The 50,629-nt window shown below is 42.9% G+C and carries 48 protein-coding genes, 1 tRNA gene, 1 pseudogene and 1 riboswitch; of the genes and pseudogenes, 33 read left to right on the top strand and 17 right to left on the bottom strand.

Annotation, left to right across the window (positions count from 1 at the left end; translation table 11 throughout):
- The 4 genes and pseudogenes from MJ761_RS09625 to MJ761_RS09610 form a co-directional block, all read left to right on the top strand.
- A pseudogene (locus MJ761_RS09625) lies at positions 1-419 on the top strand (hypothetical protein); the annotation flags it as partial.
- A 97-nt stretch (positions 420-516) separates the two neighbouring features.
- The gene (locus MJ761_RS09620; RefSeq protein WP_093093417.1) at positions 517-1,662 is read left to right on the top strand and encodes a DUF2827 domain-containing protein; all 1,146 of its coding nucleotides are present in this window, start codon (positions 517-519) and stop codon (positions 1,660-1,662) included.
- A 3-nt stretch (positions 1,663-1,665) separates the two neighbouring features.
- The gene (locus MJ761_RS09615; protein ID WP_093093415.1) at positions 1,666-2,796 is read left to right on the top strand and encodes a DUF2827 domain-containing protein; all 1,131 of its coding nucleotides are present in this window, start codon (positions 1,666-1,668) and stop codon (positions 2,794-2,796) included.
- 76 nt (positions 2,797-2,872) lie between these two features.
- Positions 2,873-4,060, top strand: coding sequence for a DUF2827 domain-containing protein (locus MJ761_RS09610; protein WP_093093413.1), 1,188 nt, complete (start codon positions 2,873-2,875; stop codon positions 4,058-4,060).
- A gap of 6 nt (positions 4,061-4,066) precedes the next feature.
- Here the strand turns inward: MJ761_RS09610 and MJ761_RS09605 are convergent, their stop codons facing one another.
- Positions 4,067-5,002, bottom strand: a complete 936-nt coding sequence (locus MJ761_RS09605) for a D-2-hydroxyacid dehydrogenase (RefSeq protein WP_093093410.1) — start codon at positions 5,000-5,002, stop codon at positions 4,067-4,069.
- Positions 5,003-5,105: 103 nt separating this feature from the next.
- On the opposite strand from MJ761_RS09605, the gene MJ761_RS09600 reads away from it, so the two are divergent.
- Together MJ761_RS09600 and mnmE are read left to right on the top strand one after the other, a co-directional pair.
- Positions 5,106-5,432, top strand: a complete 327-nt coding sequence (locus MJ761_RS09600; protein WP_093093408.1) for an FKBP-type peptidyl-prolyl cis-trans isomerase — start codon at positions 5,106-5,108, stop codon at positions 5,430-5,432.
- A 75-nt stretch (positions 5,433-5,507) separates the two neighbouring features.
- Positions 5,508-6,884, top strand: a complete 1,377-nt coding sequence (gene mnmE / locus MJ761_RS09595) for a tRNA uridine-5-carboxymethylaminomethyl(34) synthesis GTPase MnmE (protein ID WP_093093406.1) — start codon at positions 5,508-5,510, stop codon at positions 6,882-6,884.
- 697 nt (positions 6,885-7,581) lie between these two features.
- Here mnmE and MJ761_RS09590 read toward each other — a convergent pair.
- On the bottom strand, positions 7,582-7,791 hold the full coding sequence (locus MJ761_RS09590; RefSeq protein WP_093093403.1) for a DUF1653 domain-containing protein: 210 nt from the start codon (positions 7,789-7,791) through the stop codon (positions 7,582-7,584).
- Positions 7,792-7,955: 164 nt separating this feature from the next.
- On the opposite strand from MJ761_RS09590, the gene cysI reads away from it, so the two are divergent.
- A complete protein-coding gene (cysI, locus tag MJ761_RS09585; protein WP_093093401.1) occupies positions 7,956-9,725 on the top strand; it encodes an assimilatory sulfite reductase (NADPH) hemoprotein subunit in 1,770 nt (589 codons plus the stop codon).
- Positions 9,726-9,821: 96 nt separating this feature from the next.
- Here the strand turns inward: cysI and MJ761_RS09580 are convergent, their stop codons facing one another.
- Positions 9,822-10,838: a sulfate ABC transporter substrate-binding protein gene (locus MJ761_RS09580; RefSeq protein ID WP_093093423.1), complete on the bottom strand. Its 1,017-nt coding sequence runs from the start codon at positions 10,836-10,838 to the stop codon at positions 9,822-9,824.
- Between the two features lie 204 nt (positions 10,839-11,042).
- On the opposite strand from MJ761_RS09580, the gene MJ761_RS09575 reads away from it, so the two are divergent.
- Positions 11,043-12,338 carry an MFS transporter gene (locus tag MJ761_RS09575; protein ID WP_093093399.1) on the top strand — a complete coding sequence of 432 codons (1,296 nt, stop codon included), beginning with the start codon at positions 11,043-11,045 and terminating at the stop codon, positions 12,336-12,338.
- Between the two features lie 76 nt (positions 12,339-12,414).
- Here MJ761_RS09575 and secB read toward each other — a convergent pair whose 3' ends face one another.
- Positions 12,415-12,879 carry a protein-export chaperone SecB gene (gene secB, locus MJ761_RS09570; protein ID WP_093093397.1) on the bottom strand — a complete coding sequence of 155 codons (465 nt, stop codon included), beginning with the start codon at positions 12,877-12,879 and terminating at the stop codon, positions 12,415-12,417.
- 85 nt (positions 12,880-12,964) lie between these two features.
- A complete protein-coding gene (gene grxC, locus MJ761_RS09565; protein ID WP_093093395.1) occupies positions 12,965-13,228 on the bottom strand; it encodes a glutaredoxin 3 in 264 nt (87 codons plus the stop codon).
- 137 nt (positions 13,229-13,365) lie between these two features.
- On the opposite strand from grxC, the gene ftsE reads away from it, so the two are divergent.
- Both ftsE and ftsX read left to right on the top strand, forming a co-directional pair.
- A complete protein-coding gene (gene ftsE, locus MJ761_RS09560) occupies positions 13,366-14,019 on the top strand; it encodes a cell division ATP-binding protein FtsE (RefSeq protein WP_093093393.1) in 654 nt (217 codons plus the stop codon).
- Positions 14,016-14,927 carry a permease-like cell division protein FtsX gene (ftsX, locus tag MJ761_RS09555; RefSeq protein ID WP_093093391.1) on the top strand — a complete coding sequence of 304 codons (912 nt, stop codon included), beginning with the start codon at positions 14,016-14,018 and terminating at the stop codon, positions 14,925-14,927. Before ftsE ends, ftsX begins: the two co-directional genes overlap by 4 nt.
- A gap of 89 nt (positions 14,928-15,016) precedes the next feature.
- Here the strand turns inward: ftsX and aroG are convergent, their stop codons facing one another.
- Positions 15,017-16,072, bottom strand: coding sequence for a 3-deoxy-7-phosphoheptulonate synthase AroG (aroG, locus tag MJ761_RS09550; protein WP_093093389.1), 1,056 nt, complete (start codon positions 16,070-16,072; stop codon positions 15,017-15,019).
- Between the two features lie 269 nt (positions 16,073-16,341).
- Positions 16,342-16,386, top strand: a riboswitch (PreQ1 riboswitch).
- A 6-nt stretch (positions 16,387-16,392) separates the two neighbouring features.
- Here aroG and queF point away from each other — a divergent pair.
- The 5 genes from queF to purB all read left to right on the top strand — a co-directional run bounded on the left by queF (position 16,393) and on the right by purB (position 21,167).
- On the top strand, positions 16,393-16,863 hold the full coding sequence (queF, locus tag MJ761_RS09545; RefSeq protein ID WP_093093387.1) for a preQ(1) synthase: 471 nt from the start codon (positions 16,393-16,395) through the stop codon (positions 16,861-16,863).
- A gap of 101 nt (positions 16,864-16,964) precedes the next feature.
- Positions 16,965-17,624, top strand: a complete 660-nt coding sequence (locus MJ761_RS09540; protein WP_093093385.1) for a 7-cyano-7-deazaguanine/7-aminomethyl-7-deazaguanine transporter — start codon at positions 16,965-16,967, stop codon at positions 17,622-17,624.
- 128 nt (positions 17,625-17,752) lie between these two features.
- Positions 17,753-18,857 (top strand): peptide chain release factor 2 gene (prfB, locus tag MJ761_RS09535; protein WP_100098616.1). Its coding sequence is split into 2 segments (ribosomal slippage): positions 17,753-17,833 and positions 17,835-18,857, totalling 1,104 coding nucleotides; the frame shifts between segments, so codons are not numbered across the junction.
- 59 nt (positions 18,858-18,916) lie between these two features.
- Positions 18,917-19,729, top strand: a complete 813-nt coding sequence (locus tag MJ761_RS09530) for a glycosyltransferase family 2 protein (RefSeq protein WP_093093383.1) — start codon at positions 18,917-18,919, stop codon at positions 19,727-19,729.
- A gap of 67 nt (positions 19,730-19,796) precedes the next feature.
- Positions 19,797-21,167, top strand: a complete 1,371-nt coding sequence (gene purB / locus MJ761_RS09525; protein WP_093093381.1) for an adenylosuccinate lyase — start codon at positions 19,797-19,799, stop codon at positions 21,165-21,167.
- Between the two features lie 300 nt (positions 21,168-21,467).
- On the opposite strand, the gene MJ761_RS09520 is transcribed toward purB, so the two are convergent.
- The gene (locus tag MJ761_RS09520) at positions 21,468-21,629 is read right to left on the bottom strand and encodes a VOC family protein (protein ID WP_218060232.1); all 162 of its coding nucleotides are present in this window, start codon (positions 21,627-21,629) and stop codon (positions 21,468-21,470) included.
- 182 nt (positions 21,630-21,811) lie between these two features.
- Here MJ761_RS09520 and MJ761_RS09515 point away from each other — a divergent pair, with 182 nt between their 5' ends.
- On the top strand, positions 21,812-21,982 hold the full coding sequence (locus tag MJ761_RS09515; RefSeq protein WP_176715103.1) for a hypothetical protein: 171 nt from the start codon (positions 21,812-21,814) through the stop codon (positions 21,980-21,982).
- A 60-nt stretch (positions 21,983-22,042) separates the two neighbouring features.
- On the opposite strand, the gene hisD is transcribed toward MJ761_RS09515, so the two are convergent.
- The 4 genes from hisD to MJ761_RS09490 form a co-directional block, all read right to left on the bottom strand.
- Positions 22,043-23,332 (bottom strand): histidinol dehydrogenase, encoded by a 1,290-nt coding sequence (gene hisD / locus MJ761_RS09510; protein WP_093093379.1) that lies wholly within the window; start codon positions 23,330-23,332, stop codon positions 22,043-22,045.
- Between the two features lie 48 nt (positions 23,333-23,380).
- The gene (locus tag MJ761_RS11015) at positions 23,381-24,871 is read right to left on the bottom strand and encodes an NYN domain-containing protein (RefSeq protein ID WP_093093377.1); all 1,491 of its coding nucleotides are present in this window, start codon (positions 24,869-24,871) and stop codon (positions 23,381-23,383) included.
- A gap of 29 nt (positions 24,872-24,900) precedes the next feature.
- Entirely contained in the window at positions 24,901-25,554 is a 654-nt protein-coding gene (gene hisG / locus MJ761_RS09495) for an ATP phosphoribosyltransferase (protein ID WP_093093375.1), read from the bottom strand.
- Positions 25,555-25,653: 99 nt separating this feature from the next.
- Positions 25,654-26,301, bottom strand: a complete 648-nt coding sequence (locus MJ761_RS09490) for an SCO family protein (RefSeq protein ID WP_093093374.1) — start codon at positions 26,299-26,301, stop codon at positions 25,654-25,656.
- A 205-nt stretch (positions 26,302-26,506) separates the two neighbouring features.
- On the opposite strand from MJ761_RS09490, the gene MJ761_RS09485 reads away from it, so the two are divergent.
- From MJ761_RS09485 to nfsB, 3 genes are all read left to right on the top strand, one after another.
- Positions 26,507-26,591 (top strand) — tRNA-Leu (locus MJ761_RS09485).
- Between the two features lie 300 nt (positions 26,592-26,891).
- A complete protein-coding gene (locus MJ761_RS09480) occupies positions 26,892-27,824 on the top strand; it encodes a nuclease-related domain-containing protein (protein WP_093093372.1) in 933 nt (310 codons plus the stop codon).
- Between the two features lie 325 nt (positions 27,825-28,149).
- Positions 28,150-28,794, top strand: coding sequence for an oxygen-insensitive NAD(P)H nitroreductase (nfsB, locus tag MJ761_RS09475; protein ID WP_093093370.1), 645 nt, complete (start codon positions 28,150-28,152; stop codon positions 28,792-28,794).
- A 2,231-nt stretch (positions 28,795-31,025) separates the two neighbouring features.
- Here the strand turns inward: nfsB and MJ761_RS11010 are convergent.
- The 3 genes from MJ761_RS11010 to MJ761_RS09465 all read right to left on the bottom strand — a co-directional run bounded on the left by MJ761_RS11010 (position 31,026) and on the right by MJ761_RS09465 (position 33,158).
- Positions 31,026-31,280, bottom strand: coding sequence for a PAAR domain-containing protein (locus tag MJ761_RS11010; protein WP_369796863.1), 255 nt, complete (start codon positions 31,278-31,280; stop codon positions 31,026-31,028).
- A gap of 74 nt (positions 31,281-31,354) precedes the next feature.
- Positions 31,355-31,945: a hypothetical protein gene (locus MJ761_RS09470; protein WP_093093366.1), complete on the bottom strand. Its 591-nt coding sequence runs from the start codon at positions 31,943-31,945 to the stop codon at positions 31,355-31,357.
- 598 nt (positions 31,946-32,543) lie between these two features.
- The gene (locus MJ761_RS09465; RefSeq protein ID WP_093093364.1) at positions 32,544-33,158 is read right to left on the bottom strand and encodes a 5-formyltetrahydrofolate cyclo-ligase; all 615 of its coding nucleotides are present in this window, start codon (positions 33,156-33,158) and stop codon (positions 32,544-32,546) included.
- 217 nt (positions 33,159-33,375) lie between these two features.
- Between MJ761_RS09465 and rpsB the strand changes: the two genes are divergently transcribed.
- The 13 genes from rpsB to lpxA all read left to right on the top strand — a co-directional run bounded on the left by rpsB (position 33,376) and on the right by lpxA (position 46,157).
- The gene (rpsB, locus tag MJ761_RS09460) at positions 33,376-34,122 is read left to right on the top strand and encodes a 30S ribosomal protein S2 (RefSeq protein WP_093093362.1); all 747 of its coding nucleotides are present in this window, start codon (positions 33,376-33,378) and stop codon (positions 34,120-34,122) included.
- A 111-nt stretch (positions 34,123-34,233) separates the two neighbouring features.
- Entirely contained in the window at positions 34,234-35,106 is an 873-nt protein-coding gene (tsf, locus tag MJ761_RS09455; protein WP_093093360.1) for a translation elongation factor Ts, read from the top strand.
- A gap of 171 nt (positions 35,107-35,277) precedes the next feature.
- Positions 35,278-35,997, top strand: a complete 720-nt coding sequence (gene pyrH / locus MJ761_RS09450) for a UMP kinase (RefSeq protein WP_037408108.1) — start codon at positions 35,278-35,280, stop codon at positions 35,995-35,997.
- 131 nt (positions 35,998-36,128) lie between these two features.
- Complete coding sequence (gene frr / locus MJ761_RS09445) at positions 36,129-36,686, top strand: ribosome recycling factor (RefSeq protein ID WP_093093358.1); 558 nt, start codon at positions 36,129-36,131, stop codon at positions 36,684-36,686.
- A 28-nt stretch (positions 36,687-36,714) separates the two neighbouring features.
- Positions 36,715-37,464, top strand: coding sequence for an isoprenyl transferase (locus MJ761_RS09440; protein WP_141683448.1), 750 nt, complete (start codon positions 36,715-36,717; stop codon positions 37,462-37,464).
- A 4-nt stretch (positions 37,465-37,468) separates the two neighbouring features.
- Positions 37,469-38,284, top strand: a complete 816-nt coding sequence (locus MJ761_RS09435) for a phosphatidate cytidylyltransferase (protein ID WP_093093356.1) — start codon at positions 37,469-37,471, stop codon at positions 38,282-38,284.
- Positions 38,284-39,486, top strand: coding sequence for a 1-deoxy-D-xylulose-5-phosphate reductoisomerase (gene ispC, locus MJ761_RS09430; RefSeq protein ID WP_093093354.1), 1,203 nt, complete (start codon positions 38,284-38,286; stop codon positions 39,484-39,486). Before MJ761_RS09435 ends, ispC begins: the two co-directional genes overlap by 1 nt.
- Positions 39,487-39,500: 14 nt before the next feature.
- Positions 39,501-40,841 carry an RIP metalloprotease RseP gene (rseP, locus tag MJ761_RS09425; protein ID WP_093093352.1) on the top strand — a complete coding sequence of 447 codons (1,341 nt, stop codon included), beginning with the start codon at positions 39,501-39,503 and terminating at the stop codon, positions 40,839-40,841.
- Positions 40,842-40,844: 3 nt separating this feature from the next.
- Positions 40,845-43,220 carry an outer membrane protein assembly factor BamA gene (gene bamA / locus MJ761_RS09420; protein ID WP_093093419.1) on the top strand — a complete coding sequence of 792 codons (2,376 nt, stop codon included), beginning with the start codon at positions 40,845-40,847 and terminating at the stop codon, positions 43,218-43,220.
- A 24-nt stretch (positions 43,221-43,244) separates the two neighbouring features.
- Positions 43,245-43,745 carry an OmpH/Skp family outer membrane protein gene (locus MJ761_RS09415; protein WP_093093350.1) on the top strand — a complete coding sequence of 167 codons (501 nt, stop codon included), beginning with the start codon at positions 43,245-43,247 and terminating at the stop codon, positions 43,743-43,745.
- Between the two features lie 9 nt (positions 43,746-43,754).
- A complete protein-coding gene (lpxD, locus tag MJ761_RS09410; RefSeq protein WP_093093348.1) occupies positions 43,755-44,816 on the top strand; it encodes a UDP-3-O-(3-hydroxymyristoyl)glucosamine N-acyltransferase in 1,062 nt (353 codons plus the stop codon).
- Between the two features lie 4 nt (positions 44,817-44,820).
- Positions 44,821-45,279, top strand: coding sequence for a 3-hydroxyacyl-ACP dehydratase FabZ (fabZ, locus tag MJ761_RS09405; RefSeq protein ID WP_093093346.1), 459 nt, complete (start codon positions 44,821-44,823; stop codon positions 45,277-45,279).
- 101 nt (positions 45,280-45,380) lie between these two features.
- Positions 45,381-46,157, top strand: a complete 777-nt coding sequence (gene lpxA, locus MJ761_RS09400) for an acyl-ACP--UDP-N-acetylglucosamine O-acyltransferase (protein WP_093093344.1) — start codon at positions 45,381-45,383, stop codon at positions 46,155-46,157.
- A 966-nt stretch (positions 46,158-47,123) separates the two neighbouring features.
- Here the strand turns inward: lpxA and MJ761_RS09395 are convergent.
- From MJ761_RS09395 to MJ761_RS09385, 3 genes are all read right to left on the bottom strand, one after another.
- A complete protein-coding gene (locus tag MJ761_RS09395) occupies positions 47,124-47,543 on the bottom strand; it encodes an ExbD/TolR family protein (protein ID WP_093093340.1) in 420 nt (139 codons plus the stop codon).
- Positions 47,543-48,211, bottom strand: coding sequence for a MotA/TolQ/ExbB proton channel family protein (locus MJ761_RS09390; RefSeq protein ID WP_093093338.1), 669 nt, complete (start codon positions 48,209-48,211; stop codon positions 47,543-47,545). Before MJ761_RS09390 ends, MJ761_RS09395 begins: the two co-directional genes overlap by 1 nt.
- Before the next feature lie 72 nt (positions 48,212-48,283).
- Positions 48,284-49,054: an energy transducer TonB gene (locus MJ761_RS09385; protein ID WP_176715102.1), complete on the bottom strand. Its 771-nt coding sequence runs from the start codon at positions 49,052-49,054 to the stop codon at positions 48,284-48,286.
- A gap of 320 nt (positions 49,055-49,374) precedes the next feature.
- On the opposite strand from MJ761_RS09385, the gene MJ761_RS09380 reads away from it, so the two are divergent.
- On the top strand, positions 49,375-50,106 hold the full coding sequence (locus tag MJ761_RS09380) for a DUF3472 domain-containing protein (protein WP_093093334.1): 732 nt from the start codon (positions 49,375-49,377) through the stop codon (positions 50,104-50,106).
- The last annotated feature ends 523 nt before the right edge of the window (positions 50,107-50,629 follow it).

Below are 50,629 nucleotides of genomic sequence, written 5' to 3'. Positions count from 1 at the left end.
GTACGAAAGGCGCGGTATCGGTAGGTGATACATCGAAAAAAGAATACCGTCAGATAACCGGAGTTGCGGCAGGTTTTGACGACACAGATGCTGTGAATGTGGCTCAGCTTAAGAGTGTGGATAATCAGGTTAGCAAAATAAATGAATATGTTAACCAGTTAAATGACAATATTCACCATGTTGAGCGTCGTGCCTATTCAGGTACGGCAATGGCCATGGCATTGTCTGGTGCTTATCTGCCATCTGTAGGTGCTGGCGAACAGACTGTAGGTATCGGTGTGGGTGCATACCGTAGCTATGGTGCCGTTGGTATAAACTATAAGGCCGCAAGTAAAGACGGCAAAATTACATGGGGTGCAGGTGTTTCCACCACTGGTAAGGAAGCAGCTATTAACTCGGTAATCGGCTTTAAGTGGTAAAAAAATAGCTGAGTAGACTTCTGGTCTTCCTTCTGTGAAGTCCAGAAGTCTTATTTGTTTATCAGTAATAGCATTATTACTAAGAATACGGATTAATATGCGCATCGGTATTTCTGTTATCACTCATGCTAACCAGAATATCTGGGAAAATGGCATGAGTCAGAATATTATATTTTTGGCTCAAAGTCTGAAGGCTATCCCATTTGTTAAATCAGTTGATTTGATTAATGTGGGCGGGCAGCCGGGTATGGCTGAACAAGTTGATTTAAATTTATTTGATTTGCGTTTGATGTCGGAGCAGGAGGCGGGCGATGCTTTCGATGTCATTATTGAACTGGCAGGCGCATTAAATCCACAATGGCTGGCTTTACAGCGGACTCGCGGGAAAAAGGTGGTGTTTTATTGTGTTGGCCAGCCTTATGTAGGGTTGGTGGAATATAATATATTTGAAAAATCGACCAATTTTCCGCCAGTAGACCGTTCTGATGAGGTATGGCTGTTACCAAAAGATAAGGCTTATATTCCTATGCTGCGTACGATGTATCGCTGTCCGGTACATGTTACGCCATATCTGTGGGATTCGATGTTTGTATCCAAACGCAAACAGGAAATTGGTGAGCTTGGTTTCCATTTTGGCTGGCGCAGCAATTTGCATGATGGCGTTAAAACACCTTTGAATGTAGCCATTTTTGAGCCCAATATTTCCGTTGTAAAAACTTCATCCATTCCGATGCTGGCCTGTGATGAGGCTTATCGCCAACAGCCACAGTCAATAGGTATGATGCATGTGCTCAATACGCTGCATATGAAAGAACATCTGACTATGCTGTATCTGGCTAATTCGCTGAATCTGGTTAAGGAGCACAAAGCCTGTTTTTATGGCCGCCATGATATAGCTGGATTTATGGCGCAGCATGCGAATGCTGTGGTATCACATCAGTGGTGTAATGACCAGAATTATCTGTATCTGGATGCGCTGTATGGTGATTATCCGCTGATTCACAATTCGCCGTGGTTAAAAGAGTTTGATGCTGGCTATTATTATCCGGATTTTGATGCACCTGAAGCGGGCAGACAACTGACTCTGGCCTGGCAGCACCATGAGGAAAATCTGGATAGTCAGCGTCAGGCCTCGCAGGCATTATTTAAAGCTACTGCGCCTTTAGCTGAAGCTAATATCGCTGCCCATGCACAACTGTTGTCTAATCTGTGTGCTGATCGTCCAGAATTATTAAGAGGTTAATTCATGTCGTCTGTGTCTTCACTTCGTGTAGGTGTTTCGATTTATGTGCGTAAAGGAGCACAGTCGCTGTGGGAAAACGGCATTTTCCAAAATTGTCTGTTTCTGGCGATGTTATTACAAAAATCACCGATTGTTGATAATGTGGTACTGGTAGCAGGCTCCGGCGATGGTGATATGCAGGATGCAATGAATTTTCTGCAGGATTCACCGGTGCCGGTAATTGATATGGCCAGTGCCATAAATGAGCTGGATGTCATGATTGAAATGAGTGCCCAGCTGGCCAAGGAATGGATGATAGATTTCAAGGCCAAAGGTGGTAAAGTTGTTAGTATGCGGGTAGGTAATGATTATGTGATTGATATTGAACGTATGCTGTTCGATAAACCATCTGCTTTGCTGATTACGGGTGCGCCATATGATGAGGTTTGGACACTACCGGAATACAAAAAAACCTGTATGCCATATTTCTCCAGTACATTTCGTGCGCCGGTAAGGATTATGCCTCATTTATGGAGCCCGGTTATTCTGAATCGCGCCTGTGAAAAATTACCAGAGGGCGAACAGTTTGGATATCAGCCTGGTCGCAAACGCTGGCGTATTGGTATATTCGAACCTAATATGTGTATGGTGAAAACCAGTTATATGCCTATGCTGGTCTGTGAAAGTGCGCATCGGCTGAATCCGGATTTTATTGAGCATATTTATGTTTGTAATACGTTGAATCTGAAAAAACAGAATACTTTCAATCTGTTTGCTCAAAGTTTGGATATTATTCGGCATGGCTTAACTTCGTTTGAAGGTCGTTATCCAATCTGGCAGGTTGTATCCAGTTATTGTGAAGCGATTGTTTGCCATCAATGGGAAAATGCGCAGAATTATATTTATTATGAAGCTTTGTATGGTGGCTATCCGCTGATTCATAATTCACACTTGATTGGTGATTGCGGATATCGCTATCATGATTTTGACTGTGAAGAAGGTGGGCAGTCATTAGCAGATGCATATAAAATGCATGATGAAAATCTTGCCAGTTACCGTGAACAGGCAAATATTTTTCTGGCTACGCTAGATCCTGAAGCAGAATGTAACGTCCGCAGTTATACTGAAGCACTTGAATCGTTGTTTAAAGCCTAGATACGCTAATTGTGCTTACTCTTTAGTATAATGTATACATAAAACCAGCCAGCAATAAAACATTTCTATTGAAATTATGAATTTATCTAATGCTCCGAATTTAGTTTCCAGCCATAGTCAGGACGTTACGCCAGCACGTTTGCGTATTGGGATTACCATTGGTTTGGGCCACCCTAAAGAAACGTTGTGGAATAATGGTATAAAACAGAATGCTGTTTTTCTCGCTGATGCACTGAAAAATTGCTCTAATGTAAGCTCTGTGGTGCTGGTAAATACAACTGATGTGCCGATTACATCAGGTTTGCCATGGGATTTGGAGATATGGCCGACTAAAAGTTTTGTTGAAGCTAAAGATCAGATTGATGTGTTAATTGAGCTTGGTGGACAGATTAATGCTGAGCAGACGGCCTACATTAAGGACAGGGGCGTACGCCTGATTTCTTATTGCTGTGGTTTTGAATATATCCATATGATGGAAGCAGTTTTGTTTTCCCGTGATATGGGTGGTGGTAATCTGTTCATTAACCAGCGTTATGATGATATCTGGATGATTCCACAGGTTGCCAATTGCAGTCGGGCGTATTTTGAGGTATTCCGTCGCCATGAGGCACGTGTGGTACCGTTTGTATGGAGTCCGGTATTTCTGCTTCAGAAAACCGCAGCCATGCCATTTGAGGGCTTATGGCAGCAGCCGGATTCGTGCAAGGGCTGGCGCTTGTCGATAATGGAACCGAATATTGATGTGGTGAAGTTCTGTCTGTACCCGATTCTGATTGCTGAAATGGCGTATCGTAGTGAACCGGAAGCCATTAATATTCTGCAGGTTTGCAATACTTTGCCGATGGCGCAAAAATCGATGGAATTCATTGCGCTGATGAATCAGCTGGATATTGTGAAGAATCACAAGTCGGTATTTCTGGGTCGTTATGATACGCCAACATTTCTGGCTACCAATACTGATGCGGTGATTTCTCATCAGTGGGAAAATCCGCTTAACTATTTTTATCTGGAAGTGTGCTGGCAGGGTTATCCTCTGATTCACAATGCCGAGCTGATTTCAGATCTGGGTTATTATTATGCTGGCAATGATGTGCAGGCAGGTGCCAAACAGTTGCTTGCAGCGATGAGCAATCATGCCTATAACGCAGCTCAATATATGTATGATCAGCGGCAGCAGATCGCCCGCTTCCTGCCGAATAATTCTGATCTGGTGGCCAGCTATTCTGCTTTGCTGGCAGAAGTAGTGGCCAGACCATTACGCTAATTGCTATTATTTTTTACGCATAAAAGTATTGATGTTATCCTCCAGCATGGTGCAGATACGCTGTATGGCTTCTTCGCTGCCCCATGCCATATGCGGAGTAACAATCAGATTAGGTAGCTGAGCATGCAGTAATGGATTACCATGTACGGGTGGTTCTTCGCTCAATACATCTACGCCTGCTCCGCCTAACTGGCCATACTTCAATGCGGCTACTAAAGCCTGTTCTGCTACCAGACCACCACGTCCGACATTAATCAGTATGACCTGTGGTTTCATCATTTTTAATTCTGCTTCATCAATCAGATTACGGGTTTGTTCATTCAGTGGGCAATGCAGGGATATGACGTCGGCTTCCTGTATGAGCTGGGTAAATGGTGTGTAACCATGACGGCAGTTGGCGGCATTTTTGTGTTCCCCCCAGAGAATATGCATACCGAAAGCCTGAGCACGCTCTGCTAATGCCTGCCCGATGCCTCCTTTGCCGAAAATACCCAGTGTTTTACCATTCAGATCACGCATAGGCGCTCCAAAATGACAGAAAAACGGGCTGTTTTGCCATAATCCAGCCGCTACATCGCGCTGGTAGGCGGGTAGCTGACGCATTAAAGCCAGAATCAGCATCATTGCATGTTCGGCAACGGTATCGTTACCGTAGCCACGGACATTGCGGATGTCTATATTACGTTGTTGTGCTGCCTGCTGATCAATGTGATCCAGACCGGTAGCGGGTACAGCAATTAATTGCAGTTGTGGACTATTGTTGATGGCATCTGCATTAATACGTACTTTGTTGGATACGACAATATTGGCCTGAGCGATTCGGGCAGCTACCTGATCCGGACTACTGTGGCTGTAGTTGGTGATGTGATGGGGAAAATCAAAGTTAAATGGAAATTCGGGTAGGGTGGCTCGATCCAGAAAAACAATTTCGCAAGTATTCATGTTGTCTCCTGATAAATGAAATGATTGTTATAGACAATAACATGCATGGGTTATGTGTCTGTGTTACAGTGTACGCTAATTTGTTAGCCAAGGATGTATGAGTATGAATTTGGTGATTGAAGACTTGCAGCAAGGTAGTGGCCGGGAAGCTGTAAAGGGTAAGGAAATTACGGTACATTATACTGGTATGCTGGAAGATGGTACGGTGTTTGATTCCAGTGTTAGCCGGCAGCAGCCGTTCACATTTACTTTGGGTGCTGGTTTGGTGATTGCTGGCTGGGATGAAGGTTTTGAGGGGATGAAGGTTGGCGGTAAACGTAAGCTGACTATTCCGCCACATATGGCCTATGGCCGCCGTGGTGCTGGCGGAGTGATTCCGCCTGATGCTACGCTGATTTTTGATGTGGAATTATTGCAGGTTGATGATTGATTTGCAGTTGTGTGCAGGTTTTGTTCAGGCAGCTGTTTCAGGCTGCCTGAACTGTTTTGATGAGCTGGGGTTTTGATGATGGAGAATAATCCGACTATTGTTGCAATTGCAACCGCGCCTGGGCGCGGTGGTGTGGGGGTAGTGCGTTTATCCGGTAAAAATCTACTGCCTCTGGCACAAAAATTAAGTGGTGGCAAAACGCCTGTACCACGTAGGGCGATGTATACGGATTTTGTTGATGAGCAGAATGCGGCTATTGATAATGGTTTGCTGCTGTATTTTGCTGCACCGGCCAGTTTTACTGGTGAGGATGTGATTGAGTTACAGGGACATGGCGGGCCGGTGGTATTACAGATGTTATTGCAACGCTGTCTGCAACTTGGTGCACGGCTGGCTGAGCCGGGGGAATTCACTAAACGTGCTTTTTTAAATAATAAGCTGGATCTGGCACAAGCTGAAAGTGTGGCAGATTTGATTGATGCTTCTAGTCAGTCAGCAGCACGTATGGCGGTACGCAGTCTGAAAGGGGCTTTTTCGCAGGAAATTCACCGGCTGGTAGATGAGCTGATTACTTTGCGGATGCTGGTAGAGGCAACTTTGGATTTTCCGGAGGAAGATATTGATTTTTTGCAGGCCGCAGATGCCAGCGGCAAGCTGGATCAGTTACGCAGCCAGTTGGATAAGGTGTTGCTGCATGCACAACAGGGCGCGCTGTTGCGTGAAGGTATGAATGTGGTGCTGGTAGGAGCACCCAATGTGGGTAAGTCGAGTCTGCTCAATGCGCTGGCTGGTGATGATGTGGCAATTGTTACTGATATTGCTGGCACGACACGGGATATGGTAAGGGAACAGATTACGCTGGATGGTGTACCGGTACATATTATTGATACAGCCGGTTTGCGAGAAACTGAGGATGTGGTTGAACGTATTGGTATTGAACGCAGTCAGCAGGCGATACAGCAGGCAGATGTGGCGCTGGTACTGGTTGACCGGCGTGAAGGTATTAATGCCACTACAGCGGCGATTTTGGCGCAGTTGCCAGCTGGTTTACGCAAGATTGAGGTGCATAATAAGATTGATTTAACTGGGGAAGCTGCGGCAAGTGTTTCACGTGAAACCGGTCTGCTACAGGCGTTTACAGATGCCGGGCAGGTGATTGCTCTGTCTGCCAGAACGGGTACTGGTCTTGAGTTGCTGCGTCAGGCGTTGTTGCAGCAGGTAGGCTGGCAGGGGGAAAGTGAAGGGCTGTTTCTGGCACGAACACGGCATATTCAGGCACTTGAACAGGCTCAGCAGGAGCTGGTGAATGCCAGTATGTGTCAGGATAATCAGATTGAGTTATTTGCAGAACATTTGCGTCTGGCACAAAATGCATTAAATGAAATTACTGGTGAGTTTAGTGCTGATGATCTGCTGGGGGTGATTTTCAGCCGCTTCTGTATTGGTAAGTAAGTTTTTATCCTTTTGCCGGAAGGTGGTTGTTTGCTGGCAGTACTAATTATTGTTTTTATATGAATACAATAATTGCTCTACTGATAAAATGAAAAGATTAATTGTTGCGGATAGTCTGTTCCAAAAAATTATAAGTATAAAAAGGATAAAGTCTATCCAACACTTTTAATCAGCTACAGTGGATCGCTTATATATTCAGAATCCATACTGATTAAGGTTGTTGATATTTATCAGTCTGATTAAATTTTCTGGCGTTTAGGGATAACTATATTTGTTATCCACACAATGACTATTACTAAGTTTCTGGCTAATTTACGGGGGTGCTCAAGTTTCAATGATCAATATGGCAATTTTCAATAGGTGGTGGAGCAACAGCTAAGTGGCAAAATCAGTAGAATATAAAATATTCTGGTTGTAGCAGGTCTGCTGGTGAAGCATTGGTGATGCCACCTGCTGATAGTATGAATCCATATTGATAAGGCATATTGAGTAAGGGTTATTTTGGGCAGAAGTAGTATCAGTAAGATTATTTCTTCAGGGCGCTATTTTATTTTTATGCGGGTTATTATTCTGAATAAAATGCCAATATTAATGCATACGATTTTTCAGGGATAAGATCGATTTAACTCTAAAAAAAGTAGATGAATCAGGTAAGGCATGGTTGTGATAATAAACCCGGCAGGGAGTACGTATCAGGCTACAGCGGCTGTAGAAGGGCAAATCTTGGCAGGGTCTGGCCATTGAGTGTTATGGTTTCGATAAACATGCTTTTGGGGCGTACCCATGTTGAGTAATCACCATACAGACACTGGTAGATAACCAGTTCTTCTTCGGTTTCGCTATGGCGTGCCGTTCCGATAACCTGATACAGCTTGCCTTTGTAATGCTGGTAAATGCCACGTTGCATATATGTTTCCTGCGCTGGGTGAATGCAGCCGATGTGTTATGGCTGCGGGTGATATAACTAAAATCTCTTTGATTACAACTCGGTATTCTTTTGGCTATTTGCTGATTAATTATACAATGTTTTGAATGAATTATAACAAGATGCCATATTAAGGAATACTGTAGATGAATAATGACCCACGTGCCAGAATGCCTGATGCGCCATTGTCTGACAATGAGCGCCTGAAAGGTGAAAGTAATTATTTGTATGGTGAGATTGCTGCTGATTTAGATGATGGAATTACCGGTGGGTTTAATGGTGATGATTTCCAGCTGATTCGCTTTCATGGCATGTATGAGCAGGATGACCGTGATGTACGTGCGCAGCGACAGGCTGCTAAGCTGGAGCCGTTGAAAAATGTGATGATGCGTTGTCGCCTGCCCGGCGGAATTATTACGCCGAAACAGTGGCTGGGGATTGATGAATTTGCTACTGCACATACGCTGTATGGCAGTATTCGCCTGACTACGCGTCAGACTTTTCAATTTCACGGGGTGCTGAAACACGATATCAAGCCGATGCATCAGTGGCTGCATCAGCTGGGGCTGGATTCGATTGCTACGGCTGGTGATATTAACCGTAATGTTTTGTGTACCAGTAATCCGGTTGAAAGCAGTCTGCATCGGGAGGCTTATGAATGGGCATGCAGGATTTCTGAGCATTTATTGCCACGGACACATGCTTATGCTGATATCTGGCTGGACGGGGAAAAGGTGCTCAGCTCGGAACAGGCTGCACCTTTGTCGGAGGGGGCCAGTGATGATGCGGTAGAACCGATTAATGGCAAGACTTACTTACCACGCAAATTTAAAACTGCGCTGGTTATTCCGCCGCTGAATGATGTGGACTTACACGCCAATGATTTGAATTTTGTAGCCATTGGCGAAGCCGGCCGACTGGTTGGCTTTAATGTGCTGGTGGGTGGTGGTTTGTCTATCGATCATGGTAATCAGCGTACGTTTCCTAATACAGCCAAGGATTTTGGTTTTATTCCGGCAGAGCAGGTACTGCGCTGTGCTGAGGCGGTGGTGACAACGCAGCGTGACTGGGGTAACCGTAGTGATCGCAAGAATGCGCGCACACGTTATACTTTGCAGCGTGTGGGGGTAGATGTATTTAAGGAGGAGGTTGAGCGGCGGCAGGGCTTTAAATTCGCAGCCAGCCGTGCTTATGAATTATCTGAACGCGGTGATCGCATTGGCTGGGTACACGGTGAAGATGGCTGCTGGCATCTGACTTTGTTTATTGAGAATGGGCGTTTGCTTGATTATCCGGATCGGCCGCTGAAAACAGGTATGCGTGAGCTGGCCAGAATTCATAAGGGTGATTTCCGGCTGACTGCCAATCAGAATGTGATTGTGGCTGGTGTTCTGCCTGAAGATAGGGATGAAATTGAACGGGTTGCGCGGAAATTCAGGCTGATTGATGATGGGATTACGGAGCAGCGCAAAAACAGTATGGCCTGTGTTGCTTTTCCAACCTGTCCGCTGGCGATGGCTGAATCTGAACGTTTTTTGTCTGGCTTTATTGATCAGGTTGATATGTTAATGGCGCAATATGGTCTGGCGCAGGAGCATATTATCCTGCGTGTTACAGGCTGTCCGAATAATTGTGGCCGTGCATTACTGGCTGAAATTGGGCTGATTGGTAAGGCAATCGGCCGCTACAATCTGTATGTCGGTGGTAATCGTGCCGGTACGCGTATTCCTCGTCTGTTCCGTGAGAATATTACGGTTGATGAGGTGCTGGTTATCTTGCAGCAGTGGATTGCACGCTGGGCACAGGAACGTAATTCTGCTGAAGCTTTTGGTGATTTTGCCATTCGTGTCGGTATTGTCAAACCGGTGCTGGATGCTGCTGTTGATTTCTGGGATGCAGACAAGGTGTCTGTATGAGGAATTAGGCTGGGGAATTGTGTTACTGGGTTCGAAGTAAATGGTCTGGATAGCTAAATGGCTGATTCAGACCATTTTAATATTGATATTTTTAATTTATGGCTTCGGGCTGGCATAGAGCTGGTCAAATATGCCGCCATCACTGAAAAAACGTTGTTGAGCTGCTGTCCACCCACCAAATTCTTTATCAATGCTAACCAGTTGCAGACTGGGAAACTGATGGCGGTATTCGGCCAAGATTTTGGGATTAACCGGCCGGAAATAGCTTTGCGCAATCAGTCGTTGTGCGCTGTCACTGTATAAGTGTTGCAGATAGGCATTGGCCAGTCTGCGCTTGTTGGGGGTGGTCATATTGCTATCAACTACTGCTACCGGAGGTTCGCACAGAATAGACAAGGATGGAGTAATGATTTCAAATTCGTCTGGCGCCTGTTTGAGTGCCAGTCTGGCTTCATTTTCCCATGTCAGTAATACATCACCCAGCTGGCGATGAGTAAAGGTAATGGTTGCGGCACGCGCGCCGGTATCCATCATGGGTACGTGCTGGAGCAGGGTGCGCAAAAATGCCTGAGCACTGGTATCGTTACCGTCGGGCTGGTGTCTGGCCCAAGCCCATGCAGCCAGAAAATTCCAGCGCGCTCCGCCTGATGTTTTTGGATTGGCGGTAATGATCTGGATATTGTTCTGAATCAGGTCTCCCCAATCATGGATGTTTTTGGGGTTACCTTTGCGCACCAGAAAGACGATGGTAGAGGTATAGGGGGTGCTATTATGGGGTAAACGCTGTTGCCAGTTCGGTTGCAGTAATGCTTTTTTGCCATGATTCAGGGCATGGATGTCGCCGGCCAGTGCCAGTGTTACAACATCAGCTTTCAGGCCGTTTTGCACGGCAATAGCTTGTTTGCCGGAACCACCATTGGACTGGCGAATATGAATTTTCTGTCCGGTTTGCTGATACCAGTAGTGCTGAAAATCTGTATTGTAGTGTTGGTATAGCTCGCGTGTGGCATCGTAAGAAGCATTGAGCAGGGTTGTTTTATTATGATTGCTATCACATGCTGCTAAGCCTGCCAATATTGTCAGTAACAGGCGATGGTACCGAAATATGTTCATACCAGTTTTTTTGTTTGTAGACGAATGTTTTAATGTAGCAATGCTGGTGTGAGGATGGAAATACTGTTTTTTTGTTTCTTTATAACTAAAAACTAGGTGCTGTTTTGGCTGGATATCCAAGTGCAGGTGCGGTGGATTTGAAAAAGTTCGCCGGGGCTGTTATAAACCGCTTTTGATTTTAATCTGTTTGATTGAGAAAGTTACATGAAGAGCCAGAATGCAGAGCTTGCAGCCGATAGAAAGCTGCTGACACGGGAAGATGTGCGTACTTTTATGCTGTCATCCTTTGGTGGCGCGCTGGAGTTTTATGATTTTGTGATTTATGTTTTTTATGCCAAGGTACTGTCTGAACTGTTTTTTCCGGCTGGGTTAAATCCGTTCTGGGCAATGCTCAATACCTATGGTATTTTTGCTGCTGGCTATCTATTCCGCCCGCTGGGTGGCATTGTGATGGCACATTTTGGTGATCTGCTTGGTCGTAAACGGTTGTTTGCATTGTCTATTATGATGATGGCGCTGCCGACGCTGTTTCTGGGGCTGATGCCTACTTTTGCTACTATCGGCTATGCTGCACCAATATTGTTGTTGCTATTACGCATGATACAGGGCGTGGCGATTGGTGGCGAAATTCCGGCAGCATGGACTTTTGTATCCGAACATGTGCCTGAAAAACATGTGGGTATGGCCAATGGCTTTCTCACCGCAGGTCTGTCGCTGGGCATTTTACTCGGCTCACTGATTGCGCAGGTGATGGCAAAACATTTCAGTAATGCTGAGATTCTGGAGGGTGCATGGCGTATTCCCTTTATTCTGGGCGGTTTGTTTGGCTTGCTGACTTTGTATTTACGCAGTTATCTGCGTGAAACACCGGTTTTCAAGGCCATGCAGCAACGTAAGGAGTTAGCAACGGAGATGCCGGTTAAAATGCTGATTAAACAGCATAAAAGTGCTGTTGTGATTGGTATGCTGCTCACTTGGTTTCTAACAGGCTGTGTGATGGTGATTCTGCTGGCCATGCCGCAATTATTAACCGGCAGCTTTGGTTTTTCCAGTACTCAGGCATTTGAAATGCAGAGTATGGCTATTGTGATGCAAATGCTTGGCTGTGTGACGTATGGTTTACTTGCCGACCGTATAGGTACGGGGCGGATACTGATTGGCGGGATTGCGTTTACTGCTTTGATGGCTGCGGTATTTTATCCGGCTCTGGGGCAGTACGGTGAGGGTATGATTTTTGCTCTGTATATGCTGCTGGGGCTGGCTACTGGTGTGGCCGGTATTGTTTCTGCGGCTATGATCAGGATGTTTCCGCCAGCTATTCGCTTTACGGGTATTTCTTTTTCCTATAATGTGGCTTATGCGGTCGTTGGCGCTTTAACACTGCCTCTGGTGCAATGGCTAAGCAGCTTTAGTCCGATTGGCGGCATGTATTATATTTTGCCTTTATGTGTACTGGGGTTGCTGACTGCTTGTGTATTTCAGTGCCGTTATCAGCGCTGATGCAGTAGCCGCCACAAAAAACTGCTTTATCCACAGTGTTTGCTGCACTGGGATAAAGCAGTTTTTTTATCTACAATCAGGCGTTACCTGCGTTAGCCTGTTCAGCCTGATACATTGCTTCGAAGTTGATCGGAGCCAGCATGACAGGTGGGAAGCCAGAGCGGGTAATGGTATTGGATACGGTTTCACGTGCGTATGGGAACAGAATGTTTGGTGCAGCCACAGCCAGCAACATTTCCACGTCATCTTCAGGAATATTGGCGATACGGAAAATACCGCTTTGTGCTACTTCGTTCAGGAATAGAACACGTTCTTCGGTCATTTTGGCCGTAACGGTTACAGTTACGGTTACATTATAAAATTCGTCTTCCAGTTTTTCAGCGGCAGAAGTTACGCGCATTTCGATTTGTGGCTCGCCATTTTCCAGAAAGATTTGTGGTGCATGTGGTACTTCTAGTGACAAATCTTTCAGGTAAACTTTTTCAATGCTGAATACCGGTTGTTGTGTAGTTTGTTCTGTTGCTTCTTCTTTTTTGCTCATGCTTTTTCTTTCAACAATGGAATAAAGGTTAATGCTGCAGATTAATCCAGCAATGCTGGACGAATGAGAAAAAAATAGTTCGTGTTTAGCCTGCCAGCAGTGCGTCTAGTTTACCTGCTTGGTTCAATGCATTCAAATCGTCAAAGCCGCCAACGTGTACTTCACCAATATAAATCTGCGGTACAGTGCGACGGCCAGTACGCTGCATCATCTGTTCACGGGTTTGTGGGTCGGTATCAATGCGGATTTCATTGATATCGGTATCGGTTACACCTTTCTGCTTGAGTAATGCTTTGGCCATCTGGCAATAAGGGCATACACCTGTGGTATATATGGTAATCGGTTGCATTGCAGTTTCCTTGTGTATGTACAGATAGAATAGAGTAGCATACCGCGAACTGGCAATACTGAACAGGCGTATGCTTTTTTTGGTCGTATGCTGCGGTATAATTGACCAATATTCATATAACAAACGGACATATACAGATGATTCGTTTTGAGCAGGTTTCAAAAACGTATCCGGGCGGTTTTACTGCACTGAAAAACCTCAGTTTTTCTATCAACAAAGGTGAGATGATTTTTATTGCCGGCCATTCTGGAGCAGGTAAGTCAACCATTCTTAAGCTGATTAGCGGTATTGTTAAACCAACCAAGGGAAAAGTGTGGCTGAATAATCAGGACTTAGGACGTCTGAATGACAACCAGCTTGGTTATTTGCGCCAGCATATCGGTATTGTGTTTCAGGATCATAAATTGTTGTTTGACCGCAATGTATTGCAGAATGTAATGTTACCGTTGCGTATTACCGGCTATGAGCGTAAACAGGCAGAGCGCAGGGCTCGGGTGGCAATCGAAAAAGTTGGGCTGAGCGGGCGCGAGCTGGCGGATCCAGTTACGCTGTCCGGTGGTGAGCAGCAGCGGCTGTGTATTGCACGTGCTGTTGTACACCAGCCCAGTTTGCTGATCGCTGATGAACCATCGGCCAATCTGGACAGAGCCTATGCACTGGATATTATGGAGCTGTTCAAAACATTTCATGAGGCCGGCACTACGGTGATGGTAGCAGCACATGATGAAACATTAATGGCTGATTATGGACACCGTATTATCCGCTTGCAGGAAGGCAGGTTATACGCATGAATCAGTTTATCTCACTGCATAAAGAGGCTGGTTGTAAAGCATTACGCCAGTTGCTGCGTCAGCCGGTTGCAACCATGCTGATTTTACTCATGCTGGCGATTGCCATGACTTTACCGCTGGCTTTGTACCTTGGGGTACAAAGTGGGCAGCAACTACTGGGACAGATGAATGAAGTCCCAACCATGACGCTGTATATGCAGATTGATGCTAAGGACAGTGATAATCAGACTGTAAAAAAAGCCTTACAGGACAATAAACAGCTGGAAAAAGTAGTGTTTGTGAGTAAGCAGCAGGGGCTGGAAGAGTTACAGCACAGTATGGGTAATCAGGACTTGATTTCAATGCTTGACAGCAACCCTTTACCAGATGCATTTACTGTTACTCCGCAAGTGGATACGCCAGAGGAAGTCGCTGCATTACAGGCACAGCTGGCACAGCTACCTATGGTAGAGAGTGTAAAAATGGACGCTGAATGGATGCAAACCCTGTATCAGATGAATCGGTTTGTCCATCAGCTGTTGTGGTTTCTGGCCATTACACTGGGGCTGGCGTTTGCACTGGTAGCCTATAACACTATTCGTTTGCAGATTCTCAGTCACCGCGAAGAAATCGAAATTACTAAATTATTAGGAGCTCCAGCGTCTTTTATCCGGCGGCCATTTCTGTATCTGGCCATCTGGCAAAGCCTGTTGGCCGCAGCCATCAGTATCGGATTGTGTTACTGGCTTAATAGCCAGACTCAGCCCTTACTCAGTGACATCTTGCAGCCATATGGTGTACATGTTGTCTGGCGTTTTTTCAATCTCTGGGAAGTGCTGGCCATCTTACTAGTGGTCTGTGGATTGGGTATGCTGGGTGCATGGCTGGCCACCCGCCAGCATTTGCTCAGTTTTAAATCTGTACAGTAAAAGATATCCCCGCAAGTAGCGGGGATATTTTTGAGTAGGTCTTATCAGCAAAAATTGGTGTCTGTGAACAGTCCGGTAATCTATATAAATTATTTTTGCAGACGCGCCTGTGCTGCCTGTGCCAGTAGAGTAAGCATGGTTTCTGTTTCCTCCCAGCCGATGCAGGCATCGGTGATACTCTGGCCATAATTTACCGGATGGTCTTGTCTTCCGGCCATCAGGTTACTTTCTACCATCACGCCCATAATATGTTGTTCACCAGCCTGAATCTGGGCAGCAATATCCTGTGCCACTTCCATTTGCCGGCGATAATCCTTGCAGCTGTTGGCATGGCTGCAATCAACCATCAGGTTAGGTGTTACCTGATGTTTGTTCAGTTCATTCACTGCTGCCTGCACATATTCATGACTGTAATTGGGCTCTTTACCGCCGCGTAAAATGATGTGACAGTCTGGATTGCCACTGGTGCGCACAATTGCCGAATGACCTGCTTTAGTGACGGAAAGGAAATGATGCGGATGGCTGGATGCACCAATGGCATCAATGGCAATTTTCAGATTACCATCAGTACCGTTTTTAAAGCCTACCGGACAGCTTAAACCGGAAGCCAGCTCGCGGTGTACCTGACTTTCTGTGGTGCGGGCACCGATTGCTCCCCATGAAATCAGATCGGCAAAATATTGCGGGGTAATCATATCCAGAAATTCTGTGGCTGCCGGCATACCCATGTTGTTCAGCTCCAGCAATAATTTGCGAGCCAGACGCAGCCCGTAGTTAATATCATAGGAACCATCAATATGCGGATCGTTGATAAACCCTTTCCAGCCTACGGTGGTGCGTGGTTTTTCAAAATAAACCCGCATCACAATCAGCAACTCTTTCGCATATTTTTCGCGTAATACATTCAACCGTTGTGCATATTCCAATGCAGCTTTTGGATCATGGATAGAACACGGGCCGATAATGACCAGTAAACGCTTGTCATGGCCGTGTACCAGATTAGCAATGGCATCGCGTGTATTGTGTACTATTTCAGAAGCTTTTTCAGTAATGGGTAGTTCATATAAATGCGCAATGGGTGGCAACAGTTCCTTGATTTCTTTAATTCTAACGTCATCTGTTGAGCGTGATGCTACCTGATTCATAATAATTCCTGTCTAATTCTATTATTGTAAATTTTAATCATTTGCCTATCAGGCTATAATGAAAATGCTTAAAAAGCAAGGCTCAAACTTTTGAATAGCTATATTATTGCTTCAAAATTAATTTACATGGCAGATAATCAGTATTTGTACCTGAATTAAACATATTATTAGAATAACATATTAAAAATAACCATTTTATTGCCTTTGTACAATAATTAAAATATTGCAACTATGATTTTAATTCCAAGTAAATTTCGGATATAATCGCCCACCCTGTGGTTCGTAAACCTCCCACATTAAAAAACTAGGAAATCAACTATATGCGTGTACAAAATGATCTGGGCACAGTAAGCTTGCTGGGTAATCAGCATACAGAATACCGTAGTGATTATGCGCCGGAGCTACTGGAAGCCTTTGATAACCAACATCCCAATAACGATTATTTCGTTAAATTTATCTGTCCCGAATTCACCAGCTTGTGCCCGAAAACCGGCCAGCCCGACTTTGCCACCATTTATATTAATTATCTACCGCACTTGCGCATGGTGGAAAGTAAATCTTTAAAGTTGTATTTATTCAGCTTTCGCAACCATGGGGATTTTCATGAAGATTGTGTCAACATTATCATGAAAGACCTGATTGCCCTGATGCAGCCAAAATATATCGAAGTATATGGTGAATTTACACCGCGCGGCGGTATTGCCATTCATCCATATGCTAATTACGGTAAAGCTGATACGCGCTATAGCGATATGGCAGTACAGCGTTTACTTCAATTTCAAGTGAAATAATAGTCGCACATCGCATTACGATAGCTTTTGTCAGACTCTGCGCATTGGCGTGGTATTCGCTATCTGACGCGATGATGGCTGGTTGATTGACAGGAACAAATATGTATGAATTTTCTGCTGCGCAGCGCCATAAGGCACTGCGCTGGCTCACTTTCTGGCACATGCTGGTGATTGTGGCCAGTAATTATCTGGTACAGTTTCCCTTTACCCTGTTTGGCTTACATAACACCTGGGGTGCTTTTACCTTTCCGTTCATTTTTCTTACTACGGATTTAACCGTACGGATTTTCGGCTCGGGCTTGGCCAGACGAATTATTTTCTGGGTAATGCTGCCTTCATTGCTGTTTTCCTATGCCATTTCCGTGTTATTTCAGGATGGGCACTGGATGGGCTGGGGCGCATTAAGCCATTTTGATTTATTTGTGGCACGGATTGCCTTGGCCAGTTTTAGCGCATATGTTGTCGGCCAGCTGATGGATATTCTGGTATTCAACCGGCTGCGCCAATGTCAGCGTTGGTGGCCGGCACCCAGTGCCTCTGCTGTTCTGGGCAGCGCAGTTGATACCTTACTGTTTTTTGCCGTGGCTTTTTACCACTCGCCGGATGCATTTATGGCCGCCAACTGGTTACAGATATCTTTGACGGATTATGCCTTTAAAATTACCGTTGCTGCACTTTTCTTTTTACCGACTTATGGAATTGTGCTGCGTTATCTATTGCACCGGCTGACCGCTTTAGCACCGCATACGGTAAACAGATAAAATTTCTGTGAATCAGTTCAATTCATCATTTTTTATTCTCATCAGGCCACTTTGAAAGTGGCCTGATGGCCATGGCTGCTTCTGTTATAATACGCGCCTATTTTCAAATATCTGGCTAAGAGAACATCATGGAAGCGGAGCAGATTAATCAGTTAAACAATATCCTAGATGATATGGCATCCCGTAGTCACGATTTACGGAGGTATCTTTGACTACGCTGGCAAAAAAGACCGACTGGAAGAAGTAATTGGTCTGTCAGAAGACCCTGAGTTGTGGAACGATCCTAAAAAAGCGCAGGAAGTAGGCAAAGAGCGCAAAGTACTTGAAGGCATTGTGTTGACACTGGATCACCTGCATAGCGGCATCGAAGATAATCGTATGCTGCTGCAAATGGCCGTAGAAGAAAATGATGCCGACGGCTTTGCTGCAGTACAGGCAGATATTACCGCCTTGCAGGAAGAAGTAGCACAACTGGAATTCAAACGTATGTTTAACCAGCCGGCCGACGTCAACAACTGCTTTATTGATATTGTTGCCGGTGCCGGTGGCACAGAAGCGGAAGACTGGGCCGGCATGTTATTGCGCATGTATGTGCGCTATGGCGAACGAAAAGGCTTTAAAGTAGAAATTCTCGAAGAAGACGAGGGCGAAATTGCCGGTGTGAACCGGGCTACCATCAAGCTGGATGGTGAGTACGCCTATGGATTGCTGCGTACCGAAACCGGTATCCATCGTCTGGTACGCTATTCACCGTTTGATTCCAATAACAAACGGCACACTTCGTTTGCCTCAGTATTTGTTTATCCCGAGGTAGACGACAGTTTTGAAGTTGAAATCAATCCGGCAGATTTACGCATAGATACATACCGTGCATCTGGCGCCGGCGGACAGCACATCAACAAAACCGACTCAGCCGTACGCATTACTCATGAGCCTACCGGCATTGTGGTGCAGTGTCAGAATGACCGTTCACAGCATCGCAACCGCGAAGAAGCAATGAATATGCTTAAAGCAAAGTTATTTGAACTGGAAATGCGTCGTCGTAATGAAGAAAAACAGAATCTTGAGGCCAGCAAGGATGATGTGGGATGGGGACACCAGATTCGTTCTTATGTATTCGATTCATCGCGTATCAAGGATTTGCGTACTGGCTACGAAGTTGGCAATATCAAGGCAGTTATGGATGGCGACCTTGATGGTTTTATTGAAGCCAGCTTGAAACAAGGTGTTTAAATAAGGGACTACAAGGCTGCCTGCTGTATCTGGGCAGCCTTAAATTTTAAGGTACCAGCATGAGCTGCATTGATGTCATCATTCCTTGCTACAACGCAGAAAATACACTGGCGCGGGCAATTGATAGTGTGCTGGTACAGCCGGAACTGGGCTGTCTGTGGCTGGTTGATGATGCTTCTACCGATAATACTGCCAGCCTGATTAAGCAATGGCAGCAGCGGTATCCGCAACAGATTCGGGCAGAATTTCTGGCCACTAACCGTGGGGCTGCACTGGCACGTAACTGGGCAGCATTACTTTCTGCCAGCAGCCATATTGCTTTTCTCGATGCTGATGATGCCTATCAGACCCATGCGCTACAGGCAGCCAGTGCTGTATTCCGCTTTCGCCCACAGACTGGTTTGCTGCGTTTGCCGGTAAACGGGCACAATATTCCGGAACATTATCGCCAGCATGTGCAATTTGCTCTGGTCTGGCGTACTTTCGAAATGATTACGGCTACCAATACAGTTTTTAACCGTGCTTATTTTCTGGCGTGTGGCGGCTTTCCGGCTGATGCGCTTTTTCGACGTCTGGGTGGCGAAGACGGCGCCCTTGGTCTGGCTACCGTAGAAAGCTGCATGGTGGCTACCCTCTTTGATGAGGCCGGGATGGCTGATATTGGTGTTGATTTTTATGGTCATGACAGCATGCATGTACGTAAACTGCTTGATGCCATGCTGTTCGGGCAGAATCGTCCAGACTGTGATGATGCAGCATTGCAGCAGGCAAATGCCGTTACACAAACCATAGTGCAACGTTTGCAGAATTTACGCCAGATACTGGATTATGCCAATCCTGGTAAACAAGCGTTACAGCTTTTTACAGATTAACCGGTACTCACCGTGTGCCATGATTAACTGAATTTTGTCTTTTTATAACTCTGGAAGTAGAAGAAACATGATTAATCCGTTATCCGCCCTATCTCCTCTGGATGGGCGCTATGCGCCGGCAGTTGCCGACCTGCGGCCGATTTTCTCTGAATATGGCCTGATGCATGCGCGCGTACAGGTAGAACTAGGCTGGCTCAAAGCACTGGCAGCCGAAGCCGGAATCAGCGAAGTACCACCATTCAGTGCAGCTACCATTACCGAAATTGACCGCGTCATTACCGACTTTTCTCTCGAAGATGCTCAGGCGGTTAAAGCCATTGAGGCTACCACCAATCATGATGTAAAAGCCATTGAATACTGGCTGAAACAACGTTTTGCCAATGTGCCCGAAGTACTGGCCGTCAGTGAATTCATTCATTTTTCCTGTACCAGTGAAGATATCAACAACCTGTCACATGCCCTGATGCTGAAACAGGCGCGAGATGAAGTATTACTGCCTAAGCTTAACCAACTCATAACCGTATTACGTAATCTGGCACATACCCATGCGGCCTTACCAATGATGAGCCGTACTCATGGACAGCCAGCCACACCCAGTACCCTTGGCAAAGAGATTGCTAACGTAGTGGCACGGTTACAGCGCCAGATTCAGTCCGTACAACAACAGCAGTTTCTGGGTAAAATCAATGGAGCCGTAGGTAATTACAATGCCCATCTAGTGGCTTATCCCGATATAGACTGGGAAGGACATTGCCGCCGTTTTGTTGAATACAATCTAGGGCTGACTTTCAATCCCTATACCATTCAGATTGAACCACATGATTATATGGCCGAGTTTTTCCAGACCATCAGCCGCATAAACACCATCCTGATTGACTTTAACCGCGATATCTGGGGCTATATCTCTATTGGTTACTTTAAGCAGAAAGTGAAAGCCGGCGAAGTAGGTTCATCTACCATGCCGCATAAAGTCAATCCGATTGATTTTGAAAATTCAGAAGGTAATCTGGGCATGGCTAACGCCATTCTGGGCTTTCTGGCCGAAAAACTGCCGATTTCACGCTGGCAGCGTGACTTAACCGACAGTACCGTATTACGAAACATGGGCGTGGGTTTTGGCTATACCATACTGGGGCTAACAGCCCATTTGCGTGGTCTGAACAAATTGGAAGTCAATCCGGCTGCATTTGCCGCAGATCTGGATGCCACATGGGAATTACTGGCCGAACCGATTCAGACAGTTATGCGCCGCTACGGAGTCGCCAATCCCTATGAGCAGCTCAAAGAGCTCACTCGTGGTAAGCACGGCATCACACCTGAAAGCCTACAGGTGTTTATTAATCAACTGGCTATTCCGGAGACTGCAAAAGCGCAGTTACTGGCACTGACACCTGCATTATATGTCGGTAAGGCGCAAGAACTGGCTGAACGGATTTAAATCTTTTTTCAGACATAACGGTGGGCACTCTGCCCACCGTTATTATTTATCTGAATACAAGAGAAACTTTCTCACCACAACTAAAACAGCAGCACAATTAAATACCGAATCACTATTACTGGCATCGACTTTATCCAGATGTGGATAACTTAGCAGAAATTAATTGGCACTTATCATTTATGTGGATAATTTACTAGCTTAATCAGTTTATTATCCGGATTATAAATATAAATCGAAGTGATTTTTCCACAGGCACCGGTTCTGGTTTCAGTGGAATATTATGCTGATGCATAATGGACATTACTTCATCCAGTGTTTCTTCAATAATAAAATACAAATCGCTAAGCCTAGGGTAGGGTGCTGTGCTTTTCGCTTAAATTCATGTCCCAGCTGGTGTAAATTAATTTTCATCTGGCCAAAATGCAGCGCAGTGCGATTATCAGCGAAGGTACTTATCTGCATACCAAGCACATTGATATAAAATTGATATGATAATTTAATATTTATTAAGTTTAATTTCTAGATAGATCGAAATTACAATTTATTTTATAAAAAAGAAAAATTCTATATCTTGTCTTGAAATTGTAAATTTTGCTTATATCTTGTTAGTGCATCAATTCGATGTTTATATTAGGAGAAATTATATGTCTAAAGTACCTTTAGGAACTGAATGTAAAACAGGCGAAAAATGTCCTGAAAGTGGTATTTGGGAAGTCAAAGGACAGCCGTCCACAACGGCTCCTATTGCTATAAATAACACATTTCCTCCCTATCAAAATAAAGCTGTCATTTGGAAATTAATCCAGTACGCTTAATATAAAAAGAAGCCTAAATCTTAAGATTTAGGCTTCTTTTTAATAATCTTTAGTAATAATTTATTCCATACGTAATTCCGCTGCGCGGGCATGTGCTGTCAGCCCTTCACCATGTGCCAGAATACTGGCAATCTGGCCTAACTCTCTGGCTCCCTGCGCCGACACCTGAATCAGACTGCTGCGCTTTTGAAAATCATATACACCCAGCGGAGAAGCAAAACGGGCAGTACGGCTGGTTGGCAAGACATGATTAGGGCCGGCACAGTAATCCCCCAGACTTTCACTGGTATACTGCCCCATAAAAATAGCACCTGCGTGGCGAATTTTCGGAGCCCAGTTTTGCGGGTTGGCTACTGATAGTTCCAGATGCTCAGATGCCAGATAATTAGCAATCTCACAGGCTTCATCCAGATTCCGTACCTGAATAATGGCTCCGCGATTAGTCAGTGACGCCTCAATGATATCTTTGCGTGGCATCTGTGCCAATAATGCCTGCATCTGTGCCTCTACTTCGCGCGCATAGTCTGCATTAGTAGTAATCAGAATCGCCTGAGCAATTTCATCGTGTTCTGCCTGACTGAATAAATCCATCGCCACCCATTTAGCCGGAGTAGTGCCGTCGGCAATAACCAGAATTTCACTTGGGCCGGCTACCATATCGATACCCACCACACCAAATACACGCCGTTTGGCGGCGGCAACATAAGCATTGCCCGGTCCGGTAATCTTATCAACCTGAGCAATACTCTGTGTACCGTAAGCCAGTGCTGCTACAGCCTGTGCACCGCCAATGGTAAATACCTGTGTTACCCCAGCAACATAGGCCGCAGCCAGAACGATATCATTGCGTTCTCCATAAGGCATGGGTACAACCATCACAATTTCAGCCACACCAGCCACATGTGCGGGCATGGCATTCATCATTACCGAGCTCGGATAGGCGGCCTTGCCACCGGGAACATAAATACCCACCCGATCCAGAGCAGTAATTTGCTGTCCCAGTAGCGTACCGTTTTCATCCTCATACTGCCAGGACTGCTGTTTCTGGTGCTGATGATAGCTTTCAATCCGTCTGGCTGCCGTTTGCAGTGCTGTCTGTACGTTTTTCGGCAAGCGGGCGAATGCTGCAACCAGATCAGCCTGACTTAAAGTCAGCTCAGCCATAGATTGAGCCTGCGTATGGTCAAAGCGATTGGTGTATTCGATTACAGCATCATCACCACGTTGCTGTACATCTGCACAGATAGCAGCTACCGCAGCATCTACCTGTGGATCCTGCGCGGTTTCAAACGCCTGTAATGCAGCTAACTGAGTCTTAAAATCAGCATCCTGCGTAGAAATATATTTCATACCTTTGTATTTCGGGCAGCCTAAGCCGCCCGATCCAAATATTATCAATTAAAGATTGTTACCAAAATTATCATCATCGTCATCAATAACCGGTGCTATTGATTTGGCCGCTAATTCATGTGCCGGAATAGTATTACCATCTACTTCAACATCGTAAGGTTTAACTACCCGCACCCGCAAACCACGGCCAGCCTTGCGGCTGTCTACCCATTCACTGCTGATGGCTGCAATCGCATTATTTGCACTATCAAAGCCATAATCTCTGGCATTGAAGCCACCATCGCCGGTTACCAGCTCACGGGCAACTGAGCTGACTGTTGCCCAGCCTTCGATATCACAAGTGCGTTCAATAGCTTTCTGCACCAGTGGCACCAGACGATTCCAGTAATGCCGGCTGGAAGTTTCATTACCAGAACGGCCAGACTTGGTTGAACGGGTATTGAAAGTAGATTTAGGCGGACGACCACGACCACGGCTTTTTTCCGCCGGAGTTACAGCAGACTCAAATACAATTTTGCGTGGGCGACCACGGCCGCGCTTGGTTTGTTCTTGCCGGGTTTTATCATAGCTGGTAAATTCCGAGCTCTGAGTTTCAATTTGTACCAGTACCGGTTCTTTATCTTTCTTTTTCTCTTCCGGCTCAATAGTTACGCTAACCTTTTCTGTCGGCATTGCCGTATTAACAGCCGGAATGGTAATTACCAGCGGTGCATCATTGTTCTGCTGCTGGAAAGCCGCCTGTTCATTAACCGGTGCATAAAGCTTATTTTCTGTTTTGGGTGCAAGATTGTTATTGCGTTTTTTCAGACGCAGCCATAAATGATTACCATGCATCTGAGTTTCAAAAATATCGATGGCATTAATCAAATAGGAAAGTTTGGTATAGCCATAATTGCGCGCATCAAAATCAGAATTCACCTTATTGATATATTGGCCAACAACTCCCAGTGATGTCCAGCCCTCATCATCAGCATGTTCCTTCACCGCATTCCGGAACAGATTTATCAGCGCAGTATCCTGTTTCAGTTCTGCCGGTGTTTTGCGTTTATTACGGAAAATGGGTGTCTGAATTTTGTCTTCACCAATTTCTACCGCAGTATGGCTGAGCAGATTTTCAGTATAAATAAATTTGTCACAAGCTTTGCGGAATGATTCTGGTGTTTTTTTCTGTCCAAATCCATAAACAGTCAGACCATTTTCGCGGATACGAGAAGCCAGACGGGTAAAGTCACTGTCGCTGGAGACAATACAGAAACCATCAAAAGTATTACTATACAATAAATCCATCGCATCAATGACCATAGCCATGTCAGTAGCATTTTTTCCTTTTGTATAGGCGAACTGCTGAACAGGCGTAATTGCATGTGGTAGCAGCGCATCTTTCCATTTGGATAAACCACTGCTCCAATCACCATAAATACGTTTAACACTGGCAATGCCATATTTCGCAATTTCTTCCAGTAAAGACTCAACAGTGGTAGCAGAAGTATTATCTGCATCAATAAGTACCGCGAGTTTGGCTGAATTTTCTGTAGTCATCTTAAGAATTCCTATTACATATAAAAAGTTTAAATTTCTTGATTTCTTGCATGAGCAAAAACATCAATAATGGGTTGTATGGCTGCATATTTCAGCTTTAAAGCTGCCTTGTTTACCACCAGCTGGCTGGAAATATCCACCACATGTTCTACCGCGTGCAGATTATTTGCCTGTAATGTATTACCGGTAGAAACCAGATCGACGATTGCATCGGCCAATCCTACCAGTGGAGCCAGCTCCATCGAACCATACAGTTTAATCAAATCAACATGCACACCTTTACCGGCAAAATGCTCTGCTGCAATATTCGGGTATTTACTGGCTACCCGTAAACGGCACCCAGGCTGAGAAGCTGCCACATAATCAAAACCCTTGCGTACCGCCACCATCATCCGGCATCGGGCAATATTTAAATCTAAAGGCTGATATAATCCGTTTCCATCATGTTCAATTAAAACATCTTTTCCTGCAATTCCAAAATCGGCCGCACCATATTGCACATATGTAGGCACATCTGTAGCTCGGACAATAATTAAACGGATATTTTCATGATTAGTATTAATAATCAGTTTACGGGACTGAACCGGGTCTTCGATCGCAGTAATTCCCGCTGCTGCCAGTAATGGCAAAGTTTCTTCATAAATTCGACCTTTGGATAATGCTATAGTTAGTTGGGCTGTCATTTTTATCAGTATAGTGGAAAAGCAAAATTTTTTAGCTATAAATTTATTATTGCGTAAAAATAAATTTGCACAAAATATAAAAATATTAATTAGATAATTTTAATCTAACAATTGTTTTATGTCATGGGTCAATTGAGTAGCCGTCTGACTGTGTGGTTCATAAACCACGGTATGTCCCTGTTTATCCAGCAAATAAGTGCCTGTGCTGTGGTCAACTAAATATTCATCTGCGCTCCTGCCGGCTACTTTATGTACAGCGATTTTATATTGATCAATAACATTATTAAGCTCCCCGAAGTGCTGTTTGTCTACTGTTAAACCAATAAAATCCGGATTAAATGCGGAAGCATAAGCACTCATAACTTCCGGCGTATCGCGCTGGGGATCTACAGTAATAAATAATACTTGTACCTGCTTCGCTTTTTCCCCTAGTTGATTTATTGCATCTGCATAGGTAAGCAGATTAGTAGGGCATACATCAGGGCAATGAGTATAGCCAAATACCAGCACCACCACCTTACCCTGAAAATCACGCAAATGCACAGTTTTCTGATTTGCACCCAGCAAAGAAAAATCTTTGCCACCAAGACCCGCATCTCGTACATCGCTGCCTTCAAAACGGAAATGTTTTGGCTCAACAGCATCTGTACTTGCCGCCTGTGCTGTAGATGCCTCTGGCTGATGCTGGCATGAACTCAGCATCAGCACAGATATCATCACAGCCAGAAAAAATTGGATTTTAAGCATAGTTTATTAATAATACAAAAGTTGTACCTTATAATCTTCAGATAAAAATACGATACAGATTTTTAATTCTAAGTTAATAAGTGAAATATAAAAAAATCCAAATATAAAATCAATATTTTAATCAAAAATAATTAAAAAATTTTCTTATCGCAAAAAAGTTCTTTACAACCTTGAAAAATCCGTTATAATGCCGACTTCTTCGCTAGCCCAGGTGGCGAAATTGGTAGACGCAGGGGACTCAAAATCCCCCGCCGCAAGGTGTGACGGTTCGAGTCCGTCCCTGGGCACCAGATTTTGGAAAACCGCTGATAACAGCGGTTTTTTTTCGCCTGTTATCTACATTCGTTGTCCTCCGTATAATGAATGACAAGTCTGATTACTGATCAGATATACCTGAAACAGGCAGAAATCGGTGGTCAGGCGCAGCCTCTACAACACAGATTTAATGGCAGATTTTGCAAATTACAGATATTGACTATAATAAATGTACCATATTTATTATACACATATTAATTTTTACCCAAAAATACAGTAACAGACTGGTCTAACAGAACAATTTTTAAGACGAATTAATAAAATTGACTGAAAAAATGATTATTAAACAAGTTGATAGCAAAACAAAAGATTTAGAGGTACTGGAGCAGTTACTACAGGTGCCTGATTTAACGCAGCAAGTACGGCAGAATATTGAGCAGAAAATACGCTTAATTCGTGCCGGTATTAAAGGTGAAGCAGAATCAGCCTATCAGCTGCAATTTCATTTTGGTAATCACCCAGACTGGGTAATCATCCACGATTTAAGGTTGCAATATCAAAGCAAAGTGGCACAAATAGACCATATATTGATTAACCGCCAACTACAAATATTTGTGTGTGAAAGCAAAAGAATTGCAGGCGGTCTGATTATCAATGAACAGGGCGAATTTTCGCGTATGTATAAAGGCAAAGGACAGGGTATACCTTCGCCACTGGAGCAGAACCAGCGCCATATCAGTATACTGAACAAACTGTTGCAGACAAATCAGATTCAACTGCCCAGCCGTTTCGGCTGGCAGTTACAGCCAACAATACACAGTCTGATACTGGTTTCCAATGAGGCCTATATCCGGCGGCCTAAAATTTCTGTGCCTGAGCTGGACAGAGTTATTAAAAATGAGCAGCTGAAAACAAAAGTGCACCAGTTAAGCAAACACCTAGGTATATTCAGTTTTATCCGTACCGTATCGCGAGCCAGCCTGCAAAAATTTGCCCGTCAGCTCGTACAGCAGCATCGACCGGCACAATATGACTGGCTGGGCTATTTCGGCCTGAATCATTTAGCCAGAAAAATTGAGCAGCCAGCTACCGAATCACAAATACAGACTGAAAATCCAAGTAAAACAGCCAGCCATTACTTCTGTATTTCCTGTCATAAACATATTACGGCCAGCGCTGCCTACTATTGCTGGAATCATAAAAACATATTTGGTGGTAAAGCTTATTGTTATCAATGTCAGCAAAAAATCAAACAGCAACAGCAATAGATTCATTACTCACGGATTTCTGTATCCTTGTTTGGAACGCCTTATCAATCATGCAAATAATTGATATCAAGCGCTGATAACAAAAAAAAATTAAAGCCAATATTTTTTTACACAATAGATACTGGTAAAAAAAGTTATTAAAATGCAATACTATAATCATCAGATATAACTTGACGGTTATTGAATTTATACCGGAAATACACCGTGGCATAACTTTATTTTCGCGAGTAACCATACTCACGAACTGCCATAAATATTCTTCCTATATAAACTCAACCAACTAAATTGTTGTATAAAGATTACAGATAATAACAGGAATCCAATTATGAACATTGCTGATATTTCCAGACAGCGTTATACCACCAAGCATTATGATAAAACTCGGAAAATTCCGGCTGAGCAATTAGTGCAATTATTCGAAGTAATCAGAAATAGTCCTTCTTCAGTTAATTCGCAGCCATGGCATTTCTTTGTAGTAGACAATGATGCGGCGCGAACCAGAATCATGCCGGCAATAATGGAATTGAATCATCCCCGTGTAGCCGATTCTTCTCATACCCTGATATTTTGTGCCAAAACACCGCTGGATGAACAGCATTTACAAACAGTGCTAGCTCAGGAGGAAAAAGACGGCCGTTTTGGAGAAGGCGAAATCAAGGAAATGATGGATAAAGGTCGCCATTTCTTCGTAAATAAAAACAGCACTACGCCACAAGCTCAGCTCGAATGGGAAAGTAAACAGTTATATATCGTACTGGGACAGCTATTATTCGCTGCTGCTGCCATTGGTATCGATTCAACAGCAATCGAAGGGTTTGATGATGAAAAAATGGATGATATTTTAGAATTAAAACAACAAGGATTAAAAAGTATTCTGGTTGTCAGTCTGGGTTATCGTGCGGCTAATGACAGCAATGCCAGTCGTCCGAAATCGCGCCTGCCGAACGAACAGATATTTACCCGGATATAGATTATTTTCTGACCTTATAAAATAGATTCTTTTAAATATTAAAAGAATCTATTTTAATGTAAGCCATGCGTGATTAGCAGTAGCAAAACTAATAATATTGATGTGCTTATATGTTTAAATGATTAATTTGGTGCTGATGGAGCATATAACCGAATAGATTCCATATAATCTTAAATTGTATCAGTCTGGCGATTTTGATATAACAAATCATAATATAAAAAGGTAACTAAACTTTGTTACAGAGTTTTAATTAAAACAAGTAATACACGATTGCCTGAATGAAGGATATAGCAGTATTAAATTGAATAAATTTAATAATCCATAAACTGAATAGCCCAGTCTCAATACTAGATGTAAAAGTGAAATTCCCTTAAAAATAGGTTTCAAAAATCAGACTCCCGATTTCTATATATCAAATATTCAGGCATCAGATTCACAATAACATATAGTATTATTATTCATTAGCTCAATAAAATAATTTGTTTTCAGTAAAGTTCCAAATTAATCTTGATTGTTTGCATAAATAAGCAACCACCAAAGTATTTCAGGAAGAAAAATACATGAAACACTTTTTTTAATTACCATTCTTTTTTGTGCTGTTTTATTGATTATTTGATACCTTTTTTGGTTGAGCGTGAACTGTTTATCGATAATACAAATTTTAATTATGGAGAATCAAAGTTTAATATTCCGCTTGGCTCTTTTGTATCATTAACTACTCGTATAGTTTTGCCCAATACTTTTAAACAGTTAGCAAACCTGATTTTAACTTTTATTATTTCAGCAATAGTGTTGAACAAATATTTGATTTATATAGATAATAACAAGAATCTGCTTTGTATAACCCTAATCATGTTTTTGATAACAATAGGTATCAATAGTTATCGAATGATATTCGAACATCAGCTTGTGGAATTTTGGTATTCTTTTTTCGAATTGATTCTAGCGGAGCGATATTTTTATTATGATTCTGGCTACTTATATATAAAAACATTTGGACTGATTTGTGATATCTGGATAATCATATTGATCTGTTTAGGGGTAAAATTATTGCGTTCTTTTTTTTATAACAGAACCATCTATAACTATATTATCCCCAGAATATAGCCAAAAAGTCCATTTATCGTTATTTATCTTATTATTTAATTTCTATTATCTAACCATTGTAGCCATTGCCTTGTTCTTTTCTGGTTTTACAGGAATAACAGTGCCATTGGAACACGATATTAAGATTATAGCTTGTAATTTGATTTTTTACTTATTGCTAAAGTGATTGGCTATTTTGCCTTACGTAAACAATTTACTGATGTTAGTGATAAATTGCGGGTAAAAACTTTGATTTTCAGCTCTGCCATTGCTTTTATTCTGACGTTTACATTAGTTGCAATTATTGCCGTTATCAATTTATATTTAGTGCAGTTAGTAGAAAGACTCGATGAACCTTTTACACAATTGAGAACGATAGCTTTTGGAATAACTGATGTTATATTATGTTTTCTTGTCTTATGTGTAATGGGTTGGATAGTAGTTCGCAAAACAGCCAAAGTGTTTTTCAGTAAATAAGATCATTTCTATCCTGTCTAACTATCTGCAGGATAGGATTTGCCTAAATTCAATCAACCGATTTTAACTTGATTAAGTTATCCTTAATCAAGTTCAATCTTTGTTGTTGTTAATGATGATATTTTTACATCAAGCGCATCGCCAGTTGCGCCAAAATAATAAAACTTATCATCATATCCTTTATTATCAAAAACTTCATTAAATCTTTCAGGGTTAGTGCCTTTGAAATAAGCGGCACTTTTATCTTTTATATAGTCGTCACCATAAATAAACAGTATCTAATTTTTCACCATAATACTAAACAATATTGTTTAGTATTATATATATTGCTATTCCTTTTTTTTCGCGTCCAAATTCTATGCATGTAATTAGGCATTTCCAGACTATTTGCTGTACACGGTTAGAGGGATCGGTACAAATATAGCTATATCTCAGTATTTAATCTTTTGTCTTGGCGTAGATTAAAACAGAATGCAACAAACCAACTGATGCCTGATACAGCAACATCAATCCGTACATATTTTGCATGTCATATAGGTAGTGAGCTGTATAAAAAAGGCAGAAATTAACCCAGTAATTGCAAATACCAACAAAGCCACGCCCCAAAATAGCAGGGAAAGTCCTTTTAAATGTGATAGGCTAAGGTAATAAACATAAACCAATAGCTATTAACTGTTTATACCAAAATTAGATAAGGAGGATATTAATCCGCAATCACATGCTGTTTTGTGCCCATGAAAGGCAGCCGGTTTCCCGTAACCGGAAAACTGGGAATCACCATCAATGATAGGATTAACCTCATGATTCTTAACGAGGCATTGCACCTTATCTCCAATACCAGCTACACCTTTATTAAACACGCTAATCTTTGTTGAGGCAGATATCACTTTACCGCCGTAGTTGGTTGAATCGCCTAAACTTATTATGCCTTTTATTGGTTTATTCCTGTTTAGGTTTATAACTTATAATTAAAAATCAAATGAAGACTAACAATGACTTATGTTTCTGGATCTAAATTATCTACTATATTGTACTTTTTACTGCTATCAATCTTGAGAGTTTGATAACGTTCATCTTCCTCAAAATCAGGAGAACCAATGAATTGGTCATTTTCGTAAGTCACTTCAAGGATATTACCATTTTGATCAAGATGTTCATTTTTATTTTTACCATTAATTGCATTATAAATAATATTTGTTTTTTCACCTTGTGCATTAAATAAAGTGGTTTCAGAATAGTATTTGCTTCCTTCGGGACTAATTGTTTCTTTACTAATTACATTATCTTTTGCATCTCTAGTTATATAATATAAAACTTTTCCATTTTCATTATATTCAGAAAATAGAGAACTGAATATTGACTTTTTATCAATACTATAATGTATTTTCTTAAAAAATTGCCTTTCGCCACTCAGTGCCCGGTATTGATATTCTTGTTTAAATATTGATACTAATGGTTTTTTCTCTATGGAGATAATTTTCCCCATTTCTTTGACTACTTTAATATAATTGGGCAACATAATTGCTTCTTCTATAGTGACAGGTTGTAGGCGTAAATTGTCATCTAATACAAAAAAAGTGGTTACCATTTTCAATCGATTTTAAACTAACGAGCTGCTCTTCATTAAGTAGAATATATTGCGGTTTACGCCGATAATTCCAACGCTCTTTTATCTGATAATTATCACCTACAGTGGTGATTTTGATTTCAGTTGTGGGTGAATTTCGACGATATGGAGCATTCTCAGCTTGTTCAAGCGTAATAGGAGCATACTCAGGGTAGTTATGGAGCGGCTGAAAAATATGCCCAACTTCGTATCAGGTTGTTTTATAAAAAGGAACATTGGGGCTAATCCCCATTGCCCTAACTTTAAGGCTTTGGGCAATATCTAATGGCTTGATTGATTCAGTTATAATTACGCCTGATAGATATATTGCTAATAAACTTATTGTGACTGTAAATATCAATTTTTTGACCATCTTAGTCACCTTTAATGTGCTTCATTTTAGTATTTTAGCTAGTTTTAGTGCATTATTTTTACCAGATACATTTTGCATAAAATTTCCTAGCCTTATTGCCATATAGTGATTTTAAAAATTAGTATTCTTCAATAGTATTCAGAAAATTTATATTACATATAAACATAAGTCTATTTCGCTGTAATACTTGTTGATGGGTGAATATTATTAATGCTTTCCGCCCAAGTATTGGTAGCCATATTCACTGACAAATATGGGTATATTAATATCATGATTTTCTGATTGGATTATATTCACTTGCTGACAGCTAAAGCCAACACCTACTAATAAAGGCTGACGCTGACAAGATTTTGCCAGTGTTGCATCATAATAACCCCCTCCTTGCCCAAGTCGATTACCCAGATGATCGATACCAAGTAACGGTACCAGCAGAGTATGCAAATAGCGTGCCCGAATTTTTCGGCCATTAAACTGCGGTATTTTATGCTTGCCGGTATGCTGCTGAAGCAGATTCAGGTAACGAACAGTAGCATGATGGCGAGGCAAACGAGGGCAGGGTGTAAACCATAACTGGCGTTTTTTAGGTTCAATATAAGGTAAATATACCTGTGCACCGCGTTTCTGAGCCGTTACTATTAATGACCATAAAGATAATTCACTACCAACAGCCCAGTATACAGCTATGCGTTTCTGGCGACGGATAAATGGATATAAGAGGCGGTTGATTTTCTTTGTAGCTAATCGACGCGTCTTTTTACTTAATGCTTTCCTGCGTTGGCGCAGCAGGTGCCGTAATTGTTGTTTATCGGTGTGAGTAGACATGAATTTAAACTAACAAATTTATATACAATGGTTTTAGTCGGAACTCGTCAAGGGAGTGTGAATTGCTGTACTTGTGAAAATGTACTTTTTCCTGTATTATTCCATGGTTTTACCTTAGTAAAAAATTTAGTAACGCTCGCATCGTACGCGAAAGGGTGCTCTATTGCAGAGTTCTATGCGTGGCGGTGTCAGGCTTTAACCCTTTAAGGATCGAATTATGTCACAAATTACCATGCGCCAGATGCTGGAAGCCGGCGTACACTTTGGTCATCAGACCCGTTACTGGAACCCGAAAATGGCTGAGTATATTTTCGGTTCGCGTAACAAAATTCATATCATTAATCTGGAAAAAACCCTGCCACTATTTGTAGAAGCGCAGGATGTTGTGCGCCGTCTGGCTGCCAACAAAGGTACTGTTCTGTTTGTAGGTACCAAACGTCAGGCTCGTGATATCGTTAAGGAAGAAGCTACCCGTGCTGGTGCGCCTTACGTAGATCACCGCTGGCTGGGCGGTATGCTTACCAACTACAAAACCGTAAAACAGTCTATCAAACGTCTGGAAGAAAAAACTGCTGCGCTGGAAAATGCCACAGAAGCCGGTTACGGTAAAAAAGAAGTGCTGGAAATGCAGCGCGAAGTGGCCAAGCTGGAACGTTCTTTAGGTGGTATCAAAGACATGAAAGGCTTGCCGGATGCGATTTTTGTTATTGATACCGGCTATCAGAAAGGCACACTGGTAGAGGCAGCTAAACTGGGTATTCCGGTTATTGCTGTCGTTGATACCAACAACAGCCCTGATGATGTTAAATATGTGATTCCGGGTAATGATGACTCTGCCAAGGCAATCCGTCTGTATTGTCGTGGTATTGCTGATGCCATTTTGGAAGGTAAAGCCCAGTCTTTACAAGAAGTGGTTCAGGCTGCACAGGCTGCTGAAGAAAAACAGACTGCTGCTGCTGAATAATCAGTTATCTCGCATCTTTGTAAAAGAAGGGGACGTTAGTGCCCCTTTTTTTGAACAATTTTCAGCCAGATATCCATTCGGCTGAGCATAATCAAGTTTAAGGAGTAAAACATGGCTGCAATTACTGCAAAAATGGTAGGTGATTTGCGTGCTGCTACCGGTTTGGGCATGATGGAGTGCAAAAAAGCACTGGTAGAAGCCGAAGGTAACATGGAAAAAGCAGAAGAAATTCTGCGCATCAAATCCGGTGCCAAAGCTGGTAAACTGGCCGGCCGTACTGCGGCAGAAGGTGTAGTTGCCGAATACGTAGATGGCAAAGTAGGAGCTGTTGCCGAAATTAACTGTGAAACAGACTTCGTAGCCAAAGATGCCAGCTTTATGGCATTTGCTCAGGCTGTGGCCAAAGCCGTAGCCGTACACAACCCTGCTACTCTGGAAGCTCTGTCTGAAGCCAAAACTGATGATGGCGTAACTATTGAAGAAGCACGTAAAGCCGTTATTGCCAAACTGGGTGAAAATATCACTGTCCGTCGTTTCGAACGCATTGAAACCGACAATAGTCTGGTTACTTATATGCACGGTACCAAAATCGGCGTGTTGGTTGAACATAAAGGTGGCGATACTCAGGCTATCCGTCAGGTAGCGATGCATATTGCTGCTTCCAAGCCACAATGCGTTTCTGCTGCTGAAGTAGATCCAGAAGTTGTAGCTAAAGAACGCCACATCTATGAAGAGCAGGCTGCTGCCTCCGGTAAACCGGCAAATATCATTGAAAAAATGGTAGAAGGTCGCGTGCAGAAGTTCTTGGCGGAAGTAACCCTGCTGGGACAGCAGTTTGTTATCAACCCTGATCAGACTGTAGAAAAATTCCTGAAAGAGCAGAATGCTGAAATAAACCGTTTTGTTGCTTTCCACGTTGGCGAAGGTATTGAGAAAAAAGAAGTAGATTACGCTGCCGAAGTGGCTGCTGCTTCTAAAGTATAAGGCCATTAATGCCATGGGCACTCTGGATTCAGAATCCTGAATCAGGGTGCTTTTTTTTGAGTTATCTGTTTATCTCTGATTGAGATAGCTGAAATAAAAGTTCCCTTATCCTTTGAAAATTATAGTGCTAGCTGTTAACTATTTAATGGCAAACTGACAGAAAGAATGATCATGACTAAACCAGCTAAATACAAGCGTGTATTATTGAAACTATCCGGTGAATCCCTGATGGGTCCTGATGCTTTCGGTATCAATCGTGATACCATTATGCAAATCACCGCACAGGTCAAGGAAGTGGTCGATATGGGCGTAGAAGTGGCTATTGTTATTGGTGGTGGTAACATCTTTCGTGGTATGGCACAGTCAGCCAAAGGCATGGAGCGTGCCACAGCCGATTACATGGGTATGATGGCAACCGTGATGAATGCACTGGCATTGAAAGAGGCGTTTGAAAGCCAGCACGTTAAAGCACGCGTTCAGTCTGCACTGAGTATGCAGCAGGTGGCAGAAACCTATGCCCGTCCCAAAGCCATTCAGTATTTGGAAGAAGGTAAGGTGGTGATTTTTGCCGCGGGAACCGGTAACCCATTTTTCACCACGGATACAGCAGCCAGCCTGCGCGGTGTAGAAATGAATTGTGATATTATGTTAAAAGCAACCAACGTAGATGGTGTGTATACTGCCGACCCCAAGGTCGACCCTGAAGCCAGACGCTATCAGGAGATCACCTTTGATGATGCGATTAGTCAGAACCTGAAAGTGATGGATGCTACTGCATTTGCCTTATGCCGGGAGCAGAAATTAAATATCGTAGTATTTGGTATATTTAAATCAGGTGCACTGAAAAATGTCATTATGGGCGAGGATGAAGGTACATTAGTCCACGTATAAAACTTACCAGAATGCTTAACTAAACTTGTGGTAACGCGTATAACTGCGTTAGTATGCGCGTTTGCCATTTTCTGGTAGCAGAAATTTTGAAAAAATTGAAATAGATGCAACCAGTTCAGACAGGAATGCTCATGATTAACGAAATTCAACACACCGCTGAAACCAAAATGCAGAAATCCCTTGAGGTATTGCGCGATAATCTGTCCAAAGTCCGCACGGGTCGCGCTCATACCGGGATACTTGATCAGGTTGAAGTAGAATATTACGGAAGCATGGTTTCAGTTAGTCAGGTTGCCAGCGTAACTTTACTGGACGCGCGTACCATAGGGGTGAAACCTTATGAAAGCAAAATGGCTGCCGTTATTGAAAAAGCAATTCGCAACTCCAATCTTGGTCTGAATCCGGCAGCCATGGGAGACCTAATTCGGGTGCCAATGCCCATGCTCACGGAAGAGCGTCGTAAAGATCTGATTAAAGTAGTTCGCGGTGAAGTTGAAGATGGCCGGGTAGTTGTCCGCAATGTCCGTCGTGATGCCAATAATGATCTCAAGCGCCTGCTTAAGGACAAAGAAATCAGTGAAGATGAAGCACATCGTGGCGAAGAGGCAATTCAGAAGCTTACCGATAAATACATTGCTGAAATTGATAAAATGCTGGCCACCAAAGAGGCCGACCTGATGGCAATCTAAACCTTTTAATTGACGTAAAGGATGTGTTTTGACTAACAGTAGTACCCAAAGCGTACCTGATCACACCGAAATTCCGCGTCACATAGCCGTTATCATGGATGGTAACGGGCGCTGGGCTAAAAAGCGTTTTATGCCTCGTATAATGGGGCATAAAAAAGGTCTGGAAATTTTGGAAGAAATGACCGCCAATTGTTCACGTATGGGCGTAGAGTATCTGACCGTCTTTGCTTTTTCTACCGAAAACTGGCGTCGACCGATTGAAGAAGTTAATTTTCTTATGAATCTGTTTTTGCAATCACTGCAAAAACGGGTACAAAAACTGCATAAGAATAACCTGCGTCTGCGTGTTATTGGCGATCGTAGCCGTTTTGCAGCAGAAATCGTACGTGGTATCGAAGATGCCGAAGCATTAACAGCCGCTAATACCGGTCTTACACTGACAATTGCTGCTGATTATGGTGGTCGCTGGGATTTTTTGCAGGCCGCTAATCAAGCTATTGCGACGGGTATCACCGAGCTGACTGAGACCAGTATTCTTCCATATTTGTCACTTGGCGATGCGCCAGAACCAGACCTGTTTATCCGAACTGGTGGCGAAACACGCATCAGTAATTTTCTTCTATGGCAACTGGCTTATACCGAGTTGTATTTCACGCCAGTTCTGTGGCCTGATTTTGATGAATCCCAACTGGATACAGCTATCCGCTCCTATCAGGTGCGGGAGCGACGGTTTGGCAGAACTTCGGAGCAGTTGCCTCCTACCCAACAGCGTCCTTGATTTTATGCTCAAACAACGTATTCTCACTGCATTGATTTTATTGCCCCTAATGATAGGTATGTTGTTTGGGGCTAACAACAACCTATGGGCTGCTTTCAGTGGTCTGATCGCATTACTGGCATTATGGGAATATGCCCGTATTGTTCATTTTTCTAGCATCCAGAATGCTCTCTATCTGCTATTGAGCGCAGCAGGAGGATGTTATCTTTATTTCTCTTATCACCAGACTGCATTGCCACTGTGGATACAGATAACGGTATTGCTATTTTGGCTGATTATCGTACCAGTCTGGTTAAAATTTAAATGGACAATCAGGCCAAACCTCATTGGTATACTGATTGGCTGGCTATTAATGATACCTTTCTGGCAAGCCTTAATATCACTGCGAGCAGATATCACCGCAGCCACCACCCTGCTATCGATCATGGCACTAGTGTGGATTGCCGATATAGCAGCCTATTTCGTCGGAAGGGCTGTGGGTAAACGCAAACTGGCACCAACAATTAGCCCGAATAAAAGCTGGGAAGGTGCGATTGGTGCAGTTATCTGCGTTGCTATCTATACAATTGTCCTACAACAGCAAGGCTGGTTGCCCATTACCTTACCTTGGTGGCAAACCCTGTGCCTTGCAGTGGTTCTGACTGCTGTGAGTATTTGTGGCGATTTGTTGGAAAGCTGGCTCAAGCGCGCCGGAGGGGTAAAAGACAGCAGCCAGCTTTTACCCGGCCATGGCGGAGTATTTGACCGGGTCGATTCTCTGATTGCCGTACTAAGCGTTTATGCAGCCTTATTGGCCTGTTTTAGTAAAGTGATTTCCTGATGAATGGTTGTAATCCAACGTCCATAACCATCCTTGGAGCTACTGGAAGTATTGGTCTGAGTACCCTGGATGTTATTGCCCGCCATCCCGAACGGTTTACTGTTTTTGCGCTGACTGCATACCAGCAGATTGATCGTCTGGCAGAATTATGTATCCGTTTTCAGCCAGTTTATGCTGTAGTTGCCTCTGCAACACAGGCAAGCGTTCTGCAAGTACAATTACAGGCTGCTGCCGTAGCTACCGAAGTATTATTCGGTGAGCAGGCTTTATGTGATGTCGCTCAGGCCAGTGAAACTGATGCAGTGATGGCTGCTATTGTCGGTGCTGCTGGGCTAAAGCCTACTCTGGCCGCAGCCAAAGCAGGTAAAACCATTTATCTGGCAAACAAAGAAACACTGGTAGTTGCCGGTGCATTATTTATGCAAACTGTACAGCAAAATGGTGCACGTCTGTTACCGGTTGACAGTGAACACAACGCCATTTTTCAGGCTTTGCCGGCAGACTATCAGGGTGATCTGAAACAGGCAGGAGTGGCATCGCTGATTTTAACTGCATCGGGCGGCCCTTTCCTGCATACCGCACTGGCAGATTTTGCTGCCATAACCCCAGAAGCCGCGATACGACATCCTAACTGGCAAATGGGGCGCAAAATTTCCGTTGATTCAGCCAGCATGATGAACAAAGGGCTGGAATTAATAGAAGCCCGTTGGCTGTTTAATGCCACTGCCAAACAGCTGGAAGTCGTTATCCATCCGCAAAGTGTGATACACAGTATGGTGCGTTACATAGATGGTTCAGTGTTAGCACAAATGGGTGAACCGGATATGCGTATTCCAATTGCGCATTGTCTGGGTTTGCCAGCAAGAATTGAGTCAGGCGTTAAACAGCTGGATTTTACCCGTCTAAGTGGCTTAAACTTCTTGGCACCAGATTTGGTACGCTTTCCATGCCTGAAACTGGCCTATGATGTATTACATAGTGGCCATGCTGCCAGCTCCTGTATACTGAACGCGGCAAATGAAATTGCAGTGGACGCCTTTCTGAATGGGCTTATTCGTTTCACAGATCTGGCATCTGTTTCAGATAGTTGCTTGCAACACTTCAGCGGACAATCTGCGTCATCCATAGAGGAGTTATTACTGCTGGATGCACAGGTGCGTAGTATAGCCAGAACATGGGTAGCCAGCCGAGCTGCCAGATAAGAACAGGATAAACCATGTTATTAACCATTGTTGCTTTTATCGTAGCGATTTTACTGTTGGTAAGTTTGCATGAATTAGGCCATCTGGTGGTAGCACGCTGGTGCGGAGTTAAAGTACTGCGTTTTAGCATTGGTTTTGGTAAACCATTTTTCTGCATAAAGCGCGCCAACATCGAATGGTGTCTGGCACCAATCCCCCTTGGTGGCTATGTTAAAATGGTTGATACCCGTGAAGGCGATGTTAGTGAAGCTGATTTGCCCTACGCTTTTGACCAGCAACATCCGCTAAAACGCATTGCAATTGTTGTTGCCGGCCCACTAACGAACCTGATATTAGCAGTAATGCTTTATGCGGCCAGTTTTAGTATAGGTGGCATTACCCAGATTCGTCCTTGGATTGGCATAGTCGAACCGGCAAGTGTAGCCGCAGACGCAGGTTTCCAGTCTGGTGACCGCATCATTAGCGTGAATGGGCAAACAGTAACTGAGTGGACAGATGCTCAGGCAAAAATCATGCTCAATCTGGATAGTGGTAAAGTCCGGGTTGATGTCATTACGGCCGCAGGACAGCCAGCGCAGCGGCAGCTGAATATTGCTGGTACGGATGCCGCAGATAATGTTGCCAAAACCAGTTATTTGGGTATCATGCCTTTTAAAGTTATCAACCAAATAGGCATGGTTGTACCCGATAGTGTGGCCGCAAAAGCGGGTCTGCGTACCGGTGATACCTTGTTAACCATTAATGGTCGCAAACTGATAAACTGGCAGGATTGGGTGGACAGTATCCGTGCCAGTGCTGGCGCTAAACTGGACATTACCTATCAGCGTAGCGGACAGACACTGCAAACCAGTTTACGGCCGGATTCAGTACTAGAAAATGGTACCATCATCGGGCAGGTTGGTGTAGGAGCCATGCGTGATAAAGCATGGGATGCCCAGATTCGCCGGCATTACCAGCCTAGCTTTTTTCAGTCAGTACAACTGGCTATGCAGCGTACATGGGATTACATTACACTAACCCTTTCCATGTTTGCCAAGTTACTCACCGGTCAGGCATCACTGCATTATCTTTCCGGTCCTTTGACTATCGCCGACGTAGCTGGCAAAACCGCAGCGATAGGCTGGCAGAGCTATACAGAATTTCTAGCCCTCGTCAGCGTAAGCCTTGGGGTGCTAAATTTATTACCCGTTCCCGTGTTAGATGGAGGGCATTTACTGTATTATGCGATCGAATGGATTCGTGGCAAGCCTCTGAGTTTACGTATACAGGAAATAGGGCTGCGTTTTGGTATTGCTGCCATGTTAATGTTGATGCTGGTGGCTTTCTTTAATGATATTACCCGTTTGTTTGGATGAATGATGAAATTAAAGCAGATTACTGTCAGTTTAATGGCTCTGAGCCTGTCCTCACTGGCTTTAGCAGTACAACCGTTTACCATAAAAGACATTCGGGTAGAAGGTTTGCAGCGTACAGCTCCTACAACCGTTTTCAGTTACCTGCCGGTTAAAATTGGCGATACCTTTACCGATACAGAAGGCGAAAACATCATCAAAAGATTATATGCCACAGGTTTCTTTGATGATGTGCGGGTTGAAACCATGGGTAATCAGGTGCTGTTAACAGTAGTTGAGCGGCCGATTATCAGTAATTTCGATGTTACCGGTGGCAAATCAATCAACAATAACGACATCAAGAAAAACCTAAGTAGCTTTGGCTTAGGTCAATCACGCGTATTTAATCCGGTTACACTAGAACAGGCCATGCTCGGTTTGCAGGATGCATATCGTCAGCGCGGCAAAAATGCCGTGAAAATCACACCTAAAGTCACCAGACTGGAACGTAATCGTGTCGCACTTGAATTGAAAATTGACGAAGGTTCAACCACAACCATCAAATCTATCAATTTTACTGGTAACAAACAGTTTTCAGCACATACCTTGCGCAACCAGATGTCATTAAGCCAGAGAAGCTGGACAAGCTGGTTAACCAGAGATGACCGCTATTCCGATACCCAGTTACAGCAGGATCTGGATAAAATTAATAACTATTATCAGGATCATGGCTATCTGAATTTTCGTATTGCCGATGTCAAAGTCAATAGCAGCGGAGACAAATCGGCTCAGATGATTAATATCACAGTAGATGAAGGAAACCGTTATCGCTGGGGTAAAGTAACCGTTAATGGCGATACCCGCGAAGTACCGGTAGAGTCATTACAGAAACTGATTAAAATTAAACAGGGTAAATGGTATAACCGCTCACAGCTAATTGAAGCCATTAGGGCAATTCAAGAAAAAATGGGTAGTTCAGGCTATGCTTTTTGTCAGGTTAATATTCGCCCAATACCTGATGAAAACACCCATATCGTAGATTTCGTGTTGAGCGTCGTACCAGACCGTAAAGTATACGTTAATCAGATCAACATCACTGGTAACAACAAAACCCGAGATGAAGTATTACGACGTGAATTGCGACAAATGGAACGTGCTCCGTACGATGTATCCAAAATTAACCGTTCCAAAGAGCGTATCCAGCAGCTTGGCTACTTTGATAATGCTCAGGTAGATGTCAAACCCGTTGCCGACACACCAGATCAAGTTGACTTGGATGTGAGCGTCAAAGAACGCTCAACCGGTTCCATCAACGTCGGTGCAGGCTGGGCACAAAATGATGGCCTGTTGCTGTCAGCAGGTATTTCACAAGATAACCTGTTCGGTACCGGCAAATCTGCCAGCCTGCAACTATCCCGTTCCAAGGTTAATCAGGTTGCGGCCCTGTCATTCACCGATCCGTATTTCACTCCCGATGGCGTCAGTCTGGGTTATAACATGTACTATCGTGGTTATAATCCCAGCAAATCCGATAGTAACTCCATGGATTACAAAACCACCACCATCGGCGCGGCTATGACCATGGGGGTGCCAATTACTGAATACGACCGAGTGAATTTTAGCCTTGGTGCCGAGCATCTGGCTGTAAACCTGTATGGCGATTATGCACCGCAACGCTATGCTGAGTTTGTGCAGAAATATGGTAAAGATAACTGGATATTCAAAGGTACCGTAGGCTGGGGACGCAATACTACTGACAGTGCTGTATGGCCGACTCGTGGCTACATAATAAATGCTAATATTGACAGTGGTTTACCAGGTGGTGATTTACAATATTATAATATCAGCCATGACCAACGCTGGTATTTTCCATTAAGTAAAAACTTTACCTTTATGCTGTATGGTCAGCTTGGTTATGCAGACGGCTATGGTAAAACCAAAGAATTGCCATTTATGTATGCCTTTAATGGTGGTGGTCTAGGTTCAGTGCGCGGTTATGAATCTGGTACACTTGGTCCCAAATACTTTAACCGTTACAGTGACGGTTCTTATAGCAATGATTCAAGTAGTTATGGTGGTAATTACATTGCTACTGCAACCGCAGAGTTGTTGTTCCCATTGCCGGGAATTAAAGACCAGCATACTGTCCGTCTGAGTATGTTCGCAGATGCAGGTAGCGTATGGGATAACAAAACTTACAACTATTTTGATGAAAAAAACCCATATGGTGGTTCCAAAACACACAAATCTAGTTTTGGTAATGAAATGCGCTACTCCGCTGGCTTAGCTATTACTTGGTTATCGCCGATGGGACCACTGAAATTCAGTTATGCCTATCCGATTAACAAAAAGCCGGAAGACCAGCTACAACGCTTCCAGTTCCAGTTAGGAACCACGTTCTAATCGTAGTTAGATAAGGACAAATTCATGCTTAAAAAAATAGTCATAACATTTGCTGCTACCCTGCTTTCCTGTACTCTGGCATGGGCTGAGAGCATACAAAAACTTGGCTTTATTGATACCAGCAGAGTTTATCAGCAATCTGTTCAGGCACAGTCCATCCAGAAAGAACTAGATAAAGAATTTGCGCCAAGGCAGAAAAAACTACAAGCCATGCAAGCTGAAGGCATGAAACTCAAAGAAGCAATTGAGTCAGGTAAAATCCCTGCGGCAGAACGGGAAGCAAAAATCAAATTGATGCTGCAAATGGATCAGCAATATAAAGATGCCGCAGTTGAACTGGCAGAAGACTATAATCTGCGCCGCAACGAAGAATTTGCCTCACTCCAGCAAAATGCAAATAAAGTCATCATTGATATGGCACGAAAAGAGGGCTATGACCTCATCATTCAGGATGCCATATTTGTTAACAGCAAATTTGACATCACTGATGCAGTTATCAAAGCATTAAATGCACAAAAACAGTAAGGCAGAATTATGACTGTGAACCAGATAACCGCCTCAGCGCTGGTTGAACAACTGGGCGGACAACTGCGTGGTGATGATGTCACTATCACCAGCATAACTTCATTGCAACAGGCGCAAGCCCATGATATCAGCTTCCTGAGTAATCCCCGTTTGCGTTCTGAGGCGATTGCCAGCCGTGCTGGCATCTTAATTGTTACTGAAAAATCTGCTGAAGCTTTAGCTGGTCGTTCCCTGATTGTTACCGACGATCCTTATCTTTATTTTGCGCGCGTTGCGCGTTTGTTTCATCCACGTCCTCAGTCCAAAGCAGCTATCCATCCCAGTGCAATCATTGCTCCAACAGCACAAATTGCAGCCAGTTGTGAAATTGGGGCTCACGCTGTTATTGGAGAACACTGTGTCATTGGTGAAAATACACGTATTCTGGCCGGCACAGTGATTGAAGAAAACTGTACAGTAGGCAATGATTGCATTATTCATGCCAACGTAACCATTTATCATGGCTGTCAGCTAGGTAATCGCGTAGAACTGCATTCTGGTTGTGTCATTGGAGCCGATGGATTTGGGTTTGCTTGGGATAAACAGAAAAACGAGTGGTTCAAAATTGTTCAGACCGGCTGTGTAGTTTTGGGCGATGATGTTGAAGTCGGTGCTAATACCACCATTGATCGTGGTGCCATTGAAAATACGATTGTTGAAAAAGGCGCCAAAATTGATAATCAAGTAATGATTGGCCATAACGGCAAAATCGGAGCCCATGTGGCGATTGTGGCCTGTACCGGCATTGCTGGCAGTACAGAAGTGGGAGACTATACCGTTATTGGTGGTGCAGCCATGATTGGTGGCCATTTAAATATACCGCCAAAAACAACCATTGGCGCCGCTACTGCTGTTAGTCACAGTATCAAGGAAAGTGGCTATTATGCATCTATGTTCCCATTACAAAAACACAATGACTGGGTAAAAAATGCTGCGCATATTCGTCATTTACACGAAATGAGTCAGAAAATAAAAGCATTAGAACACCAATTAGCCGAATTGAACGGCAATTCATCAAACCAACAGGATTAAAGCAATGGATTGGTCTTTACCTATAGACGTTCGTACCTTACAAAAATTGTTGCCTCACCGTTATCCATTTTTACTGATTGATCGTGTTACCGCTTACGACAGCGAAAACATGACCCTGAGCGCAATCAAAAACGTAACTGCTAATGAACCCTTTTTTCTAGGTCATTTTCCCGATTTTCCAGTTATGCCCGGCGTTCTGATTATCGAAGCCATGGCGCAGGCCTGCGGCACACTGGCCATACTTAGCCATGGTGGTCGTGATGATGATGAAATTTATTTCTTCGTTGGTATCGATAACGCCCGTTTTAAACGTCAAGTTATACCCGGTGACCAACTCAGATTTGAAGTTCAACTACTGGCAAACAAACGCGACATCGGTAAATTCAAAGCTACTGCCTGGGTAGACAATCAGATTGCAGCCGAGGCGGAAATCATGTGTGCCAAACGCAAGGTCGATAAATAAAGGTTGCTCATAGCCACACATAAAGTGCATATCGTGCACACCTGAAACATTAATCACATATGATTAAACTAGTCGTTAAACCACGACTGTAGGAAATATACATGACGCAGATTCATCCCACAGCCATTATTGATCCCAAAGCCGAACTCGATAGTAGCGTATCTGTGGGTGCTTATACCGTAATTGGTGCCAATGTGCAGATTGGTGCCAATACCAATATCGGACCACATGTCGTTATAGATGGACATACCACTATTGGGACAGGCAACCGGATTTTTCAGTTTGCTTCTCTGGGAGCGATTCCACAAGATAAAAAATACCGTGGTGAACCTACCAGACTGATTATTGGTAACAACAACACCATCCGAGAATTTACCACCTTCAATACCGGTACCGTTACCGGTATTGGTGAAACCCGCATTGGCGATGATAACTGGATTATGGCTTACGTTCATCTGGCTCATGATTGTGTTGTTGGCAGCCATACAGTCTTTGCCAACAATGCATCACTTGCCGGACATGTTGTCATTGGTGATTATGTAATACTGGGTGGTTTCTCACTTGTACACCAATTTTGTAATATTGGCGCCTATGCCATGACTGCATTCGCAGCTGGCGTACATAAAGATGTTCCACCGTATGTAATGGCCGCCGGTTATCGCGCAGAGCCTGCCGGGCTTAATACCGAAGGCTTACGCCGCCATAACTTTACAGCAGAGCAAATCACCAACATCAAACGTCTGTATAAAATTCTTTATCGGCAGGGATTAAGTTATGCTGACGCCAAAGCCAGAATTATTGCAGAAGCAGACTCAGCACCCGAACTACACGTGTTCAAAGAATTTTTTACCCACTCTACACGTGGCGTAATCCGTTAGAACCAGCAAAATAAAACAGGTAGATTGGCCAGAAGTTAATCTACCTGTTTTATCTATATAACCAGACTTCAATCAGACAAATATATTCTTGAGCATCAAATCAAGTTCAAAACTGAGCGCAAAAACATCCTATTATTTATATAGGTATATCTGAAACAATAATTTATATTCAAAACCATATATCCAGATCATTTTCTCGGCAGAATATTTCTATTATTTTATTATAGTAAAATCTATTGAAACTAAACGTGCCTCTGAAAATTTAAAAGTAATTACAGCGTGGTTTGTCCCAACAAGTATCACCATATAAATAACATCTACAGTATCCAGTTGCACCATATCAATCCTGCACAGTATAATTAAATGGTAAAATTTTAATAACAAAGGGAAAATAAATGCTTCAATTCATAGCAAATATACTTGAGGAAATACTGGATATAATCCTTTCAATATTTTTACTGAGAAAATACAGGGAAGAAAAACAACTTCCACAACAGCCCATAGAGAAAGATGTTTATAACCACATCATATACTATTGGATTATTCCGACACTAATAGCAGGCATAGGAGTCATTATTTATATAATATTAACTTACTTCTTCCATGCTCAACTAAAAACAGTACTCTGCATATTATTAATATATTTTAGCGTAAGTATATATTTATATTTTAAAAGTGAAAAATGGTTTGACTGTTAAATATAGATTTAAGCAGACAAGAGCAACTCTCAAAATTACATTTGTATATTTAACTTAATCTGAAGTCATCCTATCCAAGTAACTCAAATCAGCATATTAATGTAATTTAGCGCCCATCTGAATAATAAATGGGGTACACAAAATTCATCTTTTATCAAACTGATTTGAAAAACGAACTTTCTCCTTAAGAAAGCCCGTTAATATAGTCACGCTAGAAAGTATAGAGGCAAAGTAAACTTTAACAGTCTAAATCATCAATTAGCTCTTCTCACTTATCTTGCGTAACAAAGCCCACTTTCACCAGACCAGCATCCCGTGCCGCGGCCAAGACCTGCGCAACATAATCATAAGCAACGTGTTTATCAGCAGCAATAGCCAGTACCACATCGGGATCAGCCTGTGCTTTCAGATGTAACTCATTTTGCAGTTGTGCTAACGAAAATGTCCGATCACCTAATTTATATTGTCCATCAGCCCCAATAGATAAACGTAACGGCGATTTCGGTTCTGATTGTTGTGCCGCATTGGTATTAGCGGCAGTAGGCAAAGATAATGGAATCGAATGGGTTAATACCGGCATCGTAATCATAAACACAATCAACAGTACCAGCATTACATCAACCAGCGGCGTTACATTAATATCTGCTGATTCATGAACCTCATCATCACTGAAATGACCAAATGCCATTACTTATCCTCATTATTCAATAATTGTGCATGTAAATCATGAGCAAAGCCATCAAGATCACGACTTAAATTTTTCTTGCTGCGTACCAGAAAGTTATAAAACAACAATGCCGGAATAGCAGCAAACAAGCCAATAGCAGTGGAAACCAATGCTTCACCAATTGGGCCAGCAACTACAGCAATACTCATCTGCCCACTTTGACCAATATTAATTAAAGCATGATAGATACCCCACACAGTACCAAACAGCCCAATAAATGGTGCGCTTGAGCTGATTGAGGCTAATACAGTCAAACCACTTTCATAGCGGCGCATAATCTGTTCCATACTATTGCGAATCTGGCTTGAGAGATACTGATTAAAAGGCATAGCGGCGGCCAGTGAGTGATTAGCTTTATCATGATAAAGTTTACAGGCTTGCAGAGCGTTACGCGTCAGTAAAGCTACTGGAGACTGATTACCGGCCAGTTCATGCTGCAACTGAGCCAGATTTTCAACAGTTGCAAAACAACTTAATGCAGCTCGGTTATCACGTTTGGCACACCATAAACAGTAGCAACGTATTAACGCAATAATCCAGGTCATCATGCTCATCAAGACAAGAATGGCCAAAACCGTCAGCAAAATCCAGCCACTCTGGGCATAAATTGAAGCAATATTACCGTTCATAAGAATAATTACCTTCAAAGTTAACAATGATTTAATCAAATCATCTCAAAATCTAAATTACCATGATTATTATCAATTATTTATATTAAAATATATATTGAAGTTGTAGCTGTGTGGGATCGGAACCCCATCACGAGTGGCTGGTTTGAAGCGATGTTTCAATACCGCCTGCTTAGCTGCACGATCAAGGCGGCGATAACCACTACTTTTACTGATTACTACGTTCTGTGCAGTACCATTTGCTGAAACCGAAACAATTACCCCTACAGAGCCCTCTTCTCCATTTTCACGAGAGTCATTGGGATAAGGAGGTCTTAATTCTGTCAGAAATCCACCCTGATATTCTTTTGGTATTACCACACTGCCACCAGTCTGACCCTTGTTACTTTTGCCATTAGCAGATGTGGTTTCAGACCCGCCACTATCATTTACAGATACCGAACCAGAAGAACTATTATTTGCAGTCGTAGGAATTGTTGACGTAGTCTTTTCTGCCATCGGCGATAAATTTGGTACATCCTCTTTTGTAGGCGTAACCTTAAATTGACTATGTGCTTTGGTTGTAACCACCGGCTTAATCAGCGATTTTTCAGGTATCACTTTTTTAGCCGGTACGGTTACCGAATTCTCGTGCATATTAGATTGTTGAGATCGTGGCTTCTGAGTGGCATCATCATTACCTACCTGATTTGCAATCATATTCAAATCAACAAAAGCAAGTGCTGGTGGATTAATATCGATTTCTTGTTCTACATGAGCAGCTATCAGTGCCCAGAATAGAAAAGCATGCATTCCCAGTACGAGAACTACAATCAAAAAATTGACTTTACGTTGGTTTTCCATATTTGCATCATGATAATAGAAACCATTATTATTTGCAATATGAACTAACACTAACATATGACAGGCCTAACTAGCTAAAACAAAGAAATTTATAAACTTATTAACACTTAATTAAGCTAGATTTAAAGCTGAATTAATACATAAAGAAGCTATTGCAAAAATATCCCATTGCCTAACTGCATTTGAATATTCTCAGTTATATAAAATTAAACGTTTAAGAAAATAAATGATAGTGGTAAAGTCCTACAGTACAATTAGCGTGTACTTAATACTAATAACATACATAGATAAACAATTGATTATGAACAACAGGAGAGAAAATGAAAAAACAAACAATAGCAATCATGTCTGCGTTTGCTGCTGCCCAAGCATTAGCAGCAACACCCACACTTAACTGGAGTATTCCGACTTCCAGCATAATACAAAATATCACCTTTGCTATTACCATCAATCAGGCAGCACCCGTTGATGAATTTTATTTTGCCAATCAATTTGGCTTTACCGGAGGCGGAGGAATAGCCTATACCGGTATCCAGCCAACTACTAATGCCAAAGATGGTTCACGCCAGTTCATGGTTTTATTCAGCAGCTTTCGTAAAGACACCATTGCCAGACATCCCAATTGCAAAAGTGGTGCAGATGGAGCCAGAAGTGGCGCTACTTGCCGCACATATATCCCGGGGGAACTTGGCGACACCTTTACTTTCAGAGTACAAAAAAATGGCAACCTATTAATGGGAACCGTTACCAATCAGACTACCGGACGTAGAGATATCATTGGGCGATGGGAAGTTAGCCCGTCGGCGGGCAATCTGGCTAATAAACAAGTTTCATGGATTGAAAATTACAAAATGAATAATCCATCATTTCATCTGACTTGTGATAAAAAAGGCTGGCCTTACTATGAAATTAAATTTTTACCACCAACGGCTAACAACAACACCATTAAAGGCAATATTTCCACCTTATCAGGTGGTTCACAGGACTGTCCTGGCGCTATTACTTGGCAACATGACCAAAGCGGAACAATAGTAAAAGGTGGCTACAAATAATATCCACAGTTCAGAAATCTAAGAAGCACGTTTAAAAACGTGCTTCATGAATATTTACATCCATATCCGAAGAATACATTTAGACAGAATAGTAATAACAGCCAACCAAAAGCATAGAGACAAAAGAAAATTATATTCTAGATAAGAATACAGACTATTGTAGACAGTATTCTTATTTCCAAACATTGTTTAATATCAGATAAAAGCAATCATTAAAATAAACGGCAAAAGTAACAGCTCATAATTAAATGGATGACAGAATCAGAAAAGCAGAATAATGGAGACAGAATAGAATCAAAAGCAGTCAGCGCAGGAAAAATAAAGAGCACAAAAGCACAATAACACAAAAAGGAGGAATAAATAGAATATTAAAAAACAGTCATCTGAATAAAAATCGAAAAATAAATATCGAAAGTAGTTGACAGCGTTTAGAGCGAGGCGTATAGTTCGCCTTCTTCGCTGATGACGCGACACGAAAGAACTAACCAGTTTAAAGTAGAACGCAGTCAAAAGCAACGCTCTT

Source organism: Snodgrassella communis (assembly GCF_914768045.1).
In the GTDB taxonomy this organism is placed as follows: domain Bacteria; phylum Pseudomonadota; class Gammaproteobacteria; order Burkholderiales; family Neisseriaceae; genus Snodgrassella; species Snodgrassella communis.
This window is presented reverse-complemented; position numbering and strand designations above follow the sequence as displayed.

Coding starts and splice junctions, on each gene's coding strand:
- pyrH (WP_037408108.1), top strand. CDS start 35,278: ATGACTAAACCAGCTAAATACAAGCGTGTATTATTGAAACTATCCGGT.
- MJ761_RS11015 (WP_093093377.1), bottom strand. CDS start 24,871: ATGACTACAGAAAATTCAGCCAAACTCGCGGTACTTATTGATGCAGAT.
- MJ761_RS09615 (WP_093093415.1), top strand. CDS start 1,666: ATGTCGTCTGTGTCTTCACTTCGTGTAGGTGTTTCGATTTATGTGCGT.
- MJ761_RS09435 (WP_093093356.1), top strand. CDS start 37,469: ATGCTCAAACAACGTATTCTCACTGCATTGATTTTATTGCCCCTAATG.
- cysI (WP_093093401.1), top strand. CDS start 7,956: ATGAATAATGACCCACGTGCCAGAATGCCTGATGCGCCATTGTCTGAC.
- grxC (WP_093093395.1), bottom strand. CDS start 13,228: ATGCAACCGATTACCATATATACCACAGGTGTATGCCCTTATTGCCAG.
- queF (WP_093093387.1), top strand. CDS start 16,393: ATGCGTGTACAAAATGATCTGGGCACAGTAAGCTTGCTGGGTAATCAG.
- lpxD (WP_093093348.1), top strand. CDS start 43,755: ATGACTGTGAACCAGATAACCGCCTCAGCGCTGGTTGAACAACTGGGC.
- hisG (WP_093093375.1), bottom strand. CDS start 25,554: ATGACAGCCCAACTAACTATAGCATTATCCAAAGGTCGAATTTATGAA.
- lpxA (WP_093093344.1), top strand. CDS start 45,381: ATGACGCAGATTCATCCCACAGCCATTATTGATCCCAAAGCCGAACTC.
- MJ761_RS09530 (WP_093093383.1), top strand. CDS start 18,917: ATGAGCTGCATTGATGTCATCATTCCTTGCTACAACGCAGAAAATACA.
- MJ761_RS09620 (WP_093093417.1), top strand. CDS start 517: ATGCGCATCGGTATTTCTGTTATCACTCATGCTAACCAGAATATCTGG.
- fabZ (WP_093093346.1), top strand. CDS start 44,821: ATGGATTGGTCTTTACCTATAGACGTTCGTACCTTACAAAAATTGTTG.
- ispC (WP_093093354.1), top strand. CDS start 38,284: ATGAATGGTTGTAATCCAACGTCCATAACCATCCTTGGAGCTACTGGA.
- hisD (WP_093093379.1), bottom strand. CDS start 23,332: ATGAAATATATTTCTACGCAGGATGCTGATTTTAAGACTCAGTTAGCT.
- rpsB (WP_093093362.1), top strand. CDS start 33,376: ATGTCACAAATTACCATGCGCCAGATGCTGGAAGCCGGCGTACACTTT.
- MJ761_RS09490 (WP_093093374.1), bottom strand. CDS start 26,301: ATGCTTAAAATCCAATTTTTTCTGGCTGTGATGATATCTGTGCTGATG.
- MJ761_RS09385 (WP_176715102.1), bottom strand. CDS start 49,054: ATGGAAAACCAACGTAAAGTCAATTTTTTGATTGTAGTTCTCGTACTG.
- MJ761_RS09390 (WP_093093338.1), bottom strand. CDS start 48,211: ATGAACGGTAATATTGCTTCAATTTATGCCCAGAGTGGCTGGATTTTG.
- MJ761_RS09610 (WP_093093413.1), top strand. CDS start 2,873: ATGAATTTATCTAATGCTCCGAATTTAGTTTCCAGCCATAGTCAGGAC.
- MJ761_RS09575 (WP_093093399.1), top strand. CDS start 11,043: ATGAAGAGCCAGAATGCAGAGCTTGCAGCCGATAGAAAGCTGCTGACA.
- MJ761_RS09415 (WP_093093350.1), top strand. CDS start 43,245: ATGCTTAAAAAAATAGTCATAACATTTGCTGCTACCCTGCTTTCCTGT.
- rseP (WP_093093352.1), top strand. CDS start 39,501: ATGTTATTAACCATTGTTGCTTTTATCGTAGCGATTTTACTGTTGGTA.
- ftsE (WP_093093393.1), top strand. CDS start 13,366: ATGATTCGTTTTGAGCAGGTTTCAAAAACGTATCCGGGCGGTTTTACT.
- ftsX (WP_093093391.1), top strand. CDS start 14,016: ATGAATCAGTTTATCTCACTGCATAAAGAGGCTGGTTGTAAAGCATTA.
- bamA (WP_093093419.1), top strand. CDS start 40,845: ATGAAATTAAAGCAGATTACTGTCAGTTTAATGGCTCTGAGCCTGTCC.
- nfsB (WP_093093370.1), top strand. CDS start 28,150: ATGAACATTGCTGATATTTCCAGACAGCGTTATACCACCAAGCATTAT.
- MJ761_RS09520 (WP_218060232.1), bottom strand. CDS start 21,629: ATGCAGATAAGTACCTTCGCTGATAATCGCACTGCGCTGCATTTTGGC.
- purB (WP_093093381.1), top strand. CDS start 19,797: ATGATTAATCCGTTATCCGCCCTATCTCCTCTGGATGGGCGCTATGCG.
- MJ761_RS09470 (WP_093093366.1), bottom strand. CDS start 31,945: ATGGTAACCACTTTTTTTGTATTAGATGACAATTTACGCCTACAACCT.
- MJ761_RS09465 (WP_093093364.1), bottom strand. CDS start 33,158: ATGTCTACTCACACCGATAAACAACAATTACGGCACCTGCTGCGCCAA.
- MJ761_RS09395 (WP_093093340.1), bottom strand. CDS start 47,543: ATGGCATTTGGTCATTTCAGTGATGATGAGGTTCATGAATCAGCAGAT.
- secB (WP_093093397.1), bottom strand. CDS start 12,879: ATGAGCAAAAAAGAAGAAGCAACAGAACAAACTACACAACAACCGGTA.
- MJ761_RS09480 (WP_093093372.1), top strand. CDS start 26,892: ATGATTATTAAACAAGTTGATAGCAAAACAAAAGATTTAGAGGTACTG.
- MJ761_RS09540 (WP_093093385.1), top strand. CDS start 16,965: ATGTATGAATTTTCTGCTGCGCAGCGCCATAAGGCACTGCGCTGGCTC.
- MJ761_RS09515 (WP_176715103.1), top strand. CDS start 21,812: ATGTCTAAAGTACCTTTAGGAACTGAATGTAAAACAGGCGAAAAATGT.
- tsf (WP_093093360.1), top strand. CDS start 34,234: ATGGCTGCAATTACTGCAAAAATGGTAGGTGATTTGCGTGCTGCTACC.
- frr (WP_093093358.1), top strand. CDS start 36,129: ATGATTAACGAAATTCAACACACCGCTGAAACCAAAATGCAGAAATCC.
- mnmE (WP_093093406.1), top strand. CDS start 5,508: ATGATGGAGAATAATCCGACTATTGTTGCAATTGCAACCGCGCCTGGG.
- MJ761_RS09590 (WP_093093403.1), bottom strand. CDS start 7,791: ATGCAACGTGGCATTTACCAGCATTACAAAGGCAAGCTGTATCAGGTT.
- MJ761_RS09380 (WP_093093334.1), top strand. CDS start 49,375: ATGAAAAAACAAACAATAGCAATCATGTCTGCGTTTGCTGCTGCCCAA.
- MJ761_RS09580 (WP_093093423.1), bottom strand. CDS start 10,838: ATGAACATATTTCGGTACCATCGCCTGTTACTGACAATATTGGCAGGC.
- MJ761_RS09600 (WP_093093408.1), top strand. CDS start 5,106: ATGAATTTGGTGATTGAAGACTTGCAGCAAGGTAGTGGCCGGGAAGCT.
- MJ761_RS09605 (WP_093093410.1), bottom strand. CDS start 5,002: ATGAATACTTGCGAAATTGTTTTTCTGGATCGAGCCACCCTACCCGAA.
- aroG (WP_093093389.1), bottom strand. CDS start 16,072: ATGAATCAGGTAGCATCACGCTCAACAGATGACGTTAGAATTAAAGAA.